At 41.3% G+C, this 57,671-nt stretch carries 49 protein-coding genes and 1 pseudogene; 24 read left to right on the top strand and 26 right to left on the bottom strand.

Translation table 11 applies throughout. From position 1 onward, the window contains the following. The first annotated feature begins 55 nt into the window (after window positions 1-55). A complete protein-coding gene (metG, locus tag HYG93_RS08600; RefSeq protein ID WP_178962339.1) occupies window positions 56-2,113 on the top strand; it encodes a methionine--tRNA ligase in 2,058 nt (685 codons plus the stop codon). Window positions 2,114-2,379: 266 nt separating this feature from the next. Here the strand turns inward: metG and HYG93_RS08595 are convergent, their stop codons facing one another. From HYG93_RS08595 to HYG93_RS08580, 5 genes are all read right to left on the bottom strand, one after another. Continuing rightward, on the bottom strand, window positions 2,380-3,417 hold the full coding sequence (locus tag HYG93_RS08595) for a hypothetical protein (protein ID WP_178962338.1): 1,038 nt from the start codon (window positions 3,415-3,417) through the stop codon (window positions 2,380-2,382). 228 nt (window positions 3,418-3,645) lie between these two features. Beyond that, complete coding sequence (locus HYG93_RS19650; RefSeq protein WP_372658793.1) at window positions 3,646-3,759, bottom strand: hypothetical protein; 114 nt, start codon at window positions 3,757-3,759, stop codon at window positions 3,646-3,648. Between the two features lie 180 nt (window positions 3,760-3,939). Continuing rightward, window positions 3,940-5,034, bottom strand: a complete 1,095-nt coding sequence (locus HYG93_RS08590) for a DUF6670 family protein (RefSeq protein ID WP_178962336.1) — start codon at window positions 5,032-5,034, stop codon at window positions 3,940-3,942. 139 nt (window positions 5,035-5,173) lie between these two features. Then, complete coding sequence (locus HYG93_RS08585) at window positions 5,174-5,797, bottom strand: LysE family translocator (RefSeq protein ID WP_178962334.1); 624 nt, start codon at window positions 5,795-5,797, stop codon at window positions 5,174-5,176. A gap of 243 nt (window positions 5,798-6,040) precedes the next feature. Next, the gene (locus HYG93_RS08580) at window positions 6,041-6,268 is read right to left on the bottom strand and encodes an NF038215 family lipoprotein (RefSeq protein WP_228198777.1); all 228 of its coding nucleotides are present in this window, start codon (window positions 6,266-6,268) and stop codon (window positions 6,041-6,043) included. 393 nt (window positions 6,269-6,661) lie between these two features. Between HYG93_RS08580 and HYG93_RS08575 the strand changes: the two genes are divergently transcribed. From HYG93_RS08575 to HYG93_RS08555, 5 genes are all read left to right on the top strand, one after another. Then, window positions 6,662-7,210 (top strand): TetR/AcrR family transcriptional regulator, encoded by a 549-nt coding sequence (locus tag HYG93_RS08575; protein ID WP_120364643.1) that lies wholly within the window; start codon window positions 6,662-6,664, stop codon window positions 7,208-7,210. Between the two features lie 11 nt (window positions 7,211-7,221). Next, window positions 7,222-8,880, top strand: a complete 1,659-nt coding sequence (locus HYG93_RS08570) for an MFS transporter (RefSeq protein ID WP_178962332.1) — start codon at window positions 7,222-7,224, stop codon at window positions 8,878-8,880. Window positions 8,881-8,952: 72 nt separating this feature from the next. Continuing rightward, the gene (locus tag HYG93_RS08565; protein ID WP_178962330.1) at window positions 8,953-10,074 is read left to right on the top strand and encodes an HlyD family secretion protein; all 1,122 of its coding nucleotides are present in this window, start codon (window positions 8,953-8,955) and stop codon (window positions 10,072-10,074) included. 83 nt (window positions 10,075-10,157) lie between these two features. Then, window positions 10,158-11,048, top strand: a complete 891-nt coding sequence (locus HYG93_RS08560) for a 1-aminocyclopropane-1-carboxylate deaminase/D-cysteine desulfhydrase (protein WP_178962369.1) — start codon at window positions 10,158-10,160, stop codon at window positions 11,046-11,048. A 238-nt stretch (window positions 11,049-11,286) separates the two neighbouring features. After that, window positions 11,287-12,486, top strand: coding sequence for an NAD(P)/FAD-dependent oxidoreductase (locus tag HYG93_RS08555; protein WP_178962328.1), 1,200 nt, complete (start codon window positions 11,287-11,289; stop codon window positions 12,484-12,486). Between the two features lie 89 nt (window positions 12,487-12,575). Here the strand turns inward: HYG93_RS08555 and HYG93_RS08550 are convergent, their stop codons facing one another. The 6 genes and pseudogenes from HYG93_RS08550 to eat form a co-directional block, all read right to left on the bottom strand. Continuing rightward, window positions 12,576-12,725 (bottom strand): hypothetical protein, encoded by a 150-nt coding sequence (locus tag HYG93_RS08550; RefSeq protein WP_171356279.1) that lies wholly within the window; start codon window positions 12,723-12,725, stop codon window positions 12,576-12,578. Window positions 12,726-12,867: 142 nt separating this feature from the next. Beyond that, a complete protein-coding gene (locus HYG93_RS08545) occupies window positions 12,868-13,041 on the bottom strand; it encodes a hypothetical protein (protein WP_165382494.1) in 174 nt (57 codons plus the stop codon). A 107-nt stretch (window positions 13,042-13,148) separates the two neighbouring features. Then, window positions 13,149-14,690, bottom strand: a pseudogene (locus HYG93_RS08540) (mechanosensitive ion channel); the annotation flags it as partial. Window positions 14,691-15,453: 763 nt separating this feature from the next. After that, entirely contained in the window at window positions 15,454-16,272 is an 819-nt protein-coding gene (eutC, locus tag HYG93_RS08535) for an ethanolamine ammonia-lyase subunit EutC (protein ID WP_121594515.1), read from the bottom strand. A gap of 13 nt (window positions 16,273-16,285) precedes the next feature. After that, the gene (locus tag HYG93_RS08530; RefSeq protein ID WP_178962323.1) at window positions 16,286-17,674 is read right to left on the bottom strand and encodes an ethanolamine ammonia-lyase subunit EutB; all 1,389 of its coding nucleotides are present in this window, start codon (window positions 17,672-17,674) and stop codon (window positions 16,286-16,288) included. 25 nt (window positions 17,675-17,699) lie between these two features. Beyond that, window positions 17,700-19,139 (bottom strand): ethanolamine permease, encoded by a 1,440-nt coding sequence (gene eat / locus HYG93_RS08525; RefSeq protein ID WP_178962321.1) that lies wholly within the window; start codon window positions 19,137-19,139, stop codon window positions 17,700-17,702. Between the two features lie 222 nt (window positions 19,140-19,361). On the opposite strand from eat, the gene HYG93_RS08520 reads away from it, so the two are divergent. Then, complete coding sequence (locus HYG93_RS08520) at window positions 19,362-19,784, top strand: hypothetical protein (RefSeq protein WP_106985950.1); 423 nt, start codon at window positions 19,362-19,364, stop codon at window positions 19,782-19,784. A gap of 96 nt (window positions 19,785-19,880) precedes the next feature. Here the strand turns inward: HYG93_RS08520 and mscL are convergent, their stop codons facing one another. Both mscL and typA read right to left on the bottom strand, forming a co-directional pair. Further along, complete coding sequence (mscL, locus tag HYG93_RS08515; RefSeq protein WP_106985949.1) at window positions 19,881-20,309, bottom strand: large conductance mechanosensitive channel protein MscL; 429 nt, start codon at window positions 20,307-20,309, stop codon at window positions 19,881-19,883. Window positions 20,310-20,581: 272 nt separating this feature from the next. Then, a complete protein-coding gene (gene typA / locus HYG93_RS08510) occupies window positions 20,582-22,411 on the bottom strand; it encodes a translational GTPase TypA (RefSeq protein ID WP_178962319.1) in 1,830 nt (609 codons plus the stop codon). Between the two features lie 173 nt (window positions 22,412-22,584). Between typA and HYG93_RS08505 the strand changes: the two genes are divergently transcribed. The 3 genes from HYG93_RS08505 to HYG93_RS08495 all read left to right on the top strand — a co-directional run bounded on the left by HYG93_RS08505 (window position 22,585) and on the right by HYG93_RS08495 (window position 26,521). Next, window positions 22,585-23,955: a uracil-xanthine permease family protein gene (locus tag HYG93_RS08505; protein WP_106985947.1), complete on the top strand. Its 1,371-nt coding sequence runs from the start codon at window positions 22,585-22,587 to the stop codon at window positions 23,953-23,955. A 64-nt stretch (window positions 23,956-24,019) separates the two neighbouring features. Continuing rightward, window positions 24,020-25,045 (top strand): methyltransferase, encoded by a 1,026-nt coding sequence (locus HYG93_RS08500; RefSeq protein WP_106985946.1) that lies wholly within the window; start codon window positions 24,020-24,022, stop codon window positions 25,043-25,045. 9 nt (window positions 25,046-25,054) lie between these two features. Then, on the top strand, window positions 25,055-26,521 hold the full coding sequence (locus HYG93_RS08495) for an amino acid permease (protein ID WP_178962317.1): 1,467 nt from the start codon (window positions 25,055-25,057) through the stop codon (window positions 26,519-26,521). A gap of 142 nt (window positions 26,522-26,663) precedes the next feature. On the opposite strand, the gene HYG93_RS08490 is transcribed toward HYG93_RS08495, so the two are convergent. Together HYG93_RS08490 and omp38 (HYG93_RS08485) are read right to left on the bottom strand one after the other, a co-directional pair. Then, window positions 26,664-27,194, bottom strand: a complete 531-nt coding sequence (locus tag HYG93_RS08490; protein WP_106985944.1) for a cysteine peptidase family C39 domain-containing protein — start codon at window positions 27,192-27,194, stop codon at window positions 26,664-26,666. Window positions 27,195-27,330: 136 nt separating this feature from the next. Then, window positions 27,331-28,344, bottom strand: a complete 1,014-nt coding sequence (gene omp38, locus HYG93_RS08485; RefSeq protein ID WP_106985943.1) for an outer membrane protein Omp38 — start codon at window positions 28,342-28,344, stop codon at window positions 27,331-27,333. 376 nt (window positions 28,345-28,720) lie between these two features. On the opposite strand from omp38 (HYG93_RS08485), the gene HYG93_RS08480 reads away from it, so the two are divergent. The 3 genes from HYG93_RS08480 to HYG93_RS08470 all read left to right on the top strand — a co-directional run bounded on the left by HYG93_RS08480 (window position 28,721) and on the right by HYG93_RS08470 (window position 31,269). Then, on the top strand, window positions 28,721-29,242 hold the full coding sequence (locus tag HYG93_RS08480; RefSeq protein WP_106985942.1) for a GspH/FimT family pseudopilin: 522 nt from the start codon (window positions 28,721-28,723) through the stop codon (window positions 29,240-29,242). Window positions 29,243-29,351: 109 nt separating this feature from the next. After that, complete coding sequence (locus tag HYG93_RS08475) at window positions 29,352-30,527, top strand: thiolase family protein (protein WP_106985941.1); 1,176 nt, start codon at window positions 29,352-29,354, stop codon at window positions 30,525-30,527. A 289-nt stretch (window positions 30,528-30,816) separates the two neighbouring features. Next, window positions 30,817-31,269, top strand: coding sequence for a VOC family protein (locus HYG93_RS08470; protein ID WP_120364634.1), 453 nt, complete (start codon window positions 30,817-30,819; stop codon window positions 31,267-31,269). A gap of 83 nt (window positions 31,270-31,352) precedes the next feature. Here HYG93_RS08470 and ygiD (HYG93_RS08465) read toward each other — a convergent pair whose 3' ends face one another. The 4 genes from ygiD (HYG93_RS08465) to HYG93_RS08450 all read right to left on the bottom strand — a co-directional run bounded on the left by ygiD (HYG93_RS08465) (window position 31,353) and on the right by HYG93_RS08450 (window position 35,987). Further along, window positions 31,353-32,207 carry a 4,5-DOPA dioxygenase extradiol gene (gene ygiD / locus HYG93_RS08465; protein WP_178962315.1) on the bottom strand — a complete coding sequence of 285 codons (855 nt, stop codon included), beginning with the start codon at window positions 32,205-32,207 and terminating at the stop codon, window positions 31,353-31,355. A gap of 231 nt (window positions 32,208-32,438) precedes the next feature. Continuing rightward, window positions 32,439-32,924 (bottom strand): DUF934 domain-containing protein, encoded by a 486-nt coding sequence (locus HYG93_RS08460; RefSeq protein WP_120364632.1) that lies wholly within the window; start codon window positions 32,922-32,924, stop codon window positions 32,439-32,441. Further along, entirely contained in the window at window positions 32,917-34,560 is a 1,644-nt protein-coding gene (locus HYG93_RS08455) for a nitrite/sulfite reductase (protein ID WP_120364631.1), read from the bottom strand. The genes HYG93_RS08460 and HYG93_RS08455 overlap by 8 nt, the downstream gene beginning before the upstream one ends. Before the next feature lie 287 nt (window positions 34,561-34,847). Further along, a complete protein-coding gene (locus HYG93_RS08450) occupies window positions 34,848-35,987 on the bottom strand; it encodes a CaiB/BaiF CoA-transferase family protein (RefSeq protein WP_120364630.1) in 1,140 nt (379 codons plus the stop codon). Between the two features lie 210 nt (window positions 35,988-36,197). On the opposite strand from HYG93_RS08450, the gene HYG93_RS08445 reads away from it, so the two are divergent. Beyond that, window positions 36,198-37,208, top strand: a complete 1,011-nt coding sequence (locus tag HYG93_RS08445; RefSeq protein ID WP_106985970.1) for an AraC family transcriptional regulator — start codon at window positions 36,198-36,200, stop codon at window positions 37,206-37,208. 117 nt (window positions 37,209-37,325) lie between these two features. On the opposite strand, the gene HYG93_RS08440 is transcribed toward HYG93_RS08445, so the two are convergent. Beyond that, entirely contained in the window at window positions 37,326-37,757 is a 432-nt protein-coding gene (locus HYG93_RS08440; protein ID WP_106985935.1) for an NUDIX hydrolase, read from the bottom strand. Window positions 37,758-37,975: 218 nt separating this feature from the next. Here HYG93_RS08440 and HYG93_RS08435 point away from each other — a divergent pair, with 218 nt between their 5' ends. From HYG93_RS08435 to HYG93_RS08425, 3 genes are all read left to right on the top strand, one after another. Further along, window positions 37,976-39,181 carry an acetyl-CoA C-acetyltransferase gene (locus HYG93_RS08435; RefSeq protein ID WP_178962313.1) on the top strand — a complete coding sequence of 402 codons (1,206 nt, stop codon included), beginning with the start codon at window positions 37,976-37,978 and terminating at the stop codon, window positions 39,179-39,181. 335 nt (window positions 39,182-39,516) lie between these two features. After that, on the top strand, window positions 39,517-41,649 hold the full coding sequence (locus HYG93_RS08430) for a 3-hydroxyacyl-CoA dehydrogenase NAD-binding domain-containing protein (RefSeq protein WP_178962311.1): 2,133 nt from the start codon (window positions 39,517-39,519) through the stop codon (window positions 41,647-41,649). Window positions 41,650-41,969: 320 nt separating this feature from the next. Continuing rightward, on the top strand, window positions 41,970-42,311 hold the full coding sequence (locus HYG93_RS08425) for a hypothetical protein (RefSeq protein WP_106985932.1): 342 nt from the start codon (window positions 41,970-41,972) through the stop codon (window positions 42,309-42,311). Between the two features lie 209 nt (window positions 42,312-42,520). Here the strand turns inward: HYG93_RS08425 and omp38 (HYG93_RS08420) are convergent, their stop codons facing one another. Continuing rightward, window positions 42,521-43,534, bottom strand: a complete 1,014-nt coding sequence (gene omp38, locus HYG93_RS08420) for an outer membrane protein Omp38 (RefSeq protein WP_106985943.1) — start codon at window positions 43,532-43,534, stop codon at window positions 42,521-42,523. A gap of 376 nt (window positions 43,535-43,910) precedes the next feature. Between omp38 (HYG93_RS08420) and HYG93_RS08415 the strand changes: the two genes are divergently transcribed. The 3 genes from HYG93_RS08415 to HYG93_RS08405 all read left to right on the top strand — a co-directional run bounded on the left by HYG93_RS08415 (window position 43,911) and on the right by HYG93_RS08405 (window position 46,459). After that, window positions 43,911-44,432, top strand: coding sequence for a GspH/FimT family pseudopilin (locus HYG93_RS08415; RefSeq protein WP_106985942.1), 522 nt, complete (start codon window positions 43,911-43,913; stop codon window positions 44,430-44,432). A 109-nt stretch (window positions 44,433-44,541) separates the two neighbouring features. Continuing rightward, window positions 44,542-45,717: a thiolase family protein gene (locus HYG93_RS08410; protein WP_106985941.1), complete on the top strand. Its 1,176-nt coding sequence runs from the start codon at window positions 44,542-44,544 to the stop codon at window positions 45,715-45,717. Between the two features lie 289 nt (window positions 45,718-46,006). Next, window positions 46,007-46,459: a VOC family protein gene (locus HYG93_RS08405; protein ID WP_120364634.1), complete on the top strand. Its 453-nt coding sequence runs from the start codon at window positions 46,007-46,009 to the stop codon at window positions 46,457-46,459. 83 nt (window positions 46,460-46,542) lie between these two features. Here HYG93_RS08405 and ygiD (HYG93_RS08400) read toward each other — a convergent pair whose 3' ends face one another. The 4 genes from ygiD (HYG93_RS08400) to HYG93_RS08385 all read right to left on the bottom strand — a co-directional run bounded on the left by ygiD (HYG93_RS08400) (window position 46,543) and on the right by HYG93_RS08385 (window position 51,177). Beyond that, the gene (gene ygiD, locus HYG93_RS08400) at window positions 46,543-47,397 is read right to left on the bottom strand and encodes a 4,5-DOPA dioxygenase extradiol (RefSeq protein WP_178962315.1); all 855 of its coding nucleotides are present in this window, start codon (window positions 47,395-47,397) and stop codon (window positions 46,543-46,545) included. 231 nt (window positions 47,398-47,628) lie between these two features. After that, on the bottom strand, window positions 47,629-48,114 hold the full coding sequence (locus HYG93_RS08395) for a DUF934 domain-containing protein (protein ID WP_120364632.1): 486 nt from the start codon (window positions 48,112-48,114) through the stop codon (window positions 47,629-47,631). Beyond that, window positions 48,107-49,750: a nitrite/sulfite reductase gene (locus HYG93_RS08390; protein WP_120364631.1), complete on the bottom strand. Its 1,644-nt coding sequence runs from the start codon at window positions 49,748-49,750 to the stop codon at window positions 48,107-48,109. The genes HYG93_RS08395 and HYG93_RS08390 overlap by 8 nt, the downstream gene beginning before the upstream one ends. Before the next feature lie 287 nt (window positions 49,751-50,037). Further along, on the bottom strand, window positions 50,038-51,177 hold the full coding sequence (locus tag HYG93_RS08385) for a CaiB/BaiF CoA-transferase family protein (RefSeq protein ID WP_120364630.1): 1,140 nt from the start codon (window positions 51,175-51,177) through the stop codon (window positions 50,038-50,040). 210 nt (window positions 51,178-51,387) lie between these two features. On the opposite strand from HYG93_RS08385, the gene HYG93_RS08380 reads away from it, so the two are divergent. Further along, window positions 51,388-52,398, top strand: coding sequence for an AraC family transcriptional regulator (locus HYG93_RS08380; protein WP_106985970.1), 1,011 nt, complete (start codon window positions 51,388-51,390; stop codon window positions 52,396-52,398). Window positions 52,399-52,515: 117 nt separating this feature from the next. Here the strand turns inward: HYG93_RS08380 and HYG93_RS08375 are convergent, their stop codons facing one another. Next, window positions 52,516-52,947, bottom strand: coding sequence for an NUDIX hydrolase (locus HYG93_RS08375; protein ID WP_106985935.1), 432 nt, complete (start codon window positions 52,945-52,947; stop codon window positions 52,516-52,518). A gap of 218 nt (window positions 52,948-53,165) precedes the next feature. Between HYG93_RS08375 and HYG93_RS08370 the strand changes: the two genes are divergently transcribed. The 3 genes from HYG93_RS08370 to HYG93_RS08360 all read left to right on the top strand — a co-directional run bounded on the left by HYG93_RS08370 (window position 53,166) and on the right by HYG93_RS08360 (window position 57,501). Further along, window positions 53,166-54,371: an acetyl-CoA C-acetyltransferase gene (locus HYG93_RS08370; RefSeq protein WP_178962313.1), complete on the top strand. Its 1,206-nt coding sequence runs from the start codon at window positions 53,166-53,168 to the stop codon at window positions 54,369-54,371. 335 nt (window positions 54,372-54,706) lie between these two features. Further along, window positions 54,707-56,839, top strand: coding sequence for a 3-hydroxyacyl-CoA dehydrogenase NAD-binding domain-containing protein (locus HYG93_RS08365; protein ID WP_178962311.1), 2,133 nt, complete (start codon window positions 54,707-54,709; stop codon window positions 56,837-56,839). Window positions 56,840-57,159: 320 nt separating this feature from the next. Then, a complete protein-coding gene (locus HYG93_RS08360) occupies window positions 57,160-57,501 on the top strand; it encodes a hypothetical protein (RefSeq protein ID WP_106985932.1) in 342 nt (113 codons plus the stop codon). The last annotated feature ends 170 nt before the right edge of the window (window positions 57,502-57,671 follow it).

The following is a 57,671-nucleotide window of genomic DNA, read 5'->3' as shown; positions in this document are numbered from 1 at the left end:
GATCAGGTAAAATTATTGCCCATTGCATAATGAATACGACTGAGAGAGTTAATCCGTGCGTAATATTTTAGTTACTAATGCCCTTCCATACGCGAATGGCCCAATTCACATGGGTCATTTACTCGGTTATATCCAAGCAGATATTTGGGTTCGTGCCATGCGTGCAATGGGTCATAACGTGACTTATGTATGTGCGGACGATGCTCACGGCACAGCAATCATGCTACGTGCAGAAGCCAACGGCATTACACCTGAACAGCAAATTGCCAATGTACAAAAAGAACATGAGCGTGACTTTGCTGGCTTTAAAGTTGATTTTGACCATTACGACTCAACCAACAGTGCTGAAAACCAAGCACGTGCTTCTGAGATTTATATTAAAAACCGCGAAGCAAACAACATTGCAGTACGTCCTGTAACGCAATTGTTTGATCCTGAAAAAGCAATGTTCTTGTCGGACCGTTTCATTAAAGGCACATGCCCGAAATGTAAAGCAGAAGACCAATACGGCGATTCATGTGAAGTTTGCGGTACAACATACAACGCAACTGAATTGTTGAATCCAAAATCGACGTTAAGCGGTGCGACACCTGTAGAAAAATCTTCAGATCACTACTTCTTTAAACTGCCGAACTTTGGTGAATACCTACAAAAATGGACACGTGATGAAGGTCGTCTACCTGTGTCGATTGCCAACAAGTTGGATGAATGGTTTGAAGCAGGTTTATCTGATTGGGATATTTCTCGTGATGCGCCTTACTTCGGTTTTGAAATTCCAGATGCGCCAAACAAATATTTCTACGTTTGGGTAGATGCGCCAATCGGCTATATGTCGAGCTTTGAAAACTACATCAAAACTAAACGTCCTGACCTAAGCTTTGACGACTACTGGAAAAAAGATTCGAAAAATGAAGTTTATCACTTCATTGGTAAAGACATCGTTTACTTCCATGCGTTGTTCTGGCCTGCAATGCTTGAAGGTGCAAACTACCGTACCCCAACAAGCTTATTCGTAAACGGTTTCTTGACTGTAAACGGTCAGAAGATGTCTAAATCTCGCGGTACGTTCATTAAAGCGGAAACGTATCTTGAGCATTTAAACCCTGAATACTTACGTTACTACTTCGCGTCTAAACTTTCTGACAAAGTTGAAGATTCTGATTTGAACCTTGATGATTTCGTTCAGAAAGTGAATTCAGACCTTGTTGGTAAAGTGGTCAACATCGCAAGCCGTTGTGCGAAATTCATTAATACAAAATTTGATAACAAACTTTCTGCGACTTGTGCAGAGCCTGAATTGGTTCAAAGCTTTATTGATGCAGGTGCGTCAATCGCAGCTCAATACGAAGCGCGTGAATTCTCTGCGGCAATCCGTGAAATCATGGCGCTTGCTGACAAAGCCAACCAATATATCGACGAGAAAAAGCCTTGGGCTTTAGCGAAAATTGAAGGCGAAGAACAACAAGTTCATGATGTATGTTCTGTCGGTATTAACTTATTCCGTCAATTGGCGGTGTATCTTGCACCTGTATTGCCTACATTGGCAGCAGAAGTTCAGAGCTTCTTAAAATTAGAATCTTTCGACTTTGCTTCTGTACAAACGATTTTGGTTGATCATGAAATTGCTCAATTCCAACCATTGATGCAACGTGTAGACCCGAAAGCAGTTGCTGCGATGGTCGATGCATCTAAAGATTCTTTAGCTGCCCCTGCGGAAGTGCCAAAAGCGGAAAAGAAAAAAGAGAAGAAAGCTGAAAAGAAACCAGAGCCTAAAGTCGGTGAAGCTGAAATTATTGGCATCGAAGACTTTATGAAAGTTGACCTACGTGTAGCTGAAGTTTTAGAAGCTGCAACGGTTGAAGGTTCTGACAAGCTACTTCAATTGACTTTAAATGTTGGTGAAGCTGAGCCACGTAACGTATTTAGCGGTATTCGTGAGTTCTACCAACCTGAAGACTTAAAAGGCAAATTGGTGGTAATGGTGGCAAACCTTGCACCACGTAAGATGCGTTTTGGTATTTCTAACGGTATGGTTTTAGCTGTGGGTAATGGCGAAGGTGTTTGGGTGATTTCACCTGAAACTGGTGCTAAAGCTGGTGATAAAGTGTCTTAAGATTTAAAGTCTTAGATAAAAAGCCTCTACGATGTAGGGGCTTTTTTTATGCCTTTAAGTTCCCTCTCTTTTTAGGAGAGGGTTAGGGAGAGGATTCATTGAGTCACTGCCCAGTTTTGGCTGTATGAAAAATTAATTGCTTTGCGTAGGCAGTACCTTACTTTTGAAAGATCAAAAGTAACAAAAATCTTTTGTTCACTTGATGATACGTCCATGTACCACAAGTGAACGGCGACATCCCTGTCGCTAAAACTTCTTTCTAATTCCTACTTTGTTAAAAATTTTGGAATACTGAATATTTCAGTATTAATTTTTAAATATTCATAGATAACAGCACTTTTATCGGCTAACCGCTCATCATTGGTAAAAAAGTAATCGCAATAACTTGCATAAGCTACATGTGAAATATCAGCTTGTGCACTTATAAATTTTTTTTCGTTTTTAACTTTCTTTTCAGGTCTAAATCCACTTAAATTTAAATTACTATAAATCGCATGTATCTTTTCAAAATTATGCTCCACATTCTTAATTTTAAAAAAATCCTCTAACTCCAATGCATCTAGCGAAGGATTCTTTTCTTTAAGAATGCCCCATATTTTCATTAACACATTCGGAAATTGAAGTTGATTAATTTCATCAATATTAATTTTTAATTCGTTTCTGTAAGCTAAATGAGCATCTGTTTCACTGTTAGCTTGCTTCATAAAATTAGCATTTTTTATTACAGTTTCTTCAAAATCAAGCATTTGTATTCTTAAGTCTTCCAATTCATTTTCTTTTTGTTTAATAAATACATTAAATAGTGGGTGTTCAATTTTTTCATTCTTTAAAATATTTATTTGCTGCTCAAAATAATTTAATAAGGAATATTGAGCCTCAATTTGTGAATCTGCCATGCCTTTATAATCTTGAATACCGCCATACATAGCAAAAATAGTTTTCTGAAGTGGATTTATAAATTCACCATATTTCAAACTTTCACTAATATAATCTTCATAGAGTGCTGCAGCTGAACCTGATATAAGCCTCATTTTCCCGGTAAATTTAAAGCATTCATCCATAATTGGCTTGATATAAATTGCGTTCAGCTTATCTAATAAATTTAAAAATGCATCAGAATATTTTTTATCTTTTAGACCAGCTCTGTAAATTTCCTGAAAAGAAATATCTGAATAAACTACTTGTACACGATGTAAAAATCCTTCAATAAAATGAGGTTCAGTTTCAATGCAATCTAAAAAGCCGTCTAAGATATTTTGATCTAAGTAAGCTAAAGGTTTTCCTAAATATTCTGGCTCGTTCATGCACTGCTCTTATCAAATAATTATTTATGTTATACACCATTAAAAATAAAAAATACGCATTCTCCCATACTACTAAATCACCTCTCCCCCTTACGAAGCAGTGCTTCTCATCTCCTAAAAGGAGAGGGAAATTCATTGTGAATTCACAAAGTAGTAAACGATAAATGCATATATCAATCAGCCACAAAAAAGCCCCTATCACTAGAGGCTTTAAACAACACAACATACTTAGTTCAGAATTACATCCCAAATTATATAACCCAGACCAAAGCCAAGCAGTGAATACGTCACCAGAATAAAAAACACAAAACTTGCGTTATTTTTCTTTCTCCAAAAGCTCATACCATCATCCAAAGCTATACAGATACACACCATCATAAAGGCAATAGCAACAAATTGGAAATATATGTAAGATATTAATTTATAAAACTTTATTAAAAAATAAATTTCAGTTTAATGCCCAAAAATCAATATACAGATTTGCAATATTTTATATATACAGATGAGTCATAAGTGGCAATCTTAACGCCGATCAATAAACTCAACATAACCACGCCCCTGCGCTTTTAACTGTTGGAACTCTCCCGTCCACTGATAAGAGCTCACATATCCTGCAGCCAAGCCATAACACATAGGCGTATCCATAACCGCCACAATATCCAACACTTTTACACCTTCATGATGTGCCGTCCAGCAGAAAGACTGTGGTACTTCCATCGCATGGCCATCGGGTGTAATCATAGGCTCTGTTTTAGATGCAATTACTTCAAAATACGCATGATCATATTGAATAGAAGTTCCGTCGATATGACGATAATTCACCGAAGTGTACGCAGGCTGACCAGCAAATCCGACAAAGGCCAAGACCAACTGTTCTTCGGCATTTAAGTTAATCACCTGATAGGAAAACGACGTTAAAGGCAAACTTATATCCTGTAAGCCTAAAGCCTTGGGCAACATCGAAACCGATGCCGATTTAAAATGTTCTAACGTGCATAAACCACTGACTTCCACGCTATGTCCCTGTTGGCTAATCGTGCCGTCATAGCGCATAAGCAAACTAAAATGTTGATACCAACGACTATGTGCAAACCATGTCAACGCTGTTGTAGGCGTTAAGCTTAAATCCACTTTTAAATCATCTAAGGCCGACACCAAACGGTAAATGCCCGCATCTTCATAGAGTGATGCATCCCTAGCAAAATCAACTCGAAATGGAGATTGCTGAAATTTTAAATCTTGTGAAACTGAATACATTCGAAATGCTTCAGCTTGAGTCGAAAGCGCTGTGCTATGCACCAAAGTTGCTGTGTCTGTAGGCGAATAGGCCGACAATTTTGCTGAGGCTTGCGTGATCTGCGCACCGGGCTCAGCAATGACCGAGGCAAAGGAAAGATAACGATATGGTTCAGGCAAGTCAGGAATCATCACGCCATAATGACTACTGCCAAACTGAGCATGAAATAAATGTGCATCAAAATTAAAGTCACGCGGGAGGCTTGCTTGCTGTGCAGGACGGACGGCACCTAAAATTGGTGTGAGGCCTTGCCCAAGCTGATAATTGAATAACTGACGGAGCGTATTTTGTTGCGGTTTACTTTTTAATAATGAAAGCATATATCGCTCTAGGGAGAATTAAGATGCTTCCAAATTACGGGCTAAATCTAAACTTGTTCATAGCCAATAAGGCCTGACAAATGTGTTTTGAGGTCACACAGCATAAATTGTCAGACAATTTTTTAGCGTAAAAATAGCCTTATTTCATACCAAAAATTAGCTTTAAACCCAGTACAGTCATCACCACACCAGCTGCGCGGTCAAAGCCTGCTTTAAATTTCAGATAGATACGGCGTGGCTTTTCTGCAGAAAGCGCAACTGCCACCAAAGAGCACCAACCTGCATCAATAAAGAAGCACAGCAGAGGCAACACAAAATAAAAATAGGTTGGGATTTCTTTGGGTAAAAGTGCTGTAAAAATACTGGCCAAAACAATGGCAATTTTAGGGTTTGACAGCTGAGTAATTAAGCCTGTGGTAAAAGCTCTACGCAAAGACATTTGTGCCGTAACAGCTTGCCCTGCATCAATCGGTTCTTTGGCATGTTTAATAATTTTAAATGCCATCCAAAGCAAATATAAACCACCACAAATTTTTAAGGCCAAATATGCAGACGGCACTGCCAATAAAAAGGCTTGTAAACCAAGCACGGCCAATAAAGCAAAAATAGCGGCGCCAAGCCCTGTGCCAAGTGCTGTAAATAAGCCATGCTGACGTGAAATCGCAATTGAGTTTTTAGCCACATAGATCGAGGTTGGCCCTGGGCTCATTGCTCCTAATAATAAAGCAGCAGCAATTGAACCTAAAATCCACAATGATTCCACAGCACTTCTCGTCTAAAAAATTCGTCCTAATTTTAGCGGGATCATCACTGAATTTCTCACTATTTATTTCGCTACATACGCAAATTGACCGTATAAATCACTAGAAGATGAAAAAAACAGCGAATCATTCATCAGTTTTAAGCCTTCAGTAGATGGATTAAACGGCACACATAAAAAAAAGCCCTACGTTGATGTATGGCTTTTTTAATTGCTTATTCTGCTTTGTAGTGTTTGAACATCTATTTAATAACGATCATCATCTTGTGCACTTGCTTCATTGAACGCGAGTTCATCTTTTGGACTTCTATAATCACGTTCATTGACAGGAACTCCGCCAATAATCATGGTTCGCGCTTCAGTTTGAGGTTTACTCAAATCTTCTTTGGACTCGCAGGCAGTAAGGTTCATCACTATGCCGACCAGTATGACTGTGCTGAATTTCTGGCACATCGCCACGGATAATTTTGTCATGTTATCCCCTCTATCATTATTGTTGTTATTTTCAGCATAGCATTATTATTCAAAGATGCATCCCCTTTTTATCGTATATATTTAGGCTGTTTTTGAGGAGATCAATGTACTTAGAGCATCTGAGAACTACACGCGACAATCCAATCTCATGCTGAATGAATACAATAAAATAATTTACCTTAAATATATAATTTTATTTATGTTTTATAAAAAATTACTCGCTAAACAACACGCTCCTTAAAAATTTTCATCTGGTTATACGCAGTACACAGCCGATCTTTCGCTGTGGCCACATGATTTACTCTTACAATTTGCAACAATTTAGAATATTTACAACGGACATTTTTGTCCGTTAAATAGCGCTATAAATATACATTTACTTTAGAACTTATTATGTCTTTACGCCAAGAACGTGCCACCCAAAACCGTGAAGAGCTTTTGGCAGCAGCCATTCGTATTTTTCGTATGCATGGCATCAATGCTCCATTACAACTGATCATTGATGATGCTCAAGTGGGACGGGCAACGTTTTATCGTAATTTTGCAGATCGTCGTGAGTTGGTCTTAGCATTGATGGAGCAAGCCCTCAATCGTTTAGAGTATCGAGCGCGTCAGCATGCGCAATATCAAGATGGCTTTATTCGACTCATTTATGACCATATTCATAATATTCCTTATCTTACCGCGCTAATGGAATACTGGCGTGTCATCGACCGCCATGACCCAGCAATGGTACAAATTTACCAACGTCGTGACAGTATTTTACAACCGCTGATTGATACAGCCATTCAACATGGACTTTGTCGTGCTGACTTTAGTACCCAAGATTATGCCATGGTGACCTCTATCCTTCGCTCTGCACTACAAGGCTACACCCATGCCGAACAAGAACAATTAGCCACCCGTGCAGTTGAATTATTACTCAATGGTATACGTGCTTAGGTCACTTCACTATGAGCCAGCCACCGCGTCTTTTAGAACCTGCTCCCGATTGGACTGCCGAAGAGAAACCCACTTTACCTGGGTCTCCCGCAGCCATTGCGCACCCCACTTATAAGCGCTATTTATACTTCTGCATTGGGCTTTTTGTTGCTCTTTCGGGCAGCTTAAGTAATGGTTTTATTACTGCGAATTTACCTCTAATCCAAGGTGAATATGGCCTAACACCTTCTGAAGTGGCATGGATTCCCGCAGCCTATGTCATGGCCAATGTCAGCTCAAACCTGATTTTATTTAAAGCCCGCCAACAATACGGACTAAGGCTATTTTCGGAAATTGGTCTGGTGGCCTTTATTGCAGTTTTAATTTTACATTTGTTTGTTCATACCTTTGAAATGGCTGTATTTGTACGCATTGTCAGTGGTTTGGTGGCAGCGCCGCTTAGCTCATTAGGCATGTATTACATTATGCAGGCCTTTTCGCGAGTCAATTTTGGTCGTGGTCTGTATTTAGCACTGGGCTTTCAGCAATTGGGCATCCCTTTGGCATGGATCATGTCGCCTTATTTAGTCGATGTAAATGATTGGGCGCTGTTATATACCTTCGAGTTGGGCTTAGCACTGTGCTGTTTGGCCATGGTCGTTTCGCTCAAGCTCCCACGTAGCCTACGTATTGCCGTCTTTGAATTTCAAGACATCTTTACCTTTGTGCTTTTGGCAACTGGCTTTGCATGCTTATGTGTCGTGCTAACCCAAGGGCCTATTTTGTGGTGGCAAAATACCGAATGGCTGGCCTATTTACTCATCGCTGCCTTGGTGCTGATCTGTGTCGGCTTGTGCTATGAACATTATCGCGTCAACCCTCTGATTATTACGCGCTGGCTGAGTACCTCGGCTACAGTGCGTTTTATTATTGGCGCATTTGCCGTTCGTTTTTTAATGTCAGAACAAAGCTATGCTGCTGTTAATTTCTTAAAAACGATGGGCATGGGCCCAGACCAATTTGTGACTTTTTATGCCGTCATTATGGCGGGCATTGTATTGGGTACCTTATTTAGCGCCCTTACCTTTTCTCGTGAAAAAATGGTGCTCCATTTATTGGCTGCTGTATTGCTCATTCTAATTGCCAGTGCTTTAGACCATCATTTAACCGTAGATGTCCGTCCAGAAAATTTTTACCGTAGTCAGTTTTTGGTCGGTTTTGCCAGCGGCATGTTTATTGGTCCCTTATTGCTCACAGGCATTATTAGTGCTTTGCAAAAAGGCCCTAGCCACATGGTGACCTTTATTGTTTTGTTTTCTGCCAGTCAAACTTTTGGTGGCTTGGTTGGATCGTCATTTTATTCTAGCTATCAGCAAATGCGTACACAGCATTATCAAGCGGAAATTATGAATGATTTACCCCTCACCAGCCCACAAGTTGAACAACGGCTAGAAACTTATAATCGTAGTGCACATATTTACACCCTTGACCCGCAATTACAGCAAAATCAAGCCTTACGTACGCTTAATCAAGCGGTCACCAAGGAAGCCCAAGTACGTGCTTATAATGATGTCATTTTTCTCAATCAAATTTTTGCAGTGATGCTGTTTTTTTGGGGGCTATACACGATTGGCATCAACCGTTACCGTAATTATCGTGCCCTTAAACATGTGCAAAACAATACCAGCTAAGACACAGCAAATACGTACCCTCATTAAAACATCACGATACAGATTGAAATTTAGCGCATATAGAGAATTTTCATGTCAGAACAAGAAAAGCCGACTACACCTACTCCAACGACCACACCTGCACCTGTGGCTACACCCAGTAGTAAATTAATACCAACCGATAAACGTGTGTTGGTGCTGATGTTTTTTGTATTGTTAGTCGGGATTAGCTTAATTTTATGGGCATGGAAGCTTGGACCTTTTCATAGCAGTATCGAATCGACTGAAAATAGCTATGTCAAAGGTAAAACCACAGTGCTCTCTTCACAGATTAATGGTTATGTGAAAGATGTATTGGTCACTGACTTTGAAGTGGTCAAAAAGGGCCAACCTTTAATGCATATTGATGCCACAACCTATAATCAAAAAGTCACTCAAGCACAATCAGGCATTGATCAGGCCGAAAATAGTTTGGCCAATCAAAGCCAAACCATTCAACAACGTAAGGCGGATATTATCGCCGCACAAGCCAAAGCAGATCAGGCTGAAGCCAGCTATATACTGTCACTCAACCAATTAAAACGCTATCAACAATTAGGTGACTCAGGTGCCACCTCTAAAACAGAACAAGACAAAGCCAATGCCGATGTCAAAAATAATCTTGCGCTACTGCATCAAGCTGAAGCCAATGTTTTGGTTGCAGAAGAAGCCCTAAAAACAGCACAAGTTGCACAAACAGGTTTAAAAGCCCTAGTGAGCAGTGCTCAAGCACAATTTGATCAAGCCGTGACCACCAAAGACTACAGCATCATTTCTGCCCCAATGGATGGTCAGCTCGGTGAAGTCAGCCCACGTGTTGGCCAATATGTTGCTGCAGGCACACAGTTGATGTATCTCATTCCTGAGCAGCGCTGGGTTACGGCTAACTTCAAAGAAACACAAATTGCGCACATGAAAATTGGTCAAAAGGCTTGGTTTAGCGTCGATGCACTGAATCATCAACAATTCACAGGCAAAGTCTCACGCATTTCACCGGCAACAGGTTCTGAATTTAGCGTATTAAAACCCGACAATACCACGGGCAATTTTACCAAGGTGGTCCAACGGATTGCAGTGCGTATTGAAATTGATCCCAATCAAACAGACTTTGCCCGTTTACGCCCAGGTATGTCGGTTGTCACCTCTGTCGACACCGCATCTGAAGGCACTCATTAAGAGGTGAGTGCCGATGTTAGCAATCGTCGGACTACACAGAATCTATTACAATAGTCATGATTTTTGTTCAGTCCACCTTTGCTATGTTTGATGCCATTGCCCATACCATCCAAGATCAAGTGCTGAATTTGCATGGCGTACAAGTCAGCTTAAGACGATTAGATTTGGTACATCCACAAATCTCAGGCAATAAGTTTTTTAAACTCAAATACAATTTTCTAGAAGCACAGCAGCAAGGCTATCGCAAAATTTTGACCTTTGGTGGCGCCTATTCCAACCATATTGCAGCCACGAGCTATGCTGCCCAGCAATTTGGCTTCCAAAGTATTGGCATCATTCGGGGGGAAGAGCTTAAAACCAAAGCGCTTAATCCTACCTTAGAGAGTGCTACACAGTTTGGTATGCAATTGCATTTTGTCAGTCGTGAAGACTATCGACGTAAACAAAACCCAGACTATTTGGCACAGCTACAACAACAATTTCCAGACTGTTATATCATCCCCGAAGGAGGCACCAATGCTTTGGCCATTCGGGGCTGCACAGAGATATTAAAACCAAGCGATCAACAGTTTGACCTGATCTGCTGTGCTGTGGGTACAGGTGGCACGATGACAGGGCTCATTGAAGCCAGCCTTCCACAGCAGCAGATTTTGGGCTTTTCAGCCTTAAAAGGCCTGTTTTTAAGTGATGATGTCGCCCAACTTACCCGTAAACGAAATTGGAAGATTATCGACACCTACTGCTGTGGTGGTTATGCCAAAACTACGCCTGAACTCTTGCAATTTATGCAAGACTTTGAAGCCATGCACGACATTCCTTTAGAACAGGTCTATACAGCGAAAATGATGCTGGGTATAGAACACCTGATTTTGCAAGGCAAAATTAGCCCTGAGCAACGGGTTCTTGCACTCCATACAGGTGGCTTACAGGGAAAAATCAAAATAGATTCAGGCAAGACATCTGTGGCACCTTAATAAGGCGATCCTTCCCCCCCCCTGCAATCCCATACAAAGTTTGTGATTTAAAATTTTCTAGATAGATCCGATGGTCTTGGACTGTCCAATATCTACTAAATTTAAATCACTTAGCCACCTTCTGCTTTAGCATGTTGCATTGCAGCCATTTGAATCTGCCCTTAAAACGCGAAACAACATTCGGCTTCTGCCTAAAATTGTCTATAATGCTGTGCTTTTCTGTTCCATTGAGTTTGCCATGTCTTCAAATCACTATGATGTTTTAGTTTTAGGTGCAGGTGCATCGGGTTTAATGACAGCATATATGGCAGCTCAACGTGGCCGTAAAGTGGTGGTGGTCGAAAAAGCCAATAAAGTCGGCAAAAAAATTCTCATGTCGGGCGGTGGTAAATGTAACTTTACCAACCTGTATGTCGAGCCTGAAAACTTTATTTCACACAATCCACATTTTGTGATTTCTGCTTTAACGCGTTATACCAATTGGGACTTCATTGGCATGGTATGCGAATACGGCATCGAATATGAAGAGCGCAAACATGGTCAGCTTTTTACCTTAAATGGCGCTAAAGAAATTTTGGCAATGCTATTGGCAGAATGCGAAAAAACAGGCTTGGTCGACATTAAAACCAACTGTGAAGTAAAAGCAGTCAACGCTTTAGAATCACAGGGCTTCCAAGTTGCAACTTCACTGGGCTACTTTGAAGTCGAATCTGTGGTGGTGGCCTCTGGTGGTTTGTCTATTCCTACCCTCGGCGGTTCAGGTATTGGTTATGATATTGCCAAGCAATTTGGTCATCATGTTTATCCTACACGCGCAGGCTTGGTTCCGTTTATGTTTTCGGACAGCTTTAAAGAAGTCACCACACGCTTAAGTGGTAATGCCGTTGAAGCAACGTTGTCTAACGATTTAAATAGCTTCACAGAAGCACTGCTCTTTACCCATCGCGGTTTGAGTGGACCAAGCTCGCTACAACTGTCAAATTATTGGGATGCAGGTCAAAGCTTAAAAATCAATTTTTTACCTAGCCTAGATTTACTTGATTTTTTAAAGTCGAAAAAGCAAAACCAAGCCAAAGTTCTACTGCGTACTTTATTGGTTGAGCATTTACCTAAAAGCGTGGTGACTGAATTACAAAACTTGATTTGGTTAGAACAAGCCGACACGGCAATTGGCAATATCAGTGATGATAAGCTGGAACAAATCGCACAGCGCTTATCTGCATTTGAGGTAAAACCATCAGGAACTGAGGGCTACCGCACTGCAGAGGTAACACTAGGTGGTGTAGATACCACTGAAGTTTCATCCAAAACCATGGAAAGTAAAAAACAAAAAGGTCTGTATTTTGTTGGTGAAATTTTAGATGTTACTGGTCACTTGGGTGGCTTTAATTTCCAATGGGCATGGTCATCAGCACATGCAGCCTCAGAGTATGTTTAATGCTCAGCTCATTTCAAGCTTAGAATAAAAAAGAGGCTGTTGATATCAACAGCCTCTTTTTATATATGCATTTTAAATATTGCGAGTACTTATTCTAAGTAATCCGTTTTAAACAATTGTACATGTTGACTGTTGTCCATACGATCAATCGTACGATCCATTTTAGCCACAGCATGTTGAATATGACTTGGTGTTGCAACTGTGTTTGACGTGATGAAATTGAATACTTTATGCATCATTTGGAATACCCCCATTATTTTAACTCCGTTTATATAATTGAAAGCATAATTCATGCCTGTTTCAATCCGATGAAAACGACGGCGTCTCTTTTATTATTTATGCTTCAATGTATTCACTAAAATATCAAAATAAGATTAAATTTCAATCATTATTTTTTACTTCTTGTTCATTTTCAACTTGTTCTGTCACTGGTTGCTGTTTTTCTTTGCGCTTTTTTTGTGCAAATATAAATTGATATGCACTAGCAAGAAACCCAATAGTAATGCCAGCAATCACAATAGGCGCAAAAAATTTATTCGGGGCTTTCTTAGACATTCTTTTTACCTTTTTTCGTATATAGATTTAACTTGAGTTCATGAAAATAACCACTCTAAAGTGGTTATTTTCAGTCTGTTTGTACAGATTATTTTAGGTCATTCTGGTGTATCCGTTGGAGGTGGCGTAATAATTGGCTTTTGTGGTGCGACTAATTGCGCTTTCACATCCGTCGGCTTTTCAGCTTCTTTTTTCGCTTTATCTAACAAATCAGACAATAAGCACTCTGCAGGTTGACGTCCACCTAAACCAAAGGCCAAAGCAAATGCAACGGCAACGGCGCCTAATGTTAGGCCAAAAGCCAAATTCACAATCGAATCTGCAATGCCCATCGCACGTAGACCCATCGCGACAACCAAGCCCATAATCAATACACGGACTAGATTAGCTAACCAACGCGAACTATTGTACTCCCCACGTTGTACGACATTTGCCACAACATTTGCCAGCCAAAAACCAATCACTAAGATTACAGCACCGAGCAAGATATTGGCACCAAAGTGAATAAACATGGCAATTAAGTCACTAATTTGTGCAAAGCCCAAACGGTTAGCCGCTTCGGATACTGCAAACAGCATGGTAAAGAATACAATCAGATAACCCACAATATCAGACAGTTTCGTGCTTCCTAAAAAGCGCTGTAAGTCCACTTTTGCTGGTACGTTATCTACACCTGTACCCGCTAGAACTTCAGAAACTAAACGTGCCACCAAACGTGATACGACATAAGCCAAAATTAAAATTAGGCCTGCGGCAATAATATTGGGAATGGCATACATCACTTCGTGCAACATTGCAGTCGCTGGTTGCGAAATCGCATCAATGCCTAAAGCTTCAAATGCCACAATTAATGCAGTGAAGATAATAATGGCAAATACAAATGAGCCCAGTAACCGTGCAACATTGCCATTTTTAAACAAGCCCAGTTTTTCAGCTTGTTGTTGTATGCTCAAACTGCTGACCAGACCTTCGACAATTCCACGCACAATTTTTGCCAAGATGTAACCTACGAAGATAATCACGCCGGCAATAAACAGATTTGGCAAATATGAAACGGCTTCATTCACCATATTTTGTACAGGATACAGCAAGCCATTCAGACCTAAAATCGACAGCACAATCGGTAAAAATAGCAATAAAATCAGCCAATATACGATATTACTGATATTTTCACTCAGTGGGCTCACACCAACATCGGAGCTGAGTTTTTCATCTAGTTGTGTTTTATCTAATAGTTTTTGGGAACCGACTTTGACCAAATTGGCCACAATCCAGCCAATAAATCCAACAGCCAATGCCGCTAAAAGCTGAGGAACAAAAAGCAGGAACTGCTGAATCATATTACTAAATGGACCACTAATACTGTTCAAATTCAGCACATTTAATGCGCCAATGACAGCAATTACCAAGATAATCCAAAATACAATCCGAGACACAATACTTTCGATATTTGAGCGATGACCTGTTGCATTGGACAATTTGTCATTGGTGCCAATTTTTTGCAAAAGCTTTTTAATTGCCCCTGCAACCAATAAAGCAACAATCCAACCAATTAATAAAATAGCCACTGCACTTAAAATTGGATGGAACTGATCCCAGTAATACATTGCATCGAACTGCCCATTTGGGCGATTAAGATATTGATTCATTTTGTTTGGCCCTCTTTATTGCTAAAAATCATGTCGTAACACGCTTTAATACTTGTTGTACGAGGTCTTTATATCTGTGACACAGTTATCTTTTTATATAACCTTTAAACATTAAGATTTGTTCACTTTCTAAACAATAGTTAAATGCATAACTACAACAAAAGAGCACAGAGCATTGCAAAAGACCCAGCACATGGGCTGGGTCTTGGATTTAAAAATTATGTATATTAGAGACTTAAATCATATACTCATAACATGAGTGATCAGGTTTTATTGAAGTAGATCACGTTGTAATCCACCTTAAACACAGATGCTCAACTTCACTGTAGAAACCTGTACTTTTGATTGCTTCTCGCCTAATTCAAGTAATAAAGCTTAAGCAAAGTGAATCAAATGGTTTATTTAATATTTAATTTCAACATTTTAAATGTTGAAAACATACTGAAGATCTAAAGCTTTTTAGCTAGGGTTTCATCCCAGCAAACATATACAATAATAAAGCAAGTAAGAAAAATCCCACTAACATCAAAATATAGACAGGCAATTTTTCTTTATGTTGTATGTCTGCTCGACTCAAACTAAAAGGTGGTTTTTAAAATCATGCATCATAATCTTTACACCTTGTGTCCTTTGACTCTTTTATTTTAACAAGCCAAACACTACACACTGTATAAATGCATTAACATCTAGTGAAAACCTGTAAAGCATAAATGTATCCGTCGAGCACAGTCAAATGTACTCAAGGTGATACTTTATCTGAACATTAAAATAAGCGTTTAGGGCGTGTTGTATCTTGTGTATCTATGGTCATTTCATGTTCATCTTTTAAGTGCACACCCGATAAGCCCAGTTGTTTAGATTTGTTCATCAGCCCCAATAAGCGCTGTATGGCAAGCTGTGTAGATAAACCTGCAGGGCGCACATTAGAAATACAATTACGCATCGCATCATGACAGCCACGCCGTGCTTGCCAAGTATAGTAAATCCCCATGCTGTCAGGTGAACTCAACCCTGGCCGTTCTCCAATTAACATGACCAACATATCTGCTTGTAAAATTTCGGCAATTTCATCGCCCAATGCAACACGACTGCCAGTCGCAATGACAAAAGGTGCTACACGCCATTGCGCCTGCTGACAACTTGCATAAAACTGCTGCATAAAATACGGCGCGTTATCTTCTATGGCTCGTGCAGACAGACCATCTCCCGCCACAATCACCACATCATAAGTATTGGGGTTTGACTGCGCATAATCTTTGAGTAACTGACGTGAAGCCTCTGAGAGTTCCCGCCCTAAATCAGGCCGTTTTAGGTAAATATCTTTATCCTGTGCGCAGCTTTCAACTTGCAAAACCTCAGTATTCACCTCAATGAGTTGTGAGCGTATCCCCTCTATATCTAAAGCCTTTAACACAGCATCTTTCGCTTGGGCATGTGCCAACTGAAACTCTAGAGCTGGTTGGGTGGGTAAACTCCCTCCCACACGTCCTAATGCAATACGTGCATCAGTAAACTGTTTTAGGCGTTCCCACGCGTTGGCCTCAACACATGTTTGAAACTGAAGATCTGCTGATAATTTCATTGACTTCTGCTCCCTATGAAGACCTTAAAAGTCGTGCAAATTGATCTGGCATTTGGCTTGGCCAATGCAATTGCTGTGCTTGTTGCTTCAATATACCTTGTTGCTCTAACCAGACTGCAAATTCTGGTGCGGGCTCTAAGCCCAACAGCTGTCGAATGTATAAAGCATCATGAAATGACGTGGTTTGATAATTCAGCATTACATCATCTGAACCAGGAATACCCATCATAAAATTAAGGCCTGCGTTGGCCAGTAAAGTCAGCAACACATCCATATCATCTTGATCAGCATCGGCATGGTTGGTGTAACAAATATCACAGCCCATCGGCACACCCAGTAATTTTCCACAAAAATGGTCTTCTAAGCCTGCACGTATAATCTGTTTACCATTGTACAAATACTCAGGCCCTATAAAGCCCACCACAGTATTAACCAAAAAGGGTTTGTACTTTCTTGCCACGGCATAAGCACGGGCTTCTAAAGTTTGTTGATCCACCCCAAAATGGCTGTTGCTTGATAAGGCACTGCCTTGCCCTGTTTCAAAATACATTACGTTCTGCCCAACGGTGCCACGTTTCAGGCTCAGTGCCGCTTCATAACCCTCTTGTAACATGGCAAGATCAATACCAAAGCCTGTGTTGGCACTTTGCGTTCCTGCAATGGACTGAAACATTAAATCCACTGGTACATTTTGGTTAGCCAGCTGTATGCCCGAGCTCACATGCGTGAGTACGCAAGACTGGGTCGGAATGTCATATTCTTGGATAATATAATCCATCAGCTTGAGTAGCTCTGACAGGTTCTGCACATTATCTGTTGCTGGGTTAATGCCAATAACGGCATCGCCATTGCCATACATCAGTCCATCTAAAATACTGGCAGAAATCCCCAATACATCATCTGTGGGGTGATTGGGTTGTAAGCGCGTCGATAAATGTCCCTCTAAACCAATCGTATTACGAAATTTTGTGATCACTCGGCATTTTTTAGCGACCAAAATAAGATCTTGATTACGCATGATCTTACTGACCGCTGCCACCATCTCAGGAGTCAGCCCGAATTGTAGCCCCTGTAGTTTTTCAGTCGTGGCATCTGCACTTAATAGCCAATCGCGAAAATCCCCTACGGTAAAATGTGAAATAGGATAAAACGCGACAGCATCATGCTCATCCATAATTAAACGTGTCACTTCATCACGGTCATAATCGACCAACGCCTCATTTAAAAACTGCTTTAATGGCACATCTGCTAAACACATTTGTGCAGCCACTCGCTCTGTGGCATCCACTGCAGCTATACCCGCCAACTGATCGCCCGAACGTTCTGGCGTCGCCTTAGCCATTAAGGTTTTTAAATCAGCAAAAACATAATGATGATGTGCCACATTCATTTGGTAGAGCATGTTTCCCTCCTAATTACCTTTATCGCTATTTCAGCTCTTGTTCTGCTTGTTGAATATTTGCGAACTCTTCTTCAGGTGTACCTGCAACCAAGTGATGACGGCTATACAGCAAGAAATACAAGATAAATAATACGTAAATGGCAGCCGCCATCAACCAAACTTTAGGGTCTACGACGAAACCAGCCACTACAGCAATAGCCGCCAACACCAAGGCAATACTTGCAGTCACCACACCGCCAGGTGCTTTATAAGGGCGCACCAAGTCAGCTTTTGAAGTTTTTAATTTAATATAAGACAGCATCATCAGCACATAAGAAATGGTTGCACCAAACACAGCCATCAAGATAAGTAAATCACCTTCACCTGACAATGACATACAAAAACCAATCACCCCCGGCACTATAATTGCCCAATGGGGTGCATGGTTTTTATTGGTCAAAGACAATTTTTTAGGGAGATAACCTGCACGAGACAAGGCAAAGATCTGACGTGAATAAGCGTAGATAATTGAGAAGAAACTTGCGATTAAACCCGCCAAGCCCACAAAGTTAACAAAACCTGCCAACCAAGTATTGGCGCCATACACTGCTTTTAATGCATCGACCAACGGTGCGCCAGAGGCTTTTAATGCATCAGCACCGGCGGCACCAGGCCCTAAAAATAAAATACTAAGTGCAAAAAAAGCCAAAATCAGCATTGAGCCAATTAAGCCTCGAGGCAATGATTTTTCAGGCTCTTTGGCTTCTTCTGCTGCCAATGGCACACCTTCAACAGCCAAAAAGAACCAAATGGCATAAGGTACTGCTGCCCAAATCCCTAAATAGCCTAGTGGCAAGAAAGCACTTGCACCTGTAGCCTCTGTATGTACAGCAATATCAAATAAATTCGCGCTGTTAAATGCTGGCAACATAGCGAAAATAAATACCATAAGTGCGACAGCAGCCACTGCTGTAATCACAAACATGATCTTAAGTGCCTCACCCGCGCCCTTTAAATGAATCCCCATAAACAGTAGATAACAGACCAAATAAATAATCCAACCACCAATACCAAATAAGGATTCGCAATAAGCACCAATAAAGCAGGCAATAGCTGCTGGTGCGATTGCGTATTCAATCAGAATCGCAGTGCCCGTAAGATAGCCCCCCATCGGGCCAAATGCAGTTCGGGCAAAACTATAACCACCACCTGCAGTTGGAAGCATGGTCGACATTTCCGACATACATAAGCACATGCACAAATACATCAGCGCAACCACAACTGTGGCTATAAACATGCCACCCCAGCCACCTTGAGCAAGGCCGAAGTTCCATCCTGCAAAATCACCTGAAATGACGTAGGCCACCCCTAAGCCAACTAAAAGCAACCAGCCCACAGCCCCTTTTTTGAGTTGTCGTTGTGCAAAATAATCGGCTGTTTCTGCATGTGCTGTCGATGGTGCAACAGCAGATTTTAATTCAGACATAGGCACCTCTGATCTTATGTTTATTTTTCACTCAGTGATAAGCACAAGCTATACCAATTTTGAATTTTTAGTCAAATTTGCCATGTTCCAATTTGTTATCTTATTCAAATTTATTGATTTTTAAGTATTTGAGTACGCCCATCTGGCCATCAGGGAAAGTCTGCATTTCCAAAAGGAAATGAGCTATAATTATGCACTTCATTTTTTATGCACTGATTATTTATGGCGTATAGTCAACAAAGTGTAACGCTTGATCTTGACACTGACGTCACTCATCACTGTACATTACACTACACCCGTGATCAGCATCTGATTGGGATCATGGAATTTAATAAACCGAGCTTTCTGCTGAAATGGGGCGATTTAGAATATTTTCGTCGTCGTACAGAAGAGTTCTCGGTGATGCCTTTTCCGGAATGCATCAATGCAATGGTGATTGATATTCGCAATGTCTCTGCCTTCTTAGACAACGAGGTGCCGATCATTCCTTGGCGTTTATTAGAAGAAGAATGCCCCGTTCGCTTGGTTGTACCGCAAGACCGCTTAGACCATTATGCAGGTTTCTTTGAACCAACTTGGCTAACCACTGATGTGGAAACAGCTATTCAAGAAATTCGCGAATTTATGGATATGTTTGTGCATTAATACCTTGGCCATTTGAGCCTGTATTACATGTCTATAGCTCTTGATTCAAAATCAAAAACGGCGCTCAAAGCGCCGTTTTTATATGTATCATCATGATTAACGTTTTTTCAATTCATCACGAATTTCACGCAACAATTCAATATCTTCTGGTGTTGCTGCTGGAGCTGGCTCTTCCACTTTTTGACGACGAACTTTGTTCATTAATTTCACTAACCAGAACACAACCCATGCAAGCAATAGGAAGTTAATCAAAATGGTGAGGAAGTTACCATAAGCTAAAACATTTAAGCCTGCATCTTGCGCTGCTTTTAAAGTTGTCAGGTTATTTGGATTATCACCCAGTACAACGAACCAGTTTGAATAATCCACGTCACCACCGAGGATCCATGAAATCAATGGCATCACAATGTCTTTTACCATGGAATCGATAATTTTACCGAAAGCACCACCGATAATGACACCAACAGCCAAGTCCATTACATTGCCTTTGACAGCAAACTCTTTAAATTCTTGAATAATACTCATGTCATCTCCAGAAATTTTTCACTTTAATTATGTGATGAAGTATACATTAATTTATGTATTTCGATTTCCGCCTAATTTACTTAGTTTTTGTTCATTTCTAAATGCCAAGTATAAAAATACACACAATCTTTTTGACCTTATGTGCTATTCGAGCAACTGATCTGGCGCACTTTTATTTTAAATCAGCTTCAAACAAAAGTTAAACGACATCTTTGTACATAAAAAAACCGCTGATTTGCATCAGCGGTTTTTTATCCGAAGATAAGAATAACTTATTTGTTACGCTTACGTTCGTTTTCAGTCAACCAGCGCTTACGGATACGGATTGACTTAGGTGTTACTTCAACTAGCTCGTCATCTTCAATGAACTCAAGCGCTTGTTCAAGTGTGTATTCAACTGCAGGAACAAGTGTCAACGCATCGTCAGTACCAGAAGCACGTACGTTTGTTAACTGTTTCGCTTTAGTTGGGTTAACAACCATGTCGTCAGAACGTGAGTTAATACCCACGATCATGCCTTCGTATACTTCAAGCTGTGGTTTAGCAAATAGACGACCACGGTCTTGTAAGCTGAACAATGCATAGCCAAGGCAAGTACCTTGAACCATAGAAATAAGTACACCGTTTTGACGCTTCGCAACAGTACCTTGTTTCATTGGACCGTAGTGAGAGAAGCTAGACGTCATGATCCCTGTACCAGAAGTCATCGTCAGGAATTCAGAACGGAAACCGATTAAGCCACGTGAAGGAACAGTTGCTTCAATACGGATACGGCCTTTACCGTCAACTTCCATATTAGTCATTTCGCCTTTACGGTGACCCATTTGTTCCATTACAGCGCCTTGGTGTTGCTCTTCAACGTCAAACGTTACGTTTTCGTAAGGTTCTTGTTTTTCACCGTCGATTTCTTTCAAGATTACTTGTGGACGAGATACGCCCATTTCGAAACCTTCACGGCGCATGTTTTCAATCAGAACTGAAAGGTGAAGTTCACCACGGCCAGACACTTTGAAACGGTCAGGACTGTCTGTATCTTCAACACGTAATGCTACGTTGTGGATCAATTCGCGGTCTAGACGTTCACGGATGTTACGTGAAGTAACGAATTTACCTTCTTTACCAGCAAAAGGTGAATTGTTTACTTGGAATGTCATAGATACTGTAGGTTCGTCTACAGAAAGTGGCGGTAAAGCTTCAACATTTTTCGGATCACAGATTGTGTCAGAAATATGAAGCTCTTCCATACCTGTTACACACACGATATCACCAGCAGAAGCTGATTCAACGTCGATACGTTCTAAACCGTGGTAACCCATGATTTTTAAGATACGACCATTACGTGTTTTACCGTCTTTGTCGATTACAGTAACAGGTGTATTTAACTTAACAGAACCACGTTGGATACGACCAACACCGATAACACCTACGAAGCTGTTATAGTCAAGTGAAGACACTTGCATTTGGAATGGACCATCAACGTCTACTGCTGGCGGCTCAACGATGTCTACGATTGTTTCGAACAATGGAGTCATGTCTTCAGCAAGTTCTTCTGGAGAAGGACCCGCTACACCGCGAAGGCCTGAAGCGTAAACAACTGGGAAGTCTAGCTGTTCATCAGTACCGCCAAGGTTGTCGAACAAATCAAATACTTGATCAATTACCCAGTCAGGACGCGCATTTGGCTTGTCAACTTTGTTGATAATTACGATTGGCTTTAAACCGCGTGCGAACGCTTTTTGCGTTACGAAACGAGTTTGTGGCATTGGGCCTTCTTGAGAATCAACAAGAAGAAGTACGCAGTCAACCATCGACATTACACGTTCAACTTCACCACCGAAGTCGGCGTGTCCCGGGGTGTCCACGATGTTAATACGGTATTCAGTATCAGTACGTTTGTCTAACCATTTGATTGCAGTGTTTTTTGCAAGAATGGTAATACCACGTTCAGACTCAATAGCGCCAGAATCCATTACACGTTCGATCTCGCCTGCGCGATCGCCAAGAGCACCTGATTGCTGTAAAAGTTTGTCTACAAGAGTCGTTTTACCATGGTCGACGTGCGCGATGATGGCAATGTTACGGAGAGTTTTAATATCTGACATGTGTATTCGATACGCCTAAAGTTTGAGGGCAAATTATACAGAAAAAATATAGATTTTAGTAGTGACAGTTTATTGACATGATCAATTTTTTTCGCCATACGGCCCCTTTTAATTTTGTAAAGGGATGTAAACAGATTAGAATAGCGCCACCTAGCCTTAATTTGCTGTACCTTATGTCTGATTTGAACCAATCTCCTGACCCTAAAGATCAACTCGATTTAGTCTATGGACTCGAAGATCGACCGAAACCATTCGTCGCTTTTTTAGCAGCCTTCCAACATTTATTGGCCATTATTGTCCCTATCGTGACGCCTGGCCTGTTAATTTGTTTGGCTTTAGGTGTCTCTAAAGAAGACACGAATATGATTTTATCGATGTCTCTAGTCATTTCAGGCATCGCAACTTTCCTACAATGTAAAAAAGTTGGCCCTTTTGGTGCTGGTCTTTTAATTGTTCAAGGTACAAGCTTTAACTTTATTGGCCCAATTATTGGTATTGGTTCAGCAATGGTGGCTGCGGGCACGCCTGTAGAAGCAGTGATGGCTTCTATTTTTGGTGTGGTGATTGCAGGTGCATTCATTGAAATGGGCGTATCACAAATTTTACCGTGGATTAAAAAACTAATCACGCCACTGGTTACAGGTATTGTGGTTTTGCTTATTGGCTTGACCTTAATCAAAGAAGGTTTAATTTCAATGGGTGGTGGTTATCAAGCCATGGGCGATAAAACCTTTGCCAATGCAGATAATCTCATCATGTCATGCACGGTATTGGCTTTAATTATTTTACTCAACCGTGTACGTATTACATGGGTAAAAAGCTCAGCGATTTTAATCGCACTTCTGGTGGGTTACATCCTTGCAGGCTTTATGGGGCACTTAAACTTTGATGGTTTAAAAGATGCACCACTGGTACAAATTCCAACACCAATGCACTTTGGCTTAAGCTTCTCTTGGAGCTTATTTATTCCAATGGCATTTATTTACCTTGTAACTTCGTTAGAAGCCATTGGTGATATTACCGCAACTTCAAAATTATCAAACCAACCTGTAAATGGCCCACAGTGGATGCAGCGCATTAAAGGCGGTGTCCTCGTTAACGGTGCTAACTCATTCCTTGCAGGTATTTTCAACACTTTCCCAAGCTCTGTGTTTGCGCAAAATAATGGTGTCATTCAATTGACAGGTGTTGCAAGTCGCTATGTAGGTATTTGGATTGCTGCTTTATTGGTGATTTTAGGCCTACTTCCTGCTGTTGCAGGCGTAATCCAAGCTGTCCCACAGGCCGTACTCGGTGGTGCAGTTATGGTGATGTTTGGTGCTGTTGCTGCTTCAGGGATTAATATCCTCTCTGGGATTCAGTTAGATCGTCGTGCATTATTAATCATCGCGATTTCTTTAGCGCTCGGCTTAGGTGTTGCTCAAGTACCACAAATTCTTGAACACTTGCCTGAACTCATTCGCAACATTTTTAGTTCTGGTGTTGCAACTGGCGGTATTGCTGCCCTTGTATTGAATATTATTCTTCCTGAAGTGAAGAAATAATTCATTTTGCTCAAGCACCGTCAAGCGTTATCCCTTGGCGGTGCTTTTGTTATGGAGAAATAAAATGGTTCCTCAAAGTGAAGTTGTAATTCGTCAGGAAGCGTTTCTTGATGGTCGCGTATTGTTCGTAAATGCACCAACAGATGACTTGCTCAGTAATTTAGCTTCAAACATCAATGCCAGTGTTTGGACTTGGAATTTTAACGATTTTCAATATTTTCAAGCCCGTCAAGCAACTGTACATTTTGGTGTTGAACTCCCTCAAGGCGCGTTTGATCAAGCCATCGTTTTTGTTCCTAAATCTAAAGAATTACTCAATTATATTCTGCATAACCTTGCGAGTCGTTTAAGCCTAGGTGCTTCGATCTTCTTAGTGGGTGAGAAAAAAGGTGGCGTTGAACGTGCATCTAAACAGCTTCTTCCTTATGGTAAAACCCTTAAGCTAGACAGCGCACGCCATTGCCAAATGTGGCAAACGGTACTAGAAAAAAATACCACTGCCAAAGCATTGGAAGATTGGGCACAACGCTATACCGTACCAACACCACAAGGCGATTTAAACATTTGTGCATTACCCGGTGTATTTAGTCAAAATCGTTTAGATGTGGGTACAGCAGTATTCTTACCTTACCTATCTAAAGTAAGCTCTGGCAAAATTGCAGACTTCGGCTGTGGCGCAGGTGTAATTAGCGCTTATTTGGCCAAATTAAATCCAAAAAATCGTATCTTTGCGATGGATGTCGACGCCTTTGCTCTTGCTTCGACTAAAATGACTTTTGAAGAAAATTCTCTTGTTCCAGAACAACTTGAGATCAAGGCGGTTAGTGGCATAGAAGATGCACCACTGTTTTTACACGCAATCGTCAGTAATCCACCCTTTCATCAAGGGATTCAAACCGACTACAATGCCAGTGAAAATTTATGCAAAACTGCACGACGTCATCTCAAGTCGGATGGCGAACTGTGGATTGTTGCCAACCGTTTTTTAAATTATCCCGTTTTAATTGAACAAAGTTTTGGTCAGTGTATTACCAAGGCTGATCAACAAGGCTTTAAAGTGCTCTTCGCTAGCACTCAAAAAAAATCTTAAGGAATAACGATGAGCGAAACGAATCAACAGGCGCAACTCAAGCGTAAGCTTGGCGCCCGCCATCTAAATATGATTGCCATTGGTGGCTCTATTGGTACAGGTTTATTCCTTGCTTCTGGTGCAACCATTGCGAATGCTGGTCCAGGTGGTGCACTACTGGCCTATTGCTTAATTGGGGTAATGATTTATTTCCTCATGACCAGCTTAGGTGAGCTTGCAACACATAACCCAACTTCAGGTGCTTTCTTCACATACGGCACCAAGTATGTAGAAAGTGGTTTCGGCTTTGCTTTGGGCTGGAACTACTGGTACAACTGGGCAATTACCGTTGCATTCGAACTCGTTGCAGTTCAATTCATTATGAAATTTTGGTTCCCAGATATACCAGGATTTTATTGGAGTGCGCTCTTCCTAGCGATCGTCTTCGGTATTAATGCCCTTACAGTCAAAGGTTTTGGTGAGTCTGAGTTTTTCTTCTCCTTAATTAAAGTGCTAGCGATTGTTGTGTTTATCATCATTGGTATTTTCATGATTGGTAAAATCATGTTAACCCCTGGTGTAGAAACATTTGCCAACTGGACTAAAGGTGAAGCACCGTTTGTGGGTGGTTTGTCTGCCCTTATTGGTGTTGCCATGATTGCCGGATTCTCCTTCCAAGGTACAGAAATGGTCGGAGTTGCAGCAGGTGAATCTAAAGATCCAAAGAAAACAATTCCAGTAGCAATCAAGCAAATTTTCTGGCGTATCTTATTGTTTTATGTGGTGTGTATTTTCATTATTGGCACGCTCGTTTCATACGATGACCCACTGCTTTTACAAGCAGCATCTAGTGAAAATATTGCACTTTCACCATTTACGTTGTTGTATGAAAAAGCAGGCTTTGCATTCGCAGCCTCTGTAATGAATGCTGTGATTTTAACTGCAATCTTATCTGCAGGTAACTCTGGCATGTATTCATCAACACGTATGCTGTTTGATATGGCAAAAAATGGCAGTGCGCCAAAAGCCTTCTCAAAATTGGACCGCCGTGGTGTACCAATGAATGCGCTTTATGCAACCACTGCAATTGCTGCTCTATGCTTCTTGACCACATTTATTGGTGAGCAAGCTGTATTCAACTGGCTTTTAAATATGTCTGGTATGTGTGGCTTTATTGTCTGGTTAGGCATTGCGATTTCACACTACCGCTTCCGCAAAGGGTACGTACACCAAGGCTATAAGCTTGAAGATCTGGCTTACCGCGCAAAATTCTTCCCGTTTGCACCATGGTTTGCTTTCATTTTGTGTGCAATTGTCGTTCTCGGTCAAAACTACCAAGCAGTACTTGACGGTGACATCTTAGCAGTCATTTCAACGTATATTGGTATTTTCTTATTCTTAGCAATTTGGCTGGGCTATAAGTGGAAATACAAAGCAAAAATTGTTTCATATCAAGACATGGATGTACGTCCAATGAATGTTGATAAAGACGCCTAAAAGTTAACCCCAAAAAAAGCTACACTCCGGTGTAGCTTTTTTTATTTGTAATCACAATCAAAAAGAAAACTGCGATCCCTACTTATTAAGTATTCCGACACCAAAATCAGTACATTCATGGTTTCGCCAATATACAAGCAACTTAACTCAATTTAATATCAGCTAATTTTGAACCATCAATCACAATCGCCTGACGACAAATTCCTTCTGCTTTACGTCTTTTTTCAAAAGTTCGTGCAGATAAAGTCGTAAAATTATCAAAAAAACAAATTTCACGGCTATTCATTGAATACACCAAAGAATGGTGTCCCACCCCTTCAACAGTATCGTAATACACAATTACAAAGTAACCCTGATCGATCTTTTCTTTAATTTGCTCATAGCTTAAAGCAGCTTGAATTGGAATATTGAGTTGCTTGGCTTCTTGATAGTATTCAATTTCTTTAGGCTGCTTATCTGGATCTGGTGCCGTATGAAAACTGGTTTTACAACCTAACTTTTGCAATGCCAATGCTAAACCGATACTAAATGCCCCTTCGCCATCATAGCCAGTAATTTTAACCAACCGCTGTATGTCTGCCTGTATCCCATAGTGCTGTAGCACCATCCACACAGCATAAACTCCACTATTAGATTTTAGCTTTAATAAAGCCTCTGGTATCTTCAAGCCCATAACAACTCGCAGTCAATTGATTTCTTTATCTTCATACAGGCTTATTCTAACAAACTCAGCAAAATTCGCCCCCATAAAAAAAGCAGCCTTTCGGCTGCTTTTTTTTAAACTCAATTCAATAAATAATTATTGAATCTTATTTAGCTACAACAGTACGGCTACCAGAAATCGTAGCGAATACGCGACGGTTCATAGCACGGCCTTCTTTAGTTTTGTTGTCAGCAATCGGTTGATCCCAAGCGAAACCTTGAGTAGACAAGCGAGCTGCATCTACGTTGTATTCGTTAACAAGTGCTGTTTTAACAGAGTTAGCACGAGCTAAAGAAAGACGTTCGTTAAGTGCACGTGGACCAGTGTTGTCTGTGTGACCTTCGATGCGAGCAGTAGCGTTTGGATACTCAGAAAGTTTCTCAGCTACTTTAGCGATTTCTGGTTTGTATTGATCTTTGATGTTTGATTTGTTTGTATCAAAGAATACACGAAGTTCCATGTTAAGGTCTTCAGTCAACTCTTGTGGAGCTGGTTGAACTGGAGCTACAGGAGCTACAGGAGCAACTTCAACTACAGGAGCAGCTGGTTTCAAGTGACCACCAAGAACTACGTTAAGACCAGCTAAAGCTGTGTAGTTCCAGAAATCTTCGTCGATGTTGTAAGTCGCACGAGCTTCTGTACGAAGAGATAGAACGTCGTTCAAGCGCCAGAAAGCACCAACACCTGCGTTACCCAAAGTACCTTCGTCTTTAAGACCAGCACCAGTGTATTTGTAGTGACCAGCACCTAATAATACGTATGGCTTAACTTTGCTATCGTAGTCTTTAGTGATCAAATCAGAAGTAGCATAGAAGTTACCGTTGATTTGAGTTTGCTTGTATTCTGCACCAGCAGCAACACCAGCACCTTCAACGTCGCCTTTAACTTGGTTGTATTCAGCTTCGAAACCTAACCATGGAGTCAATTCAACACCAAGCGCTGCACCAACGAACAAATCGTCTTGAAGTTCAGGACCAGAAGTTAAATGATCTTTACCGTTGTTGTGCTGAGTGTCTTGGAATGTGTAACCAAGCATTAATGGAGTAACAGTTACGCCTGCGTTTGCAGCTGCTAAAGGAGCAGCTACGAGCATTGCTAAAGCAATACGACTCATTTTCATGGATTTATCCTCCAGAGATAACAATTGTTGTTCAAGCCTAAAAATACCGGCATCCTGAGATAGGCTTTCTAATACCCCAGTTTTATTTTTTAAGCTATTCACGCCGAATCATACAAACACTTCAATGGTTTTCCAAGTGCTTGATTAGTCTAATCAAGTAAATTATTGACAAAATTACTTACAATTTCCGTTGTAATTCGGTAATTTTTTACTCAATTTATTCTTGTGAATCGCTTATTTTTCACTTGCTAAATATTTTAGCAGTTTTATTAAAACTTGAGTAATAAAAAATTTTGCTCAACTCAAAAATGTGTCGAAGCACATTATTAATAACATGAATTAATAAAAATAAATACCAAATACAAGGTTCAATCCAATGTTTTTTATAGTAAAAAATGGTTTCACACTATTAGAACTCATCGTGTGCGTGGCAATTATTTGTATCATTTCAAGCTATGCATTACCTGCTTTTCATCGGTATCAGGCGAAGCAAGAAATGCAACTTACAGCAAAAAAAATACAAACCTTTAGTCGTCAAGCTAAAAATTTAGCCACCATTCAAAATTCCAATATTGTGATCTGTCCGAGTGAAAATTTCACTCAATGTCAGCCAAGCAAATGGAGCGCTGGCTTTGTAATGTTTGTCGACAACAATAAAAATCGACAAATTGATAGTACCGAAAGCATTCTGCATCAGGAAAAACTCAACCTTAAATACAGCACTCTCGATTGGCGTGGCACGCTCAGCATTCCGAGCCTAACCTTTCAGGCCACAACAGGAATGCCTATTGGTTCTAACGGAAGTTTTTTTCATTGTTCACTGATCGATTTGCCTCATCAAAAAATCATCATGAGTAAAATGGGCCATGTACGGCTAGAAAATATCAACAGTTGTTAGAACTGGTGGGTCTAAAGTTCTGGCACAAAGGTCATTTTCTCCACGGCTTTTTTTTATATACTGCTGTGGGTTTAACTATTTTAATAAAACAGATTCGGAGAAAATCACAATGACTGACATCGTAATTGTTAATGGTGCACGTACCGCAATGGGTGGCTTTCAAGGAAGCTTAGCAAGTGTAACAGCACCCATTTTAGGTGCAGCTTCAATTAAAGAAGCAATTGCTCGCTCAGGCTTACAAGCAACGGACATCGAAGAAGTCATTATGGGCTGTGTGCTTCCTGCTGGCTTAAAACAAGGCCCTGCGCGTCAAGCGATGCGTTTAGCAGGTTTGCCTGATTCAACAGGCGCAGTCACCATTAATAAATTGTGTGGTTCTGGCATGAAAGCTGTGATGCAAGCAGCAGACATGATTAAAGCTGGTTCTGCACAGTTTGTAGTTGCTGGTGGTATGGAATCCATGACCAATGCACCTTATGTATTGCCTAAAGCTCGTGCTGGCTTCCGTATGGGTCATGGCGAAATCAAAGATCACATGTTCCTTGATGGTCTTGAAGATGCTGAGACTGGTCGTTTAATGGGTTCATTTGCACAAGACATGGCCAACAGCAAAGGCTATACACGTGAACAGATGGATAACTTTGCCATTCGTTCTTTAAAGCGTGCGCAAACAGCGATTACTGAAGGCTATTTTGCAGATGAAATTGTGCCTGTAACTGTGAGTACGCGTAAAGGCGATGTAGTTATTGATAAAGATGAACAACCATTCAATGCCAATATCGACAAAATTCCAACATTACGCCCTGCTTTTGCTAAAGATGGCACCATTACTGCTGCCAATGCGAGCTCTATCTCTGACGGTGCTTCAGCATTAGTTTTAACCTCTGCAGAACAAGCTGTGGCAAAGGGCTTAAACCCTTTAGCTAAAATTGTTGCGTATGCTTCAAATTCACAGCATCCATCTGAATTTACCATTGCTCCTGTGGGCGCGATTCAAAAGGTATTAAATGCTACAGGTTGGGACGCTCAAGACGTTGACCTTTGGGAAATTAATGAAGCCTTTGCTATGGTGACGATGTGCCCAATGGATGAGTTCAAACTGGATGCAGAAAAAGTGAATATTAATGGTGGTGCATGTGCACTTGGCCACCCTGTGGGTTCTACAGGCTCACGCATTATTTTAACTTTAATACATGCCCTTAAGCGTACTGGCGGTAAACGCGGTATTGCTGCGCTGTGTATTGGTGGCGGTGAAGCAACTGCTGTCGCGATTGAAGTACTTTAAGACTTTAAGGCACTCCTTTTAAAAGAATTTAGGTAGATGAATAACATCGCTTTAGTTCCTTATTAATGGATAACTTAAAGTCCTATATCAATCTTCACTCACAAAAAATCTGTATAAAATCCTCCGTCATGGGGGATTTTTTAATCCGATCTTCAAATCAAAATTTCTTATCGTCATTTTAATAAAGCTTGCATGCTAGCAATTACAATTTTGAACACAGCAATCACATTGGCTTAAGAATTTAAGCTTAATCTTAAGTGACCACAACAAAAAAAAACGCGGTGCTCACATGCAACTCAATCATTATTTAAACTTTAAAGGTAATACTGAAGCGGCATTTAATTTTTATAAGTCTGTCTTTGGTGGCGAGTTTTTATTTGTTATGCGTTATAGCGATGCGCCCACACAAGAAGGTCAATCCCCTTTATCTGAGGCAGACCGTCAAAAAATTATGCATATTTCTCTTCCGATTAATGAACATACCGTTTTAATGGCCTCAGATATTAGCGAACAATTTTGTGCTCAAACCAATAAAGCATTTACCGTAGGCACCAATCATTATATTTCGATTAATCTAGATGCCAGTGAACAAGATGAGGCAAAACGACTGTTTGATGCACTTGCCGTCAATGGCACAGTTGAAATGGCTTTGAGTCCAACATTCTGGGGGGCTTTATATGGTGCACTCACCGATCAATTTGGTATTCAATGGATGATCAATTGCCAATTAGAAACTGCGTAATTGAGGTCAGCATCTCAGCTCATTCGACACAAAAAAGCGACCCAATGAAAGGTCGCTTTTTTTTATACGGTGACCATGTCATTTTATGCAGATTGATCTAACCGAAAAGATGTCATTGTCAGTGATCTACCCACTGCTTTGGCATTAAATAAACTCAACTCGTCTTTGTCTTCTTGTAAAGCCAGTGCATAGATCATTGGATAATAATGATCAGGTGTTGGAATGGCGAGTTTAAAAGCCGTGCCTTGTTTATCCCAATCAATGAGTGCTTGGTGATTACGCGCTAACAAAAAACTCTGCATTTTCTGGTCTGCTTCGAGCGCCCAATCAAAACCATATTCATGGTTGATTTTATCAAAGGCAACTCGACCCAAGTTATGAACCAAATTACCACTCGCAACAATCAACACCCCTTTACGGCGCAGCCCCGCAAGCTGTTTTGCCAAATCATAATGATATTGTGCACCTTGGCTATAATCGATGCTCAACTGCACCACAGGAATATTGGCGTCAGGAAAAACGTGACATAACACTGCCCAAGTGCCGTGATCTAGGCCCCACTCATGGTCATGATGAATATCAATGCTTTGGATTGCATCGACAGTTGCATCGACCAAAGCTTGATTACCTGACGCAGGATATTGCATATCAAATAAAGCTTGTGGAAAGCCACCAAAATCATGAATGGTACGTGGCATTTGCATCGCAGTGACCGCTGTACCACCTTGAGTCAACCAATGCGCTGAAATACATAATATGGCCGTTGGTGGGGTTTCTAAAGTCGCCCCCACTCTATTCCATTCACGCGTGAATTCATTGTCTTGAATGGCATTCATGGGGGAACCATGCCCTAGAAACAAAACAGGCATAGGTGCAGTGTGTGGAAGTGTTGCATTCCAATTTTTGAGAAGAGATAAATCGCCTGTTTGCATGTGCATGATATTCACCTATGTGATGGATATTTTTATTATGCAAAGTTCATACATGTCCCGATAGTCTGTTTACGTCACTACAACATTGCAAAAATGGAACGCTGGGGCTAAATAAGGCAAATTGATCATATAGCGAAGTGCTGAGATTCACCCTTCCATTAGCAACATTTCTATTTGCATTTAATTTGGCAAAAAAAAGCTGAACCTCAGTCCAGCTTTTTCAGTTACTTAATTGAATTAAGCACCTGTTTGATAATGTGCTTGCGGTACAGCCGTTGAAGCTTGGTAAGGATGAGTAAAGTCACCCAAACCAGCAGCAGCTTCATGAATATCTTTGCCTTCTTTGATCACAAAAGTGTCAAAGCCTGCACGCTTCATGTAATTTAATACATCTTTAAATACATCACCTGTGGCACGAAGTTCACCTTGGTAGCCTTGGCGACGTAACAATGCAGCAAATGAATAACCACGACCATCATTAAAGCCTGCAAAATCAATAAAAATTGCATCAAGTTGATCTAGCGGAAATTCATTAGTTTCAGGAGAAGCATCCACTGTTAAGAACAATGCTTTTTTGCCCGTTACATTTGCAATCTGATCTAACTGCTCAACAGTCAATAGCACATCACCTTGTGGTAATACGCCATCTTCTGCAATGATTTCATAGCTGTTGTCTGCAATTGTGCCATCTTTAGAGAGCACTTGTAGTGCGGTATTAAGCATAAGCACGCTCCTTAAATGGTTGAATGCCAACACGGCGATAGGTATCAATAAAGTCTTCACCTTCCGTACGAAGATCAAGATAGGTATTTAAAATTTCTTCGACAACATCAGGTACGCGATCCGCTGCAAATGATGGCCCTAAGATGTCACCAATCGATGCATCATGATCAGCATTACCGCCAAGCGTGATTTGGTAGAATTCAGCGCCTTTTTTGTCTACACCTAAAATACCAATATTACCCACGTGGTGATGACCACATGCATTCATACAACCTGAAATATTCAGATCAAGCTTGCCAAGGTTATAAATCGTATCTAGATCATCAAAACGACGTGAAATTGCTTCAGAAATTGGAATTGATTTCGCATTGGCCAATGAACAGAAGTCACCGCCTGGGCAGCAAATAATGTCAGTAATAAAACCAATATGTGCACGCGCTAAATCTTTTGCATCTAGCACTTGCCAAAGTTCAAACAAATCTTTTTGTGGAACGTCTACCAACGCAATATTTTGTTCATGCGTTGTACGTAACTCACCAAATGTGTACTTGTCTGCAAGATCTGCAATCAAGTTCATTTCTTCAGTGGTCACATCACCTGGTGCAATACCTGCACGTTTAAGTGAAATCGTTACGATGCGGTAACCTTTTACTTTATGTGCATTGGTGTTGATGTTGAACCATTGTTTGAATTTTGGATATTCAGCAAATTTTGCAGTGAAATCTTCATCTGCATAATCTTGGTAATTAAATGGCGTAAAGTTCGCATCCATTTTTGCCAAAGTGGCAGCATCAATTTTTAATGTTTTGATGGTATGTGCAAATTCAGCTTCAACTTTTTCTGCAAATACTTCTGGCGTTAATGCTTTTACCAAAATTTTGATACGTGCTTTGTACTTGTTATCACGGCGACCGTGTAAGTTGTAAACACGTAGTACAGCTTCTAAGTACGCAATTAAATCTTCACGAGGTAAGAAGTCACGAATAAAGCTACCAATAATTGGGGTACGACCTAAACCACCGCCCACTTTAATTTTATAGCCCATCTCGCCTGCTTCATTACGCACGATGTAAACACCGATGTCATGAAAAGCTGTTGCAGCACGGTCAATTTCTTCAAGTGCAGATACTGCAATTTTGAACTTACGTGGTAAGAAAGCAAATTCTGGGTGGAAGGTTGACCATTGACGAATCAATTCACACGTTGCACGTGGATCTTCGATTTCGCCTGCAACCACACCTGCATATTGGTCTGTTGTCGTGTTACGAATACAGTTACCAGAGGTTTGAATGGCATGCATTTGTACTGATGCCAACTCTTCTAACATATCTGGCACATTTTCAAGCGCTGGCCAGTTAAATTGGAAGTTTTGACGTGTTGAAACGTGTGCATAACCACGGTCATACGCTGTTGCAAGTGAAGCAATTTTACGCAGTTGCTTCGAGTTCATTAAACCATAAGGCACAGCAACACGGAGCATGGGTGCATAGCGCTGCACATATAAACCATTTTGCAGACGAAGCGGACGATATTCGTCTTCTGTCAATTTACCTGCTAAATAACGTTCCGTTTGATCACGGAACTGTGCAACACGTTCATTAATCAGTTGCTGATCAAAATCAGTATATAAATACATGGCGTACAGCTAGTAGTTTCTATTATAACGATGCACAGAATAACGAGATTTGATCTATCAAGAAAATGCGTTTTTTACATATTTAATAGCGATTTTATTGATAAGACTATCTCAATATCATTGATATAGGTACTTTCAGGCCATTTGTAATTGCTTTTTTTAATATTGATTATTTTATTTAATCTTTAGCATTTTTTATCATAAAGAAAAGCCCACGATGTAGGCTTTTACTTTAAGAGGATGTTAATTGCAATCAACCACAGCATGCATTCATCTATGATCATTCACTAATCGTCAGCTGTAGACTTAAACCAAGTGCCAGCACCAAGCGCTTGTCCAATATATTGATAACTGGCCTGAGAACGTGAAAATTTAATTGGACAGGCCAACTGTGGCTCGGTTTCTACGGCCTCAGCATTTAAGGGAACATTGACTACCCAATTCCGCGCAGCTGCCAAAGGTGAATTTAAAGCCTCTTGCAAGGATAATACGGGTTCTACACATACATCCAAGTTTTGAAACAATGCTTGCCATACTGCAAATGGCTCAGATGCAAATTTGTCTCGTAGCGCTTGTTTCACTTCTGCTCGGTCAGCCTGATCAAATGATGCTCCCTTCTGTAAAAGAAGGGGTAAGTCCAGTGCCTGCCCTAAAGCGAGCATAAATTGGGGCTCTAAACTACCCACTGCAAAATAGCGCCCGTCTTGCGTTGGGTAATAGTCATAAAATGTTGCGCCATTCAAATGCGTTTGCTCGGCTTCGGCATGCTCACCACCAGCCAAACTACTGGCTGCCGCCATATTGTTTAATGCCACAGCACAATCAGTCATAGAAATATCAATATACTGTCCTATACCGCTTTGATAGCGCTCAATGACTGCAGCCAATATTCCCATAACAGCATGCATAGAACCGCCTGCAACATCGGCAACTTGTATGCCGAGTGGCGGTGGCCCACTCTGCTGACGGCCACTGTATCCCGCGATTCCAGACAAGGCTAAATAATTAATATCATGACCAGCTTTATCTTTATAAAGTCCGGTTTGCCCATAGCCTGTAATTGAGCAGTAAATCAATTTAGGATTAATCTGTGCCAAAGTTGCATAGTCCAAACCTAAGCGTTGCATAACGCCTGGGCGGAATTGCTCAACCACAATATCGACCTCTAATATTTTTTGATACAGCAATGCAATACTGTTTGGGTCTTTTAAATCGAGTGCGATCGATTGCTTGTTTCTGTTTAAATAACTATGTGCTACAGCCTGCCCATTTGCATAAGGTGGCATCAAACGAACCAAGTCTAGACGCGTAGGTGATTCAATATGCACAACCTCTGCGCCCAGATCGGCCAAATACAAAGTGGCGAATGGACCAGGTAGAAGTGTGGAAAAATCAAGAACTTTCAAGCCTTTTAGTGGTGCTGACATTGGAGTTTTTACTCTATTTATGTTGATTTTTTATGCATATTAGAAATATAAATGATACAAAACAATGTCATGTTCAGCCATTTACCTTGATAGTTTCGGCAATTTACCATGTAAAAATGGTATTTTCGCTGTTGTAAATTGCCATATTTAATTTTTTAAGTGTCAGTTAGGTCAAAATTTGTGAACATTAAAGAGCCTGAAGGAATCAACATGAGCCGCGATACGATCAGTATCCATTTCGTCAATGCTGCTTTGTCTGGTGTAAAACGCTTAGGCATGGATGTCGAAACTTTATTGTCTCACGTCGGAATTGAAGCCGAACTACTGCGCCAACCCAAAGCGCGTATTTCTCCAGAACAGTACACGCGTTTTATCAAAATGTTGTGGATGGTGACGCAAGACGAACACGTCGGTTTTGATATTCAGCCACGTCGTTTAGGCACTTTTGCCATTATGTGTCAGCTGATTATTCATGCCAAAACTTTGGGTGATGCATTAGAGCTGTCCTCTCAGTTTTATAAATTGTTTGGCGATGAATGGTCTGTAACCTTAGAACGCGATAAGCACGAAGCGCGTTTGGTACCACTCATCCCAAAATCTATGGACCCTGATCATTTTATTACTGAAAGTATGCTCATGATTTGGCATGGATTGGCATCTTGGTTGATTGAGCGCCGCCTGCCTTTAGAGCGTGTACATTTCGGCTATAGCCGCCCAGAACATGCGGATGAATATGATGCGCTTTTCTTTGCGCCTGTAATGCAATTTGATGCGCCACGTACTGAAATCACCTTTGCTGCGGATTATTTAGATCTTCCAATTCGTCAAAACGAAGAATCATTAGAAGAATTCTTAAAAGCTGCCCCTGCACAACTGCTGGTGAAATTTAAAAATACCAACTCACTCACTTCACGTATTCGTGAAGTGCTGAAGAGCCAAATTGGCGAAGAAATGCCAACATTGAACGATGTTGCCTCAATGTTATATCTTTCACCTCAAACATTGCGTCGCCGTCTAGCAGCCGAAGGTAAAAGCTATCAAGGTGTAAAAGATGCACTGCGCCGTGATGCCGCGATTCACCTATTGCTAAACCCTGCTTTAACTTTAGAAGATGTTGCACAGCAAGTTGGCTTTAGTGAAACCAGTACTTTCCACCGTGCATTTAAGAAATGGACAGGTGTAACACCAGGTCTTTACCGTCAACTGCATGGTTATCACTAAGTTGAAATGAGACTTTTTGACTAATTTACTGTCTTATACTTCTCTGTGATTCATTTAGCCCAAGCACTCTGCTTGGGCTTTTGCATTGTATTAAAACAAACTCAACGATACTTTAAGCTAGGACTGAAATAAAAGTGCCTCTATGCCAAGAGGATAAATCGGTAAGTTCAATTGAGTAAGTTGTGCCTGCGTGTACCACGTCGCTTGATACTCATAGCCATTCGACTCTATACCTTTAATCATTGCCTGAGCATACATACGCTGATCTATAAATACGGCAGAATATACAAACACAATTTCATGACCTGCTTTTCCATCAAACGTAAAAATATTTTCGAGTACATCGAGATATTTCAGCTGGGTAATTTCTTGCTGAATTTCTTCCTGCACTTCTCTGCGGATGCTATCAGCAGCGCGTTCTCCGAACTCAATTCCGCCGCCGATGGGCATTAAATAATGCTCGTTCTTAGTTGGATCATAGGCTTGAGCTAAAAGAACCTGCTCTTGATGTCTAAATAAACAAATCACTTTTGCACGTATGTGGCTCATTGATCACTCCTACAGAAGGCGCAATATCTTAATACAGACAAATCAAAAATTTAAAATTAATTCAGGCGCACATTTGCATACTTGTTTTAGCTACAAGAGACAAAATCAAACTGGCAAAAAATCACATCTGACCTGACCCGTTCTTGTCATTGCACTCGTCCAAATTATCCGTACACTCAAAAAACCAATAAAAATTTATACATCAAAGGGACAGGATTATGAGCGAGGCTTACATCATTGATGCCATTCGCACACCGCGCGGAAAAGGTAAAAAAGATGGTTCACTGCATGCCGTTAAACCGATTAGCCTGCTGACCGGTTTATTAAACGAATTACAAAACCGCCATCAGTTTGACACTGCTGCAGTTGACGACATTGTATTGGGCTGTGTGACCCCAATTGGTGACCAAGGCGCAGACATTGCCAAAACCGCAGCCATTGCAGCAGGTTGGGATAATGATGTGGCAGGCGTTCAAATCAACCGTTTTTGTGCCTCAGGTTTAGAAGCAGTCAATATGGCTGCGCAAAAGGTGCGTTCTGGCTGGGAAGACCTTGTGGTAGCTGGTGGTGTAGAGTCGATGTCTCGTGTGCCGATGGGCAGTGACGGCGGTCCTTGGGCGCTCGACCCTGAAACCAATATGGCTTGTGATTTTATTCCGCAAGGCATTGGAGCCGATTTAATTGCCACCATTGACGGCTATAGCCGTGCAGATGTGGATGCCTTTGCGGCCAACTCTCAGCAAAAAGCAGCGGCAGCACAAGCCAAGGGTTATTTTGACAAGTCTGTCGTTCCGGTTAAAGACAAAGCAGGCGTCACTGTTTTAGCTAAAGATGAATTTATTAAACCAACGACCACAGCAGAAGGCTTAGGCAAGCTCAACCCAAGTTTTGCCATGATGGGTCAAATGGGCTTTGATGGCATCGCATTGCAAAAGTACCCTGAAGTGGGTGCGGTCAACCATGTACACCATGCAGGAAACTCATCGGGCATTGTCGATGGTGCTGCCGTGGTATTGCTTGCCTCTGAAAAAGCGGTCAAAGAACAAGGCCTAAAACCACGTGCCAAAGTGCTTACAACTGCATTAGTGGGCGCAGACCCGACCATTATGCTGACTGGCCCTGCACCTGCTGCACGTAAAGCCTTAGCCAAAGCAGGCCTAACCATTGATGATATTGACCTGTTTGAAGTGAATGAAGCTTTTGCTGCAGTGGTGATGCGTTTTATTACCGAGCTCAACGTTGACCCTGCCAAAGTCAATGTGAATGGCGGCGCGATTGCATTAGGACATCCGCTAGGTGCAACAGGTGCCATGATTTTAGGAACCCTGATGGATGAACTAGAACGCCAAGGTAAAAAGCGCGGTTTAGCGACCTTGTGTGTCGGCGGCGGTATGGGCATCGCAACGATTATTGAGCTAGTTTAATTAACCGAACCGTACACAGCATTTGATACTTGGTATGTGTCATCCACAACCTGACCAAAAATTGAAAATAATGTTTCTGCGAACTTTTAGAAAAAAGACATTAGTTGACAGGTTTTGTGGATGCCAAATGGTTTTCTTGCGGAGCATCGCTCCTCATTTTGCCGAATGAGAAATGTATTTCGCAAGGTAGGTCGAACCTGAATGAAGCTAAAGCACCGCTTTAGCTGAAATGAAATAACAGTAATGAATAAATTTGGAAAGACTCCGTAGTGACGATGAATAATTTAAATCTCAAAAATCACTAGCAAAGTCATAAAAATATTTGGATAAAATTTATGAGCGCAATTCAATTTGAAAAAAATGCCGACAATATCGTCATTTTAACTTTAGATTCTCCAAACCAATCTGCCAACACCATGAATGCAGATTTCCGTGCTGCACTGGCTGAAACAGTAGACAAACTGCAAGCTGACGAAAACATCGCAGGGATCATTTTCCGCTCGAACAAAAAAACCTTCTTCGCCGGCGGTGATTTAGATGAACTGATTCAAGCTACACCTGAGCATGCAACTGAATTCTTCAATATGATTGAAGAGATGAAAGCCAAACTTCGTTATATCGAAACCCGTGGCATTCCAGTTGTGGCCGCTTTAAATGGCACAGCGCTTGGCGGTGGCTGGGAGTTAGCTCTTGGCTGTCATTATCGTATTGCACTCAATGATGCTAAGGCAAAGTTTGGCTTGCCTGAAGTGACCTTAGGCTTACTGCCGGGCGGTGGCGGTATTGTACGCATGGTACGTTTATTGGGTTTGCAAAATGCATTTCCACTCTTAATGGAAGGCAAACAAATTGGTGTCGAAAAAGCCAAATCATTGGGGCTCATTCAAGACACTGCAGATAGCCTTGAAGACTTGATGGACAAAGCTATTACTTGGGTCAAAGCCAATCCAAAATCACAACAGCCTTATGATGTAAAAGGCTATAAAATTCCGGGCGGTACGCCATCCACACCTGCTGTGGCGCAAATGCTCGCCATTGCCCCTGCTATGCTGCGTGACAAAACCAAGGGCTGTTACCCTGCGCCTGAAGCCATTATGTCGGCTGCTGTTGAAGGCGCTCAGGTGGATGTCGATACGGCGCTCACCATTGAATCACGTTACTTTACTTACCTTGCAACCGGCCAAATTTCTAAAAATATGATCGGCACCTTCTGGCATGGTCTCAACGCCATCAAGTCAGGTGCAAGCCGTCCAAAAGACGTCGTGAAATGGCAAGCCACCAAAGTCGGCATTTTAGGCGCAGGCATGATGGGTGCAGGCATTGCTTATGCCACAGCATCAAAAGGCATTGCTGTTGTACTCAAGGATGTTTCTGTAGAAGCTGCTGAAAAAGGCAAAGCCTATAGCCAAAAACTGCTGGATAAAAAAGTATCTCAAGGTCGTTTAAGTGCAGAAAAACGTGATCAAGTTTTAGGACTGATTCATGCCACTGCAGATGCTGCAGATCTACAAGGCTGCGACTTAATCATTGAAGCGGTATTTGAAAATGTCGAACTGAAAGCCAAAGTGACGCAAGAAGCCGAAGCCTACCTGGCAGATAGCGGCATTTTTGCATCAAATACCTCTACTTTGCCAATTTCAGGCTTGGCACAGGCATCCCAAGATCAAGCTAAATTTATCGGGCTGCATTTCTTTAGTCCTGTCGACAAAATGCAATTGGTCGAAATTATTAAAGGTAAAAACACTTCGGCTGAAACCTTAGCCAAAGCCTATGACTATGTACAGCAAATTGGCAAAACACCAATTGTAGTCAATGACAGTCGCGGCTTCTTTACCAGCCGTGTCTTTCGCACCTTTGTACAAGAAGGTTTGCGTCTGCTGTCTGAAGGCGTACACCCTGCCCGCATTGAAATGGCTGCACTAAAAGCAGGTATGCCTGTAGGCCCATTGGCCATTCAAGATGAAGTGTCTTTAACGTTATCTGAGCATGTTGCTGCTGAGACCCGTAAAGCCCTACAAGCTGAAGGCAAAGACTTGCCTCGCTCAGGTGCGGATGACGTTATTCAAACGATGATTCATGAGTTCGGACGTAAAGGTAAAGCAGCTGGTGCAGGTTTTTATGAATATCCTGAAGGCGGTAAAAAGCATCTCTGGGATGGATTAAGCAAATGGCAAAAGGATAGCAATATTTCTGAACAGGAAATGATTGACCGCTTCCTGTTTGTACAATCCCTCGATACGCTACGCTGCCTAGAAGAAGGCGTGCTTGAGTCAACAGTGGATGGCAATGTCGGGTCAATTTTCGGTATTGGCTTTGCCCCTTGGACAGGTGGCGCTTTGCAATTCCTAAACCAATATGGTTTGGAAAAAGCGCTATTACGTGCCAATACACTAGAAGCAAAATACGGCGAACGCTTTAAAGCGCCACAATTGCTGAAGGATAAAGTAGCAAAGGGTGAATTGATCTAAGCCATCCGTTTCATATTTAAAAAAGGAGCCAAGTGCTCCTTTTTTATTTTATATAGCCACACTAAAGCATTTTAAAGGCCGAATAAATTGCACTTCAGAGGAAAAATCTGATCTAGTGAGAACGATAGATCATAGATGCAGCATATTAAAAGAAAACAAATGCATAAAAAGGTCTAAATCTACTGCTTCAACAGCTCGCTCATTTTGGATAAATAAAAACCTTAAAATAATCATGACTTTCCTAGATAATCATCCCTAATTCAGCCATTCCATGTTATAAGATAACATCTCGTTGATTATTTGATTATTGGAATCCAATCATGACCGATTCTACATCTCCTGAAAAATCACCTTGGGGTTGGAAAGCACTCATTATTTCCTGTATTTTGGGTGCCTTGTTCATGGGCTTTTTCTGGCTTGCTGTCAGCAATGAACCAGATTACATGCCAAGCCAGCAAAAGAAAGACAATACCCAGCAGCATGCTTTTAAAAATGCGCCTGCGATGTCTCAGGAACAAATGGCTGAAGCACAGCAGCAAAAACAAGCACGTGAAGCTGCGCGCAATCAAACTGCTGAAGATATGAATATGAGCGAAAGTGAGCATGCAAATATGAACGGCATGTCGCATGGAGCATCTTCAGAAACCGCTCACGGCCATTGATCTCCTGTATTTAAAAAAGCGCTGATATCAGCGCTTTTTTTATTTCTTAGATTCTCAAATGAAGTGCAACAGAGATTAATGTATTGGAAGAAAGCAAGATGAGTTAGCATTATGCTTCCGACCGACCAAAGTCAAAGTTGCATCATGAACTATACTCATCTTTTCGGCTGCTTTTTTTTAAACTCAATTCAATAAATAATTATTGAATCTTATTTAGCTACAACAGTACGGCTACCAGAAATCGTAGCGAATACGCGACGGTTCATAGCACGGCCTTCTTTAGTTTTGTTGTCAGCAATCGGTTGATCCCAAGCGAAACCTTGAGTAGACAAGCGAGCTGCATCTACGTTGTATTCGTTAACAAGTGCTGTTTTAACAGAGTTAGCACGAGCTAAAGAAAGACGTTCGTTAAGTGCACGTGGACCAGTGTTGTCTGTGTGACCTTCGATGCGAGCAGTAGCGTTTGGATACTCAGAAAGTTTCTCAGCTACTTTAGCGATTTCTGGTTTGTATTGATCTTTGATGTTTGATTTGTTTGTATCAAAGAATACACGAAGTTCCATGTTAAGGTCTTCAGTCAACTCTTGTGGAGCTGGTTGAACTGGAGCTACAGGAGCTACAGGAGCAACTTCAACTACAGGAGCAGCTGGTTTCAAGTGACCACCAAGAACTACGTTAAGACCAGCTAAAGCTGTGTAGTTCCAGAAATCTTCGTCGATGTTGTAAGTCGCACGAGCTTCTGTACGAAGAGATAGAACGTCGTTCAAGCGCCAGAAAGCACCAACACCTGCGTTACCCAAAGTACCTTCGTCTTTAAGACCAGCACCAGTGTATTTGTAGTGACCAGCACCTAATAATACGTATGGCTTAACTTTGCTATCGTAGTCTTTAGTGATCAAATCAGAAGTAGCATAGAAGTTACCGTTGATTTGAGTTTGCTTGTATTCTGCACCAGCAGCAACACCAGCACCTTCAACGTCGCCTTTAACTTGGTTGTATTCAGCTTCGAAACCTAACCATGGAGTCAATTCAACACCAAGCGCTGCACCAACGAACAAATCGTCTTGAAGTTCAGGACCAGAAGTTAAATGATCTTTACCGTTGTTGTGCTGAGTGTCTTGGAATGTGTAACCAAGCATTAATGGAGTAACAGTTACGCCTGCGTTTGCAGCTGCTAAAGGAGCAGCTACGAGCATTGCTAAAGCAATACGACTCATTTTCATGGATTTATCCTCCAGAGATAACAATTGTTGTTCAAGCCTAAAAATACCGGCATCCTGAGATAGGCTTTCTAATACCCCAGTTTTATTTTTTAAGCTATTCACGCCGAATCATACAAACACTTCAATGGTTTTCCAAGTGCTTGATTAGTCTAATCAAGTAAATTATTGACAAAATTACTTACAATTTCCGTTGTAATTCGGTAATTTTTTACTCAATTTATTCTTGTGAATCGCTTATTTTTCACTTGCTAAATATTTTAGCAGTTTTATTAAAACTTGAGTAATAAAAAATTTTGCTCAACTCAAAAATGTGTCGAAGCACATTATTAATAACATGAATTAATAAAAATAAATACCAAATACAAGGTTCAATCCAATGTTTTTTATAGTAAAAAATGGTTTCACACTATTAGAACTCATCGTGTGCGTGGCAATTATTTGTATCATTTCAAGCTATGCATTACCTGCTTTTCATCGGTATCAGGCGAAGCAAGAAATGCAACTTACAGCAAAAAAAATACAAACCTTTAGTCGTCAAGCTAAAAATTTAGCCACCATTCAAAATTCCAATATTGTGATCTGTCCGAGTGAAAATTTCACTCAATGTCAGCCAAGCAAATGGAGCGCTGGCTTTGTAATGTTTGTCGACAACAATAAAAATCGACAAATTGATAGTACCGAAAGCATTCTGCATCAGGAAAAACTCAACCTTAAATACAGCACTCTCGATTGGCGTGGCACGCTCAGCATTCCGAGCCTAACCTTTCAGGCCACAACAGGAATGCCTATTGGTTCTAACGGAAGTTTTTTTCATTGTTCACTGATCGATTTGCCTCATCAAAAAATCATCATGAGTAAAATGGGCCATGTACGGCTAGAAAATATCAACAGTTGTTAGAACTGGTGGGTCTAAAGTTCTGGCACAAAGGTCATTTTCTCCACGGCTTTTTTTTATATACTGCTGTGGGTTTAACTATTTTAATAAAACAGATTCGGAGAAAATCACAATGACTGACATCGTAATTGTTAATGGTGCACGTACCGCAATGGGTGGCTTTCAAGGAAGCTTAGCAAGTGTAACAGCACCCATTTTAGGTGCAGCTTCAATTAAAGAAGCAATTGCTCGCTCAGGCTTACAAGCAACGGACATCGAAGAAGTCATTATGGGCTGTGTGCTTCCTGCTGGCTTAAAACAAGGCCCTGCGCGTCAAGCGATGCGTTTAGCAGGTTTGCCTGATTCAACAGGCGCAGTCACCATTAATAAATTGTGTGGTTCTGGCATGAAAGCTGTGATGCAAGCAGCAGACATGATTAAAGCTGGTTCTGCACAGTTTGTAGTTGCTGGTGGTATGGAATCCATGACCAATGCACCTTATGTATTGCCTAAAGCTCGTGCTGGCTTCCGTATGGGTCATGGCGAAATCAAAGATCACATGTTCCTTGATGGTCTTGAAGATGCTGAGACTGGTCGTTTAATGGGTTCATTTGCACAAGACATGGCCAACAGCAAAGGCTATACACGTGAACAGATGGATAACTTTGCCATTCGTTCTTTAAAGCGTGCGCAAACAGCGATTACTGAAGGCTATTTTGCAGATGAAATTGTGCCTGTAACTGTGAGTACGCGTAAAGGCGATGTAGTTATTGATAAAGATGAACAACCATTCAATGCCAATATCGACAAAATTCCAACATTACGCCCTGCTTTTGCTAAAGATGGCACCATTACTGCTGCCAATGCGAGCTCTATCTCTGACGGTGCTTCAGCATTAGTTTTAACCTCTGCAGAACAAGCTGTGGCAAAGGGCTTAAACCCTTTAGCTAAAATTGTTGCGTATGCTTCAAATTCACAGCATCCATCTGAATTTACCATTGCTCCTGTGGGCGCGATTCAAAAGGTATTAAATGCTACAGGTTGGGACGCTCAAGACGTTGACCTTTGGGAAATTAATGAAGCCTTTGCTATGGTGACGATGTGCCCAATGGATGAGTTCAAACTGGATGCAGAAAAAGTGAATATTAATGGTGGTGCATGTGCACTTGGCCACCCTGTGGGTTCTACAGGCTCACGCATTATTTTAACTTTAATACATGCCCTTAAGCGTACTGGCGGTAAACGCGGTATTGCTGCGCTGTGTATTGGTGGCGGTGAAGCAACTGCTGTCGCGATTGAAGTACTTTAAGACTTTAAGGCACTCCTTTTAAAAGAATTTAGGTAGATGAATAACATCGCTTTAGTTCCTTATTAATGGATAACTTAAAGTCCTATATCAATCTTCACTCACAAAAAATCTGTATAAAATCCTCCGTCATGGGGGATTTTTTAATCCGATCTTCAAATCAAAATTTCTTATCGTCATTTTAATAAAGCTTGCATGCTAGCAATTACAATTTTGAACACAGCAATCACATTGGCTTAAGAATTTAAGCTTAATCTTAAGTGACCACAACAAAAAAAAACGCGGTGCTCACATGCAACTCAATCATTATTTAAACTTTAAAGGTAATACTGAAGCGGCATTTAATTTTTATAAGTCTGTCTTTGGTGGCGAGTTTTTATTTGTTATGCGTTATAGCGATGCGCCCACACAAGAAGGTCAATCCCCTTTATCTGAGGCAGACCGTCAAAAAATTATGCATATTTCTCTTCCGATTAATGAACATACCGTTTTAATGGCCTCAGATATTAGCGAACAATTTTGTGCTCAAACCAATAAAGCATTTACCGTAGGCACCAATCATTATATTTCGATTAATCTAGATGCCAGTGAACAAGATGAGGCAAAACGACTGTTTGATGCACTTGCCGTCAATGGCACAGTTGAAATGGCTTTGAGTCCAACATTCTGGGGGGCTTTATATGGTGCACTCACCGATCAATTTGGTATTCAATGGATGATCAATTGCCAATTAGAAACTGCGTAATTGAGGTCAGCATCTCAGCTCATTCGACACAAAAAAGCGACCCAATGAAAGGTCGCTTTTTTTTATACGGTGACCATGTCATTTTATGCAGATTGATCTAACCGAAAAGATGTCATTGTCAGTGATCTACCCACTGCTTTGGCATTAAATAAACTCAACTCGTCTTTGTCTTCTTGTAAAGCCAGTGCATAGATCATTGGATAATAATGATCAGGTGTTGGAATGGCGAGTTTAAAAGCCGTGCCTTGTTTATCCCAATCAATGAGTGCTTGGTGATTACGCGCTAACAAAAAACTCTGCATTTTCTGGTCTGCTTCGAGCGCCCAATCAAAACCATATTCATGGTTGATTTTATCAAAGGCAACTCGACCCAAGTTATGAACCAAATTACCACTCGCAACAATCAACACCCCTTTACGGCGCAGCCCCGCAAGCTGTTTTGCCAAATCATAATGATATTGTGCACCTTGGCTATAATCGATGCTCAACTGCACCACAGGAATATTGGCGTCAGGAAAAACGTGACATAACACTGCCCAAGTGCCGTGATCTAGGCCCCACTCATGGTCATGATGAATATCAATGCTTTGGATTGCATCGACAGTTGCATCGACCAAAGCTTGATTACCTGACGCAGGATATTGCATATCAAATAAAGCTTGTGGAAAGCCACCAAAATCATGAATGGTACGTGGCATTTGCATCGCAGTGACCGCTGTACCACCTTGAGTCAACCAATGCGCTGAAATACATAATATGGCCGTTGGTGGGGTTTCTAAAGTCGCCCCCACTCTATTCCATTCACGCGTGAATTCATTGTCTTGAATGGCATTCATGGGGGAACCATGCCCTAGAAACAAAACAGGCATAGGTGCAGTGTGTGGAAGTGTTGCATTCCAATTTTTGAGAAGAGATAAATCGCCTGTTTGCATGTGCATGATATTCACCTATGTGATGGATATTTTTATTATGCAAAGTTCATACATGTCCCGATAGTCTGTTTACGTCACTACAACATTGCAAAAATGGAACGCTGGGGCTAAATAAGGCAAATTGATCATATAGCGAAGTGCTGAGATTCACCCTTCCATTAGCAACATTTCTATTTGCATTTAATTTGGCAAAAAAAAGCTGAACCTCAGTCCAGCTTTTTCAGTTACTTAATTGAATTAAGCACCTGTTTGATAATGTGCTTGCGGTACAGCCGTTGAAGCTTGGTAAGGATGAGTAAAGTCACCCAAACCAGCAGCAGCTTCATGAATATCTTTGCCTTCTTTGATCACAAAAGTGTCAAAGCCTGCACGCTTCATGTAATTTAATACATCTTTAAATACATCACCTGTGGCACGAAGTTCACCTTGGTAGCCTTGGCGACGTAACAATGCAGCAAATGAATAACCACGACCATCATTAAAGCCTGCAAAATCAATAAAAATTGCATCAAGTTGATCTAGCGGAAATTCATTAGTTTCAGGAGAAGCATCCACTGTTAAGAACAATGCTTTTTTGCCCGTTACATTTGCAATCTGATCTAACTGCTCAACAGTCAATAGCACATCACCTTGTGGTAATACGCCATCTTCTGCAATGATTTCATAGCTGTTGTCTGCAATTGTGCCATCTTTAGAGAGCACTTGTAGTGCGGTATTAAGCATAAGCACGCTCCTTAAATGGTTGAATGCCAACACGGCGATAGGTATCAATAAAGTCTTCACCTTCCGTACGAAGATCAAGATAGGTATTTAAAATTTCTTCGACAACATCAGGTACGCGATCCGCTGCAAATGATGGCCCTAAGATGTCACCAATCGATGCATCATGATCAGCATTACCGCCAAGCGTGATTTGGTAGAATTCAGCGCCTTTTTTGTCTACACCTAAAATACCAATATTACCCACGTGGTGATGACCACATGCATTCATACAACCTGAAATATTCAGATCAAGCTTGCCAAGGTTATAAATCGTATCTAGATCATCAAAACGACGTGAAATTGCTTCAGAAATTGGAATTGATTTCGCATTGGCCAATGAACAGAAGTCACCGCCTGGGCAGCAAATAATGTCAGTAATAAAACCAATATGTGCACGCGCTAAATCTTTTGCATCTAGCACTTGCCAAAGTTCAAACAAATCTTTTTGTGGAACGTCTACCAACGCAATATTTTGTTCATGCGTTGTACGTAACTCACCAAATGTGTACTTGTCTGCAAGATCTGCAATCAAGTTCATTTCTTCAGTGGTCACATCACCTGGTGCAATACCTGCACGTTTAAGTGAAATCGTTACGATGCGGTAACCTTTTACTTTATGTGCATTGGTGTTGATGTTGAACCATTGTTTGAATTTTGGATATTCAGCAAATTTTGCAGTGAAATCTTCATCTGCATAATCTTGGTAATTAAATGGCGTAAAGTTCGCATCCATTTTTGCCAAAGTGGCAGCATCAATTTTTAATGTTTTGATGGTATGTGCAAATTCAGCTTCAACTTTTTCTGCAAATACTTCTGGCGTTAATGCTTTTACCAAAATTTTGATACGTGCTTTGTACTTGTTATCACGGCGACCGTGTAAGTTGTAAACACGTAGTACAGCTTCTAAGTACGCAATTAAATCTTCACGAGGTAAGAAGTCACGAATAAAGCTACCAATAATTGGGGTACGACCTAAACCACCGCCCACTTTAATTTTATAGCCCATCTCGCCTGCTTCATTACGCACGATGTAAACACCGATGTCATGAAAAGCTGTTGCAGCACGGTCAATTTCTTCAAGTGCAGATACTGCAATTTTGAACTTACGTGGTAAGAAAGCAAATTCTGGGTGGAAGGTTGACCATTGACGAATCAATTCACACGTTGCACGTGGATCTTCGATTTCGCCTGCAACCACACCTGCATATTGGTCTGTTGTCGTGTTACGAATACAGTTACCAGAGGTTTGAATGGCATGCATTTGTACTGATGCCAACTCTTCTAACATATCTGGCACATTTTCAAGCGCTGGCCAGTTAAATTGGAAGTTTTGACGTGTTGAAACGTGTGCATAACCACGGTCATACGCTGTTGCAAGTGAAGCAATTTTACGCAGTTGCTTCGAGTTCATTAAACCATAAGGCACAGCAACACGGAGCATGGGTGCATAGCGCTGCACATATAAACCATTTTGCAGACGAAGCGGACGATATTCGTCTTCTGTCAATTTACCTGCTAAATAACGTTCCGTTTGATCACGGAACTGTGCAACACGTTCATTAATCAGTTGCTGATCAAAATCAGTATATAAATACATGGCGTACAGCTAGTAGTTTCTATTATAACGATGCACAGAATAACGAGATTTGATCTATCAAGAAAATGCGTTTTTTACATATTTAATAGCGATTTTATTGATAAGACTATCTCAATATCATTGATATAGGTACTTTCAGGCCATTTGTAATTGCTTTTTTTAATATTGATTATTTTATTTAATCTTTAGCATTTTTTATCATAAAGAAAAGCCCACGATGTAGGCTTTTACTTTAAGAGGATGTTAATTGCAATCAACCACAGCATGCATTCATCTATGATCATTCACTAATCGTCAGCTGTAGACTTAAACCAAGTGCCAGCACCAAGCGCTTGTCCAATATATTGATAACTGGCCTGAGAACGTGAAAATTTAATTGGACAGGCCAACTGTGGCTCGGTTTCTACGGCCTCAGCATTTAAGGGAACATTGACTACCCAATTCCGCGCAGCTGCCAAAGGTGAATTTAAAGCCTCTTGCAAGGATAATACGGGTTCTACACATACATCCAAGTTTTGAAACAATGCTTGCCATACTGCAAATGGCTCAGATGCAAATTTGTCTCGTAGCGCTTGTTTCACTTCTGCTCGGTCAGCCTGATCAAATGATGCTCCCTTCTGTAAAAGAAGGGGTAAGTCCAGTGCCTGCCCTAAAGCGAGCATAAATTGGGGCTCTAAACTACCCACTGCAAAATAGCGCCCGTCTTGCGTTGGGTAATAGTCATAAAATGTTGCGCCATTCAAATGCGTTTGCTCGGCTTCGGCATGCTCACCACCAGCCAAACTACTGGCTGCCGCCATATTGTTTAATGCCACAGCACAATCAGTCATAGAAATATCAATATACTGTCCTATACCGCTTTGATAGCGCTCAATGACTGCAGCCAATATTCCCATAACAGCATGCATAGAACCGCCTGCAACATCGGCAACTTGTATGCCGAGTGGCGGTGGCCCACTCTGCTGACGGCCACTGTATCCCGCGATTCCAGACAAGGCTAAATAATTAATATCATGACCAGCTTTATCTTTATAAAGTCCGGTTTGCCCATAGCCTGTAATTGAGCAGTAAATCAATTTAGGATTAATCTGTGCCAAAGTTGCATAGTCCAAACCTAAGCGTTGCATAACGCCTGGGCGGAATTGCTCAACCACAATATCGACCTCTAATATTTTTTGATACAGCAATGCAATACTGTTTGGGTCTTTTAAATCGAGTGCGATCGATTGCTTGTTTCTGTTTAAATAACTATGTGCTACAGCCTGCCCATTTGCATAAGGTGGCATCAAACGAACCAAGTCTAGACGCGTAGGTGATTCAATATGCACAACCTCTGCGCCCAGATCGGCCAAATACAAAGTGGCGAATGGACCAGGTAGAAGTGTGGAAAAATCAAGAACTTTCAAGCCTTTTAGTGGTGCTGACATTGGAGTTTTTACTCTATTTATGTTGATTTTTTATGCATATTAGAAATATAAATGATACAAAACAATGTCATGTTCAGCCATTTACCTTGATAGTTTCGGCAATTTACCATGTAAAAATGGTATTTTCGCTGTTGTAAATTGCCATATTTAATTTTTTAAGTGTCAGTTAGGTCAAAATTTGTGAACATTAAAGAGCCTGAAGGAATCAACATGAGCCGCGATACGATCAGTATCCATTTCGTCAATGCTGCTTTGTCTGGTGTAAAACGCTTAGGCATGGATGTCGAAACTTTATTGTCTCACGTCGGAATTGAAGCCGAACTACTGCGCCAACCCAAAGCGCGTATTTCTCCAGAACAGTACACGCGTTTTATCAAAATGTTGTGGATGGTGACGCAAGACGAACACGTCGGTTTTGATATTCAGCCACGTCGTTTAGGCACTTTTGCCATTATGTGTCAGCTGATTATTCATGCCAAAACTTTGGGTGATGCATTAGAGCTGTCCTCTCAGTTTTATAAATTGTTTGGCGATGAATGGTCTGTAACCTTAGAACGCGATAAGCACGAAGCGCGTTTGGTACCACTCATCCCAAAATCTATGGACCCTGATCATTTTATTACTGAAAGTATGCTCATGATTTGGCATGGATTGGCATCTTGGTTGATTGAGCGCCGCCTGCCTTTAGAGCGTGTACATTTCGGCTATAGCCGCCCAGAACATGCGGATGAATATGATGCGCTTTTCTTTGCGCCTGTAATGCAATTTGATGCGCCACGTACTGAAATCACCTTTGCTGCGGATTATTTAGATCTTCCAATTCGTCAAAACGAAGAATCATTAGAAGAATTCTTAAAAGCTGCCCCTGCACAACTGCTGGTGAAATTTAAAAATACCAACTCACTCACTTCACGTATTCGTGAAGTGCTGAAGAGCCAAATTGGCGAAGAAATGCCAACATTGAACGATGTTGCCTCAATGTTATATCTTTCACCTCAAACATTGCGTCGCCGTCTAGCAGCCGAAGGTAAAAGCTATCAAGGTGTAAAAGATGCACTGCGCCGTGATGCCGCGATTCACCTATTGCTAAACCCTGCTTTAACTTTAGAAGATGTTGCACAGCAAGTTGGCTTTAGTGAAACCAGTACTTTCCACCGTGCATTTAAGAAATGGACAGGTGTAACACCAGGTCTTTACCGTCAACTGCATGGTTATCACTAAGTTGAAATGAGACTTTTTGACTAATTTACTGTCTTATACTTCTCTGTGATTCATTTAGCCCAAGCACTCTGCTTGGGCTTTTGCATTGTATTAAAACAAACTCAACGATACTTTAAGCTAGGACTGAAATAAAAGTGCCTCTATGCCAAGAGGATAAATCGGTAAGTTCAATTGAGTAAGTTGTGCCTGCGTGTACCACGTCGCTTGATACTCATAGCCATTCGACTCTATACCTTTAATCATTGCCTGAGCATACATACGCTGATCTATAAATACGGCAGAATATACAAACACAATTTCATGACCTGCTTTTCCATCAAACGTAAAAATATTTTCGAGTACATCGAGATATTTCAGCTGGGTAATTTCTTGCTGAATTTCTTCCTGCACTTCTCTGCGGATGCTATCAGCAGCGCGTTCTCCGAACTCAATTCCGCCGCCGATGGGCATTAAATAATGCTCGTTCTTAGTTGGATCATAGGCTTGAGCTAAAAGAACCTGCTCTTGATGTCTAAATAAACAAATCACTTTTGCACGTATGTGGCTCATTGATCACTCCTACAGAAGGCGCAATATCTTAATACAGACAAATCAAAAATTTAAAATTAATTCAGGCGCACATTTGCATACTTGTTTTAGCTACAAGAGACAAAATCAAACTGGCAAAAAATCACATCTGACCTGACCCGTTCTTGTCATTGCACTCGTCCAAATTATCCGTACACTCAAAAAACCAATAAAAATTTATACATCAAAGGGACAGGATTATGAGCGAGGCTTACATCATTGATGCCATTCGCACACCGCGCGGAAAAGGTAAAAAAGATGGTTCACTGCATGCCGTTAAACCGATTAGCCTGCTGACCGGTTTATTAAACGAATTACAAAACCGCCATCAGTTTGACACTGCTGCAGTTGACGACATTGTATTGGGCTGTGTGACCCCAATTGGTGACCAAGGCGCAGACATTGCCAAAACCGCAGCCATTGCAGCAGGTTGGGATAATGATGTGGCAGGCGTTCAAATCAACCGTTTTTGTGCCTCAGGTTTAGAAGCAGTCAATATGGCTGCGCAAAAGGTGCGTTCTGGCTGGGAAGACCTTGTGGTAGCTGGTGGTGTAGAGTCGATGTCTCGTGTGCCGATGGGCAGTGACGGCGGTCCTTGGGCGCTCGACCCTGAAACCAATATGGCTTGTGATTTTATTCCGCAAGGCATTGGAGCCGATTTAATTGCCACCATTGACGGCTATAGCCGTGCAGATGTGGATGCCTTTGCGGCCAACTCTCAGCAAAAAGCAGCGGCAGCACAAGCCAAGGGTTATTTTGACAAGTCTGTCGTTCCGGTTAAAGACAAAGCAGGCGTCACTGTTTTAGCTAAAGATGAATTTATTAAACCAACGACCACAGCAGAAGGCTTAGGCAAGCTCAACCCAAGTTTTGCCATGATGGGTCAAATGGGCTTTGATGGCATCGCATTGCAAAAGTACCCTGAAGTGGGTGCGGTCAACCATGTACACCATGCAGGAAACTCATCGGGCATTGTCGATGGTGCTGCCGTGGTATTGCTTGCCTCTGAAAAAGCGGTCAAAGAACAAGGCCTAAAACCACGTGCCAAAGTGCTTACAACTGCATTAGTGGGCGCAGACCCGACCATTATGCTGACTGGCCCTGCACCTGCTGCACGTAAAGCCTTAGCCAAAGCAGGCCTAACCATTGATGATATTGACCTGTTTGAAGTGAATGAAGCTTTTGCTGCAGTGGTGATGCGTTTTATTACCGAGCTCAACGTTGACCCTGCCAAAGTCAATGTGAATGGCGGCGCGATTGCATTAGGACATCCGCTAGGTGCAACAGGTGCCATGATTTTAGGAACCCTGATGGATGAACTAGAACGCCAAGGTAAAAAGCGCGGTTTAGCGACCTTGTGTGTCGGCGGCGGTATGGGCATCGCAACGATTATTGAGCTAGTTTAATTAACCGAACCGTACACAGCATTTGATACTTGGTATGTGTCATCCACAACCTGACCAAAAATTGAAAATAATGTTTCTGCGAACTTTTAGAAAAAAGACATTAGTTGACAGGTTTTGTGGATGCCAAATGGTTTTCTTGCGGAGCATCGCTCCTCATTTTGCCGAATGAGAAATGTATTTCGCAAGGTAGGTCGAACCTGAATGAAGCTAAAGCACCGCTTTAGCTGAAATGAAATAACAGTAATGAATAAATTTGGAAAGACTCCGTAGTGACGATGAATAATTTAAATCTCAAAAATCACTAGCAAAGTCATAAAAATATTTGGATAAAATTTATGAGCGCAATTCAATTTGAAAAAAATGCCGACAATATCGTCATTTTAACTTTAGATTCTCCAAACCAATCTGCCAACACCATGAATGCAGATTTCCGTGCTGCACTGGCTGAAACAGTAGACAAACTGCAAGCTGACGAAAACATCGCAGGGATCATTTTCCGCTCGAACAAAAAAACCTTCTTCGCCGGCGGTGATTTAGATGAACTGATTCAAGCTACACCTGAGCATGCAACTGAATTCTTCAATATGATTGAAGAGATGAAAGCCAAACTTCGTTATATCGAAACCCGTGGCATTCCAGTTGTGGCCGCTTTAAATGGCACAGCGCTTGGCGGTGGCTGGGAGTTAGCTCTTGGCTGTCATTATCGTATTGCACTCAATGATGCTAAGGCAAAGTTTGGCTTGCCTGAAGTGACCTTAGGCTTACTGCCGGGCGGTGGCGGTATTGTACGCATGGTACGTTTATTGGGTTTGCAAAATGCATTTCCACTCTTAATGGAAGGCAAACAAATTGGTGTCGAAAAAGCCAAATCATTGGGGCTCATTCAAGACACTGCAGATAGCCTTGAAGACTTGATGGACAAAGCTATTACTTGGGTCAAAGCCAATCCAAAATCACAACAGCCTTATGATGTAAAAGGCTATAAAATTCCGGGCGGTACGCCATCCACACCTGCTGTGGCGCAAATGCTCGCCATTGCCCCTGCTATGCTGCGTGACAAAACCAAGGGCTGTTACCCTGCGCCTGAAGCCATTATGTCGGCTGCTGTTGAAGGCGCTCAGGTGGATGTCGATACGGCGCTCACCATTGAATCACGTTACTTTACTTACCTTGCAACCGGCCAAATTTCTAAAAATATGATCGGCACCTTCTGGCATGGTCTCAACGCCATCAAGTCAGGTGCAAGCCGTCCAAAAGACGTCGTGAAATGGCAAGCCACCAAAGTCGGCATTTTAGGCGCAGGCATGATGGGTGCAGGCATTGCTTATGCCACAGCATCAAAAGGCATTGCTGTTGTACTCAAGGATGTTTCTGTAGAAGCTGCTGAAAAAGGCAAAGCCTATAGCCAAAAACTGCTGGATAAAAAAGTATCTCAAGGTCGTTTAAGTGCAGAAAAACGTGATCAAGTTTTAGGACTGATTCATGCCACTGCAGATGCTGCAGATCTACAAGGCTGCGACTTAATCATTGAAGCGGTATTTGAAAATGTCGAACTGAAAGCCAAAGTGACGCAAGAAGCCGAAGCCTACCTGGCAGATAGCGGCATTTTTGCATCAAATACCTCTACTTTGCCAATTTCAGGCTTGGCACAGGCATCCCAAGATCAAGCTAAATTTATCGGGCTGCATTTCTTTAGTCCTGTCGACAAAATGCAATTGGTCGAAATTATTAAAGGTAAAAACACTTCGGCTGAAACCTTAGCCAAAGCCTATGACTATGTACAGCAAATTGGCAAAACACCAATTGTAGTCAATGACAGTCGCGGCTTCTTTACCAGCCGTGTCTTTCGCACCTTTGTACAAGAAGGTTTGCGTCTGCTGTCTGAAGGCGTACACCCTGCCCGCATTGAAATGGCTGCACTAAAAGCAGGTATGCCTGTAGGCCCATTGGCCATTCAAGATGAAGTGTCTTTAACGTTATCTGAGCATGTTGCTGCTGAGACCCGTAAAGCCCTACAAGCTGAAGGCAAAGACTTGCCTCGCTCAGGTGCGGATGACGTTATTCAAACGATGATTCATGAGTTCGGACGTAAAGGTAAAGCAGCTGGTGCAGGTTTTTATGAATATCCTGAAGGCGGTAAAAAGCATCTCTGGGATGGATTAAGCAAATGGCAAAAGGATAGCAATATTTCTGAACAGGAAATGATTGACCGCTTCCTGTTTGTACAATCCCTCGATACGCTACGCTGCCTAGAAGAAGGCGTGCTTGAGTCAACAGTGGATGGCAATGTCGGGTCAATTTTCGGTATTGGCTTTGCCCCTTGGACAGGTGGCGCTTTGCAATTCCTAAACCAATATGGTTTGGAAAAAGCGCTATTACGTGCCAATACACTAGAAGCAAAATACGGCGAACGCTTTAAAGCGCCACAATTGCTGAAGGATAAAGTAGCAAAGGGTGAATTGATCTAAGCCATCCGTTTCATATTTAAAAAAGGAGCCAAGTGCTCCTTTTTTATTTTATATAGCCACACTAAAGCATTTTAAAGGCCGAATAAATTGCACTTCAGAGGAAAAATCTGATCTAGTGAGAACGATAGATCATAGATGCAGCATATTAAAAGAAAACAAATGCATAAAAAGGTCTAAATCTACTGCTTCAACAGCTCGCTCATTTTGGATAAATAAAAACCTTAAAATAATCATGACTTTCCTAGATAATCATCCCTAATTCAGCCATTCCATGTTATAAGATAACATCTCGTTGATTATTTGATTATTGGAATCCAATCATGACCGATTCTACATCTCCTGAAAAATCACCTTGGGGTTGGAAAGCACTCATTATTTCCTGTATTTTGGGTGCCTTGTTCATGGGCTTTTTCTGGCTTGCTGTCAGCAATGAACCAGATTACATGCCAAGCCAGCAAAAGAAAGACAATACCCAGCAGCATGCTTTTAAAAATGCGCCTGCGATGTCTCAGGAACAAATGGCTGAAGCACAGCAGCAAAAACAAGCACGTGAAGCTGCGCGCAATCAAACTGCTGAAGATATGAATATGAGCGAAAGTGAGCATGCAAATATGAACGGCATGTCGCATGGAGCATCTTCAGAAACCGCTCACGGCCATTGATCTCCTGTATTTAAAAAAGCGCTGATATCAGCGCTTTTTTTATTTCTTAGATTCTCAAATGAAGTGCAACAGAGATTAATGTATTGGAAGAAAGCAAGATGAGTTAGCATTATGCTTCCGACCGACCAAAGTCAAAGTTGCATCATGAACTATACTCATCTTACTCAAGA

This window comes from Acinetobacter sp. SwsAc6 (assembly GCF_013391565.1).
GTDB lineage: Bacteria > Pseudomonadota > Gammaproteobacteria > Pseudomonadales > Moraxellaceae > Acinetobacter > Acinetobacter cumulans.
Note: the sequence above shows the minus strand (reverse complement) of the source record. Positions and strands in the feature narration are given on the sequence as shown.

What these genes read in the sequence shown, in the direction of transcription:
- HYG93_RS08595 (WP_178962338.1), bottom strand. Translation starts at nt 3,417, where the DNA reads ATGAACGAGCCAGAATATTTAGGAAAACCTTTAGCTTACTTAGATCAA.
- HYG93_RS19650 (WP_372658793.1), bottom strand. Translation starts at nt 3,759, where the DNA reads ATGAGCTTTTGGAGAAAGAAAAATAACGCAAGTTTTGTGTTTTTTATT.
- HYG93_RS08590 (WP_178962336.1), bottom strand. Translation starts at nt 5,034, where the DNA reads ATGCTTTCATTATTAAAAAGTAAACCGCAACAAAATACGCTCCGTCAG.
- HYG93_RS08580 (WP_228198777.1), bottom strand. Translation starts at nt 6,268, where the DNA reads ATGACAAAATTATCCGTGGCGATGTGCCAGAAATTCAGCACAGTCATA.
- HYG93_RS08575 (WP_120364643.1), top strand. Translation starts at nt 6,662, where the DNA reads ATGTCTTTACGCCAAGAACGTGCCACCCAAAACCGTGAAGAGCTTTTG.
- HYG93_RS08570 (WP_178962332.1), top strand. Translation starts at nt 7,222, where the DNA reads ATGAGCCAGCCACCGCGTCTTTTAGAACCTGCTCCCGATTGGACTGCC.
- HYG93_RS08565 (WP_178962330.1), top strand. Translation starts at nt 8,953, where the DNA reads ATGTCAGAACAAGAAAAGCCGACTACACCTACTCCAACGACCACACCT.
- HYG93_RS08560 (WP_178962369.1), top strand. Translation starts at nt 10,158, where the DNA reads ATGTTTGATGCCATTGCCCATACCATCCAAGATCAAGTGCTGAATTTG.
- HYG93_RS08555 (WP_178962328.1), top strand. Translation starts at nt 11,287, where the DNA reads ATGTCTTCAAATCACTATGATGTTTTAGTTTTAGGTGCAGGTGCATCG.
- HYG93_RS08550 (WP_171356279.1), bottom strand. Translation starts at nt 12,725, where the DNA reads ATGATGCATAAAGTATTCAATTTCATCACGTCAAACACAGTTGCAACA.
- HYG93_RS08545 (WP_165382494.1), bottom strand. Translation starts at nt 13,041, where the DNA reads ATGTCTAAGAAAGCCCCGAATAAATTTTTTGCGCCTATTGTGATTGCT.
- eutC (WP_121594515.1), bottom strand. Translation starts at nt 16,272, where the DNA reads ATGAAATTATCAGCAGATCTTCAGTTTCAAACATGTGTTGAGGCCAAC.
- HYG93_RS08530 (WP_178962323.1), bottom strand. Translation starts at nt 17,674, where the DNA reads ATGCTCTACCAAATGAATGTGGCACATCATCATTATGTTTTTGCTGAT.
- eat (WP_178962321.1), bottom strand. Translation starts at nt 19,139, where the DNA reads ATGTCTGAATTAAAATCTGCTGTTGCACCATCGACAGCACATGCAGAA.
- HYG93_RS08520 (WP_106985950.1), top strand. Translation starts at nt 19,362, where the DNA reads ATGGCGTATAGTCAACAAAGTGTAACGCTTGATCTTGACACTGACGTC.
- mscL (WP_106985949.1), bottom strand. Translation starts at nt 20,309, where the DNA reads ATGAGTATTATTCAAGAATTTAAAGAGTTTGCTGTCAAAGGCAATGTA.
- typA (WP_178962319.1), bottom strand. Translation starts at nt 22,411, where the DNA reads ATGTCAGATATTAAAACTCTCCGTAACATTGCCATCATCGCGCACGTC.
- HYG93_RS08505 (WP_106985947.1), top strand. Translation starts at nt 22,585, where the DNA reads ATGTCTGATTTGAACCAATCTCCTGACCCTAAAGATCAACTCGATTTA.
- HYG93_RS08500 (WP_106985946.1), top strand. Translation starts at nt 24,020, where the DNA reads ATGGTTCCTCAAAGTGAAGTTGTAATTCGTCAGGAAGCGTTTCTTGAT.
- HYG93_RS08495 (WP_178962317.1), top strand. Translation starts at nt 25,055, where the DNA reads ATGAGCGAAACGAATCAACAGGCGCAACTCAAGCGTAAGCTTGGCGCC.
- HYG93_RS08490 (WP_106985944.1), bottom strand. Translation starts at nt 27,194, where the DNA reads ATGGGCTTGAAGATACCAGAGGCTTTATTAAAGCTAAAATCTAATAGT.
- omp38 (WP_106985943.1), bottom strand. Translation starts at nt 28,344, where the DNA reads ATGAAAATGAGTCGTATTGCTTTAGCAATGCTCGTAGCTGCTCCTTTA.
- HYG93_RS08480 (WP_106985942.1), top strand. Translation starts at nt 28,721, where the DNA reads ATGTTTTTTATAGTAAAAAATGGTTTCACACTATTAGAACTCATCGTG.
- HYG93_RS08475 (WP_106985941.1), top strand. Translation starts at nt 29,352, where the DNA reads ATGACTGACATCGTAATTGTTAATGGTGCACGTACCGCAATGGGTGGC.
- HYG93_RS08470 (WP_120364634.1), top strand. Translation starts at nt 30,817, where the DNA reads ATGCAACTCAATCATTATTTAAACTTTAAAGGTAATACTGAAGCGGCA.
- ygiD (WP_178962315.1), bottom strand. Translation starts at nt 32,207, where the DNA reads ATGCACATGCAAACAGGCGATTTATCTCTTCTCAAAAATTGGAATGCA.
- HYG93_RS08460 (WP_120364632.1), bottom strand. Translation starts at nt 32,924, where the DNA reads ATGCTTAATACCGCACTACAAGTGCTCTCTAAAGATGGCACAATTGCA.
- HYG93_RS08455 (WP_120364631.1), bottom strand. Translation starts at nt 34,560, where the DNA reads ATGTATTTATATACTGATTTTGATCAGCAACTGATTAATGAACGTGTT.
- HYG93_RS08450 (WP_120364630.1), bottom strand. Translation starts at nt 35,987, where the DNA reads ATGTCAGCACCACTAAAAGGCTTGAAAGTTCTTGATTTTTCCACACTT.
- HYG93_RS08445 (WP_106985970.1), top strand. Translation starts at nt 36,198, where the DNA reads ATGAGCCGCGATACGATCAGTATCCATTTCGTCAATGCTGCTTTGTCT.
- HYG93_RS08440 (WP_106985935.1), bottom strand. Translation starts at nt 37,757, where the DNA reads ATGAGCCACATACGTGCAAAAGTGATTTGTTTATTTAGACATCAAGAG.
- HYG93_RS08435 (WP_178962313.1), top strand. Translation starts at nt 37,976, where the DNA reads ATGAGCGAGGCTTACATCATTGATGCCATTCGCACACCGCGCGGAAAA.
- HYG93_RS08430 (WP_178962311.1), top strand. Translation starts at nt 39,517, where the DNA reads ATGAGCGCAATTCAATTTGAAAAAAATGCCGACAATATCGTCATTTTA.
- HYG93_RS08425 (WP_106985932.1), top strand. Translation starts at nt 41,970, where the DNA reads ATGACCGATTCTACATCTCCTGAAAAATCACCTTGGGGTTGGAAAGCA.
- omp38 (WP_106985943.1), bottom strand. Translation starts at nt 43,534, where the DNA reads ATGAAAATGAGTCGTATTGCTTTAGCAATGCTCGTAGCTGCTCCTTTA.
- HYG93_RS08415 (WP_106985942.1), top strand. Translation starts at nt 43,911, where the DNA reads ATGTTTTTTATAGTAAAAAATGGTTTCACACTATTAGAACTCATCGTG.
- HYG93_RS08410 (WP_106985941.1), top strand. Translation starts at nt 44,542, where the DNA reads ATGACTGACATCGTAATTGTTAATGGTGCACGTACCGCAATGGGTGGC.
- HYG93_RS08405 (WP_120364634.1), top strand. Translation starts at nt 46,007, where the DNA reads ATGCAACTCAATCATTATTTAAACTTTAAAGGTAATACTGAAGCGGCA.
- ygiD (WP_178962315.1), bottom strand. Translation starts at nt 47,397, where the DNA reads ATGCACATGCAAACAGGCGATTTATCTCTTCTCAAAAATTGGAATGCA.
- HYG93_RS08395 (WP_120364632.1), bottom strand. Translation starts at nt 48,114, where the DNA reads ATGCTTAATACCGCACTACAAGTGCTCTCTAAAGATGGCACAATTGCA.
- HYG93_RS08390 (WP_120364631.1), bottom strand. Translation starts at nt 49,750, where the DNA reads ATGTATTTATATACTGATTTTGATCAGCAACTGATTAATGAACGTGTT.
- HYG93_RS08385 (WP_120364630.1), bottom strand. Translation starts at nt 51,177, where the DNA reads ATGTCAGCACCACTAAAAGGCTTGAAAGTTCTTGATTTTTCCACACTT.
- HYG93_RS08380 (WP_106985970.1), top strand. Translation starts at nt 51,388, where the DNA reads ATGAGCCGCGATACGATCAGTATCCATTTCGTCAATGCTGCTTTGTCT.
- HYG93_RS08375 (WP_106985935.1), bottom strand. Translation starts at nt 52,947, where the DNA reads ATGAGCCACATACGTGCAAAAGTGATTTGTTTATTTAGACATCAAGAG.
- HYG93_RS08370 (WP_178962313.1), top strand. Translation starts at nt 53,166, where the DNA reads ATGAGCGAGGCTTACATCATTGATGCCATTCGCACACCGCGCGGAAAA.
- HYG93_RS08365 (WP_178962311.1), top strand. Translation starts at nt 54,707, where the DNA reads ATGAGCGCAATTCAATTTGAAAAAAATGCCGACAATATCGTCATTTTA.
- HYG93_RS08360 (WP_106985932.1), top strand. Translation starts at nt 57,160, where the DNA reads ATGACCGATTCTACATCTCCTGAAAAATCACCTTGGGGTTGGAAAGCA.